A 56,878-nucleotide genomic window follows, 5' to 3' on the forward strand; every position below is an offset into this window, starting at 1 on the left:
GCCACCGCGTCAGTATCGGCCACCTCGACCGCCATCACATCAGAGTCCATGTGCCACTCCTTGATTCGGAGTTACACCGTTGTTCTTACAGTCCCGTTCGGTGTGGGGCCTGGTTGCAGCGGCTCCTTGAAGTTTCCTACTTTGATTGATAATCTGCTCTGGTGAGCGATGAGCTGGAGCATCGGATCGGGGAAGGTCCCGCGACGCGGGTCAGTCTTTCGCTGCCGGAAGGCACCGCCGAAGCTATCCGTCGCCGGGTGGGTAAGCGCGAGTTCTCGTCCTTTATCACCTCCGCGGTCGAGCGCGAGCTTCGCGGAATGCTGCTTGACGAGTACATCGCCGATCATGAGCGGCGTAACGGGCCGTTGCCCGAAGCGGAACGTCGACGTGCGCGGGATGTGTTCGATCAGGCTCTCGGTGAGTCAGATCAGTGGCACACGGCAAGCTGAGCAAGCCCGGGCGTCGTACCCCGATGGCGGGGCATGCCGGGACACTGGTTCTGGACTGTGACGGATTGTCCCGACTTATCGACGACTCGGTGTCGGTTGTCGCGATCGTCGCCGAAGCGCGCTCCCGCGGGATGGAGGTCGTGATCAGCGCGCTCACGATCATCGAAGCGACTCATCGCAAGACGGACAAGGCTCGACTCGCCTGGTTGCTTTCCGCGCTGCGCATCGAGCAGGTCGATGAGATATCCGCCAAGGCGGCGTCGGCACTGTTGGTAGACGCAGGATTGCACGGCCACAAATATGCGATCGACACCGTTGTCGCGGAAATGGCTCTACGCCAGCACATCCCAGTGTTGATGCTCACCAGCGACCTCGACGACATGCGCAAGCTGTGTGGCGAAGCTGTGCGTTTGATTTCGACGTAGAGCGATGATCAGCACCTGAGTGAATTCGATGTGGGGCAATACATGTGCGTCGACGCCGGTCGAGGAGATGGCGCCCGACGACCGGGCCCGCATGCTGCGCGAGGCGCCTGCGAAGGTGGCCAAGAAGGTGCTCGCCGGGCTGAGCCCGCGCGAACGGCGGATGACCGCCGCGCTGCTCGGCTACCCCGAGGGTTCGGCGGGGCAGTACATGACGCCCGAGGTGATCGCGCTGCCGCGCAACCTCACCGTCGAGCAGGCGCTGACCATGGTGCGGGCCAAGGGCGCCACCGCCGAAACCGTGTACACACTGCCCGATCAGGTGCTGGGTTTGGACAGTGGTCTGGTGTCGGGTGCGACCGGGGGTGGGGTGCTGGGGGTCGGCGGTGCCGTGGTGTCGGGCGGTAGTTGCGGCGAGGTGTCGGGTGGAAGTGGTGCCGCGTTGTCTGGTGCGGGCGTTGTTGAGATGACTGGCGGGGTGGGGACGAGGGGCGGTGCGTTGTTTGTGGTGGGGCGGTAGGTTTCGAAGGCTAGGAATCCGCTGGTTATTAAGGTGAGGGCGGCGAGGGTGCCGAGTAGTGGGCGGGCGAATCTTCGGATGAGGGATCTCGGTGGGCGATGGTTTGATGTCATAGCTGTCCCCCCTGTGTGAAGCTGTTGTTGGCCAGATCGGGGGGTTGGTGGCGGTTGTTACGACCGGGATTCGTTGGGCGGACTGGGGGGCGGGCGAGGCTCTAGGCTGGGGTGGTGATCGATGAGAGATTTGCTGAAATTGCCGGTGTTGCAACGGGTAACGGGTACTCGCATGCGGTGACTACGTCGGGGCGGCTGGCGTTTGTGTCGGGGCAGGTTGCGATGGATGTCGAGGGGAACGTGGTGGGGGTGAACGATCTTGCCGCGCAGACTCGGCAGGCGATGAGCAATCTGGGGAAGGTGCTTCAGGCGTTGGGGAGTGACTGGGCGGGGGTTGTGAAGTTCACGTGGTTTGTGACCGATGTCAGTGACTTGCAGGTGCTTCGGGATGCGCGGGACGAGTTTCTTCGGCCTGCATTGGGGGATCGGCCGAATCCGGCTAGTTCGTTGGTTCAGGTTGCGGGGTTGTTCCGTCCTGAGTATCTGGTTGAAGTCGAAGCGGTTGTCGCGCTTTAGGTTTCGGTGGGAGGTTCGCACTCGTTCTGTGGATCCGCACCGGTTCTAGTAGCTCATGAAGAGTGCGGATCTGTGGAGCGGGTGCGGATGTCAAGGAGGGGTGCAGGTTCGGGGTGGTGTTGTCCGGGGTTCGACGGTTTCCTGGCGAGTGCGGCCGTCTCGGGGTTTGCACTGGATTAGCGTGGTGGCGTCGTGTGCCGTACCCGGCTGACCTCCGTAGTCGGTCACGCGACCTCTCGTTCCAGCCGGGTCACTTGGCTGTGGTCCGGTTCAAAGATCTTGAAAAGAATGACGGGAGTCCAATGGTGGGCGTCTCGGCGCGTATTGCCACAATAGGACTACCGTCAGCGGCCATCAGTAACCATTTGACTCCCGTCAACGAGCTCGGCAACCATTTGACTCCCGTCAATGGAGTCAGCAACCGTCCCTGGACCGGCGGCCAGAGGTCCGGCTCGGAGGCCTTCAAAGCGATCTTGAAATGTTGGCGTGAGAGAAATGGTGCGTGTTGCCACCGTTTCTCTCACGCCGATGGCAGGCGGCAACCATTTCTCGCACGCCGATGGGATGTGTTGTGGGGCGTGCGATTTGCGGGAATGGTGGATTGGCGGGATGATCATGGGGACGGTGGGTGGCTCGCGTCGATGGGGAATCACGTTTTGCGGCACGGTGCGGTGCGCTTCGCGGCTCGCGCGCGAAAAGGGCAGGTTGTCCAGGGGTTACCTCAGTGGATGAGGGGGCAATCTCGGTGGCCGGCAAGGAGATTCCGGTGAGTGGGGTAAGTGCGGCGGGATGAGTGGGAAACTCCGCAGCGGGCTCGAGTAGAGCCCTACTGTCCCGCGCCATGAGGATCTCAATTGTTTCGTTGCTCGCCGCCGCATTGGCGACCTTCGCATTGACGGCGACAACCGCACCACCCATGGCATCGGCGCAACCGGATGTGCAGGCCGAAAGCGCCGTTGCGGCGGCAGGAAAGATCGATTTGCAAGGCGCGGTGAATGCTCGTGATATCGGCGGATATCGGACTTATGACGGCGCGAAGGTGAAGTCGGGCAAAGCTATTAGAGCCGACTCGCTGGAAAAGCTGACCGCGGCCGATCTGCAGAAGCTGGCGGGGCTGAATGTGAAGACCGTCGTCGATCTGCGCACGCAAGCCGAAATTCAGTTCGCTGGGCCGGACAAGCTACCGCAGGGCGCGCAGCTGGTGGCCAGGCCGATCGACGACACCGGCCTGTTCCAGAAGCTGCTTCAGGTGATCCAGTTGCGCGACCCGGTGAAGCAGGAGGAGATGCTCGGCAACGGTAAGGCCGAGGAGATCATGAAGGGGGTGTACACCAGCTTCCTGACCCCCGCCTCGCGCGCCGCGTTCGGGCAGACGGTGAAGGATCTGGCCAACACCGACAAGGCCACGCTGTACCACTGCACCGCGGGCAAGGACCGCACCGGCTTCCTGACCTACGTGGTGTTGCGGGCGATCGGTGTGCCGGAAGCCACCGCGAAGCAGGACTATCTGCTGTCGAACCAGTACCGTGCCGCGGCCGACGCCGCGTTGCGCCAGCAGGTCAAACAGGCTGGCCTGATGCAGAATCCGGATCTGCTCATCCCGCTGCAAGAGGTCCGCAACCAGTACCTGGACACGGCCGTGGCGAAGCTGGAACAGGACTACGGCAGCTTCGGCAAGTTCCTGACCCAGGGCCTCGGCCTCGATGCCGGAACCATCCTGAAGCTGCGCAAGAACCTGGTCAGCTAGTCGAGGAAAGTCGTTGGGGCTCATCCACCGAAAGTGGATGGGCCCCAACAGCATTAGGACTGCTTTTTGGCGCGCAACGCGGCGGACAGTTGCGTCGGCATCGGTTCGTGCCGGGTGTAGGAGCGGGTGAAGTCGCCGGTGCCGTGCGAGAGCGAACGCAGATCGATGGCGTAGCGACTGAGTTCGAGTTCCGGTACCTCGGCGTGGATTCGGGTCCGGCCCGTGCCGTGCGGCTCGGTGCCGAGGACGCGACCACGGCGACTGGAAAGGTCGCTCAACGTCGGGCCGACATAATCGTCGGACACCAGCACCCAAACCTCGGCAAGCGGTTCCAGCAGTGCGATACCCGCGGCGTTGGCGGCCTCACGCAACGCGAGCGCACCGGCCGTCTGGAATGCCGCATCGGAGGAGTCCACCGAATGCGCCTTCCCGTCGAACAGCGTGACCCGCACGTCGACCAGCGGATTACCGGTGGCCACACCGCGCAACGCCTGCGCGCGCACCCCTTTCTCCACCGACGGAATGAATTGGCGCGGAACGACTCCGCCAACCACCTTGTCCACGAACTCGATGCCAGACCCGCCGGGCAGCGGCTCGACTTCGATCTCACAGACGGCGTACTGGCCGTGCCCACCGGACTGCTTGACGTGCCTGCCGCGCCCATTCGCCTTGCCCGCGAACGTTTCCCGCAGCGCGACCTCGTGCTCGATCACGTCGACCTGCACGCCGAATCGGGTGCGCAATCGCTCCAACGCGACATCGCGATGCGCCTCGCCGAGGCACCACAGCACCAATTGCCTGGTGTGACTGTTGTGTTCGAGCCGCACCGCGGGATCCTCGGCCGCCAACCTGGCCAGGCTTTGCGAGAGCTTGTCCTCGTCGGCCTTGCTGTGCGCGGTGATCGCGATGGGCAGCAAGGGATCCGGCATCTGCCACGGTTCGATCAGCAGCGGCGCGCCGGTGCCGGACAGGGTGTCGCCGGTTTCCGCGCGACTGAGTTTGGTCACGTAGGCGATATCGCCCGCGATGGCCTGGCCGAGCGGGCGCTGGCCCTTGCCGAACGGCGTGGACACCGCGCCGACCCGTTCGTCCACGTCGTGGCTTTCGTGACCGCGATCCTCCTGGCCGTGTCCGCACACGTGCACGGTGTCGTCGGCGCGCAGCGTGCCGGAGAACACGCGCACCAGCGACACCCGGCCGACGTAGGGATCCGACGCGGTGCGGATCACCTCGGCCGCGAGCTCACCGTTCGGATCGCAGGTGAGTGGATGCGCCGCAGCGCCATTGGAGGCGCGCACGGCGGACACGACATGCTCCGACGGGGTGGGGAAGCCGCCGCTGATCAGGTCGAGCAGTTCGACCGTGCCGAGCCCCTGTTTGGCGCCTTCCGGCGCGGGCGCACCGAACAGGACCGGGTGGAAACTGCCGCGGGCGACCGCACGCTCGAGATCGGCGACCAGGGTGGCTAGCTCGATCTCCTCGCCCTCGAGGTAGCGCTCCATCAGCGTCTCGTCTTCGCTTTCGGCGATGATGCCCTCGATCAGCCGGTTGCGTGCCTCCTCCAGCATCGACTGCTGCTCGGGCGACGGCGCGCCTGCCACACATTCGCCGGTCGAATAGTCGACCACACAGTTCGGCAGCAGCTCGATCAACCCGGTGACCGGACGATGGCCGTCCGGGTTCTTCGGCCCGTACACCGGAAGATGCAGCGGCAGAATGTTTTCCGAGGATCCACCGCCGAGCACCGCACGACAGGTCTCGGTCATCTCGTCGTAGTCGGCGCGTGCGGTGTCGAGATGGGTGATCACGATCGCCCTCGGCATCCCGACCGCGGCACACTCCTCCCACAGCGCGCGGGTCGCTCCGCTCACCCCTTCGGAACCTTCGGCCGCCGAGATGACGAACAGCGCCGCATCCGCCGCGCGCAAGCCTGCCCGCAATTCACCGACGAAATCTGCGTATCCGGGGGTGTCGAGCAGGTTGATCTTCAACCCGTCCCAGGCCAGCGGCACCACCGACAACTGCACCGATCGGTGCTGGCGATGCTCGATTTCGTCGTAATCCGACAGTGAGGTCCCGTCCTCGACCCGCCCCGCCCGGTTCACCGTCCCCGTGGTCAGTGCCATCGCCTCGACCAGCGTTGTTTTCCCTGACCCACTGTGCCCGACCAGCACCACATTTCGAATCTGATCCGGCCTCTCGGCCGCGACTACTCTGCCGTTGCCCCCAGCAGCTCCACTCTTGTCCACTGTGCGTCTCGCTTCCTCGCGCCCCGTCACCTGCGGTACTTCGAGCTTCCCACCGGCGGTAGCCGCGCGTCCACGGATCGGGAGATCCGGTGTGTGCGGACCGCACAGTCCGTGCCGCCCGATAACCCCTTGCCGCGGCTCCTGCCGCCTGCACAAGATGGCCCGATGCTGGTATCAGACGGCGTTGTCGCGCTGCGCCCGATCACGGTGGCCGACGCCGAGGCACATCTGGCGGGCGAGGACGACGAACTGGTTCGCTGGTTGAACGGTGGGCGCAGCACGCTGGAGACGGTGGTGCGGCATTTCGACCGCTGTGTGCAGCGATGGCAAAACAATGGCGCGAGTAGAACATTCGCGGTGGTCGAGGTCGCGGACGGAGCATTGGTCGGCACCGTGGACGTGCACACCAGGCAGTCGTATCTCGCACCGGGACAGGCGAATCTGGCCTACGGAATCTATCCGGACCGGCGCAGACGCGGCTATGCGACGCGCGCGGTCGAGCTCGCGTGCCGATACCTCGCGGAATCGGGTCTGGCGGAGGCGGCGCTGATCCGGGTGGATCCGGAAAACCGCCCGTCCGCGGCGGTCGCGGTGCGCGCCGGGTTCGTTTTCAGTCACCCCGGCGCGGACGACGAGGGACCGGTCGACTGCTACGTGCGCACCGTGCGGACTTGACCAGCGGGTGCCGTCGGGGTGAGAGTGCGCGGATGGTTGTCACCCGACGTGTCCCGCGCGACGCTGCGCAAGGTCACACTCCGCCTGGTGCCGTTCCTCGGGCTGCTGTACTTCGTCAACTATCTGGACCGGGTCAACATCGGGTTCGCCGGGCCGAGCGGGATGAAGGCCGATCTCGGGCTCACCGAGACGGCGTTCGGGCTGGCGTCGGGGATCTTCTTCATCGGCTATCTGCTGCTCGAGGTGCCGAGCAATCTGGCGTTGCACCGGTTCGGGGCACGCCGGTGGATCGCCAGGATCCTGGCGAGCTGGGGTCTGGTCGCGACGGCGATGGCGTTCGTGCCCAACGAAACCGTGCTCTACATCCTGCGATTCGCGCTCGGGGTGGCGGAGGCCGGGTTCTTTCCCGGCATCCTGCTCTATCTCACCTACTGGTTTCCGCAGTCGCAGCGGGCGAGGATCGTCGCGCTGTTCATGGTCGCTATTCCGGTGTCCACCGCGCTCGGTTCGACCGTGTCGAGCCTGATCATCCAGTACGGCCACGGGGTTTTCGGGCTCAGCGGCTGGCGGTTCATGTTCCTCGTCGAGGGGCTGCCCGCGTTGCTGCTCGCGGTGGTGACCTGGTTCTTCCTCACCGACAGTCCCGCGCAGGCGAAATGGTTGACGCGTGACGAAAAGCAATGGCTCAGTGGTGAACTCGCGGCGGAGCAGGCCGAAGTGGAGAAGGCCGGGCACTGGACGCTGCGCAAGGCGCTCACCGATGCCCGGATACTCGGCCTCGCCCTCGTCTACGGCGGCATCGTGTACGGGCTGTACGCGTTGGGATTCTTCCTGCCGACGATCATCAACGGATTCCAAGAGCAGTACGGCACGCACTATTCGGTGGTGCAGCGCGGCCTGATCAACGCGGTGCCCTACGTGATCGGCGCCGTGGTGATGGTGTGGTGGAGCAGGCACGGCGACCGCACCGGCGAAAGAGCCTGGCACGTCGCGCTTCCCGCGCTCGTCGGCGGGCTCGCCATTCCGGTGGCGCTCTACCTCGGCAATCCGTTCGCCGCCATGGTCGCGGTAACCGTCTGCGCCGTAGGCGTTCTCGCTGCCCTACCCACCTTCTGGGCGCTGCCGAGTGCCTTCCTCTCTGGCGCCGCCGCAGCGGGCGGCATCGCCTTGATCAACTCCATCGGCAACATCAGCGGGTTCGCCGCCCCCTACATCACCGGCGGCCTCAAGGACTGGACCGGCACGCAACGCGCAGGTCTCTGGGTCGTCGGCGCCTGCATGGTCGCCGCCGCCCTCGGCGTGCTTGCCCTCTGGAAACGCACCCGACCCCAGCCCTAGCGGCCGAACAGGATTCGGTCGACTCATCGAGACACGGGGCAGATCACCGGGTTTCGGCGCGACCTACCCGAGTGCGAGCGAGGCCGCGGATTCGTTTGGTGCGGCCGTATTCGGCGAGGAGGGTGAGGGCGTTGCGGTCATTCGCGCAGCCGGCGAGCTTACGTTGGAGCCAATCGGAGGATTCGGTGATCGCGTCAGGGGACCACGGCCGGTCCAGCATGACGGCTCGGAAGCAGGCCCATTCGTGCAGGCGGCGAACCAGGAACGGGTGGTCGGTCGTTGCCTGCTCGATGGATTCGGCCCACCGGTCGTAGGCGGGGGTGAGGTAGAGGTCGGTGGCCCGTCGGTCGACGTGACGGACTACGGCGGCCTCGGCCATCAGCGTGTCCGGATCGGTGAGAATCCTGATGACAACGTCGATTTCGTCGATATCGGCGACCTGTGCCAATTCCTCGAGGTAGGCGGCAAACCGTAGGTGGTCGCTCGGCTCGTCGTCGCTGAAGTCACCAGGATCCACTCGCCGATGCTACGGGTCAGGCGGAGACGATGCCGCCGTAGGAGCCGAAGGCGCGGCCCTTGGAGGTGCAGTTGAAGCTGCCGTGGAAGCCGATTTCGCATTTGGCGCCCGCGTATTCGACGTACGGACCCCACTGGCCCTGACCGGTCTTGACCGAGTCGAGGCTCGGGTTGCCGCCGGGGAGGGTGTACGGGGTGCCGGGGTCGAACGTGGGATGTGCGGGCAGCCAAGGCTGGTCGATGACCATCTCGCTGGCGAACAACGTGAACGGTGCGTTGCTGTACTGGATGCGCATGGGATAGGCGAAGTCGCAGCCGGTGGTGCCGTCCCCGAAGATGGCGCAGTTGAAGCTGCCCACGCTGAAGTACACGGTGCCCGGATCCGCCTGTGCGGTGGCGGTGAACACGATCGGCGCCGCCGCGGCCGCGGCGGCAACCGCGGCGACTTTGCGCATGGTGCGTTTCATACGGAACTCCTCGGTGACTCGATAAACGGAATCAGGACCCGACAGGTTTGTCGGGTTTACCGAGGTATTCGTTTCGAACGGAAGTGTGGATACCCCACGTACCGCGAATTCGATCAACCACACCGTCCTGCCCGCAATTGTGCGTTCGCATATTCACCGAATATGCGAACGCGGTGCCGGATCAGACGCAGGCAGGCGAGGTTTCGCCGAGCGGGATGATGCTTTCGCACACCCAGCCGGTCTCGAGCCGCCACGCGTTGCCTTGGGCGACGAACGGGACGACTATCGGGCGTTTGGCGCCTGCCGAGGCCGAGATCGAGGTGGCGAGCAGGCTGTTGCCGTTGAACTCGGTGACCTTGTCGACCTGGATGGTCATCGGGTACGGCGCGAAGGCCGTTGCCAGCTTGGTCAACAGTTCGGGATCCTTGTCCTCGCCCGCGACGCGCAGGGTTTTCCCTGCGGCAGGGATGTTCGGGTCGAAGGTCTGTGCCAGTTGTGCGGTCAGGTCGGCCGAGGTAGGCAGCGGCGGAGGCGTCGTCGGTTCCGGCTCGGCGCCGGGCAGCGAGTCGGGGTAGAGCTGGTGCACGATCGCGCCCCAGATCGACGACGCGGAAACCTGAAGCAGCGTGGGCGGCACCGTGTACTGGTTGACGACCACCGCGACACTGACGCGACGCTCCGGGAGATACGCGACGTGGGTGGAGTAGCCGAGCACGCCGCCGGTATGACCGAGCCATGGACCGAAACGCTGCAAGCCGAGCGCGTACTCGACCGTGCCTTCGGTGAATTGCTGTCTGGCCTGGCTGGTTTCGGGCTTCAGCAGGTCGCCGCGGGCAAGCTTGGGCGCGTAGGCCGCCAGTTCGTTGACGGTCGACACCATCGAACCCGCGGCGCCGAAGAGGGCAGGGGAGTTGCGCGCGGTGACGTCGGTGGCGGTCTCGTCGAAGTAGGAGTAGCCGCGGCTGGCCGGGCTCGGCATGGTGACATCGGCCGGGTAGGACGTCTCGTGCAGGCCGTGCGCCTCAGCGATGCCGTCGAGGACCTCGTGGATCGGCTTGCCAGTCACCTTCTCCAAAACCAGGCCGAGCAGGAAGTATTCGGAGTTGGAGTATTCGGTCTTGATGTGCGGTGGTTGTGCCTTGTCCGGGTTGGTGGTCAGCAGCCGCAGCCTAGCGCCGTCCTGCCATTCGCCGGCTTCCTTCGACAGGAGCTGAGCCGTGTAGTCGGGGTCGCCGCCGAGATCCCAGACTCCGCCGCGCATGCCGAGCAGGTCGCGCAGCGTGATGGTCTGCCCGTTCGGGATGCCGGGGACGTACTTTTCCAGCGGATCGTCGAGCGAGAGTTTGCGCTCGTCGGCAGCCATGAGCACGGCGGTCGCCGTGAAAGTCTTGGTGACACTGCCGATCCGGACGTGATCGGTGACCTGCATCGGCCGCCCGGACGCGAGATCGGCGACGCCGTAAGCCTTGACGAGCGTGCCGTGCTCGGGGTCGTGGATCGCGACAAGCGCACCGGGGATCAGTCCTGCGTCCATCTGCTTGCGGACGGTCTCGTCGAGTCTGCTCGCCACCTCCGCCGCAAACGCGGGCCCGCTCTCCACCTCCCAGCATCCGACGAGCATGGTGGCGAGCGCCGCCACGGTCAGGCCGAGGGCATACCGCGCAAGTCTGTTCCTACCGAACATTTTTCGATCCCCCCACGCTCTGAACCAGGTACACGAGTACTACTCCGATCCCACGCGACCGTCATCGCGCCGCAGGGGCGGCACCTCACGCATGAACAGGTCACACGTGAATAGGTCCTCGCACGTCCAGCGAAACACTCAGCGCACGTACGAGGTCCAGGTATATGAAGTTGTTAGCTCAGTTGCCGAAGCGCGAGCCCGGCAGATCAGCCGCAGGCGGGTGAGGTTTTGCCTGCGGCGGTCAGGTTCCGGCAGACCCAGTAGGTGGTGAGTACCCAGGCATTGTTCCGCGCGGCGAAGGGAACGATGAGTGGGCGCTTGCCGCCGTCATAGGCCATTGTCGACGTGGCGGCCAGCGCCTCGCCGTCGAATTCGGTCACCTTGTCGACCTGGATCGTCGACGGGTGCTCGGCCCAGACCGATGCCAGGCGAGTCAGTAGTTCGGGGTCTTTGGCTTCGCCCATGCTCCGCAGGGGCTTCTGGTCCGCGGGGATGTTCGGGTCGAGGGTTCGAGCCAGCTGTGCGGTCAGATCTGCCGGGGTGGGCACGGGCGGGGGAGGCGTCGTCGGCTTGGGCCCGTTGCCAGAGAACGACTCCGGATAGAGTTGCCGCACGATCGCGCTCCAGATCGAGGACGCGGACAGCGGCATCAGGCCGGCTGGAAATGTGTTCTGGTTGACCGCCACCGCGACGCTGATCCTGCGGTCGGGGAGATAGGCGACATGCGTGGTGTAGCCGGGCACGCTCCCCGTGTGGCCGAGCCAGGGACCGAAGCGTTGCAAACCGAGGGCGTACTCGAGGTGTTCACCCGCGGCGGTGCCCTCGGTGAATTGCTGTCTGGCCTGGTTGGTTTCGGGCTTCAGCAGATCACCGCCGGCAAGCAGGGGTGCGTAGGCGGCGAGGTCGTCGATGGTCGAGACCATCGAGCCCGCGGCACCGAAGACGGCGGGGATGTTGCGCGCGGTGACGTCGGTCGCGGTCGTGTCGAAATAGCTGTAGCCGCGGCTCGCCGGCGTCGGCACGGTGGCGTCGGTGGGGTACCTCGTCTCGCGCAGTCCATGCGCCGTTGCGACAGCGTCGAGAACCTCGTGTATCGGCTTTCCGGTTACCTTCTCCAGTACGAGTCCGAGCAGGAAGTACTCGGAGTTCGAGTACGCGGTGTTGGTGCGTGGCGGCCTTGCCTTTTCGGGGTGGGTGGTGAGCAGGGCCACTCGACCGCCGTCGGGCCAGTCGCCCGGCTCCTTCGACACGAGCTGGGCCGAGTAGCCGGGATCCTCACCGAGATCCCAGACTCCGCCGCGCATGCCGAGCAGGTCGCGCAGCGCGATGGTCTGCCCGTTCGGGATGCCGGGGACGTACTTCTCCAGCGGATCGTCGAGCGAGAGTTTGCCTTCGTCGGCGGCCATCAGCACGGCGGTCGCCGTGAAAGTCTTGGTGACACTGGCGATTCGAACATGATCGCCGATCTCCATCGGACGTCCGGAGCCGAGATCGGCGACACCGTAGGCCTTTGTATACACACCGCGATCCGGATCGCGCACTGCGACAAGGGCTCCGGGGATCAGGCCCGCGTCCATCTGCTTGCGGACGATCTCGTCGAGCGTGTTCGTCACCTCCGCCGGAAGGAATATGGCGGCACAGCTGGCATTTGGCCCGCATTCGCGGGGTGATTCGCAGCCGACCAGCACGGTGGCGACCACTGCCACGGCAAACATCCCGGCGGTTCCGCGGACGAGCCGAGTGAAGGCATTGCGACTGAGCATGTTTCGTTCCCCCCAATGAAACTGCGTATCTGCACCTCAGTGTATCGGTCGGGCTACCCGCGCATTCACCGACGAACGATGGTCGACGTCAGGCGCAGGCCGACGAGGCTCGAGTTCGAGCAGACGATGAGCACCCGCCGCTTCTGGTGTCGCAGAAACAAAATCAGGCCCAGCACCTCATAGCCAAAGGTGCCGGGCCTGACCCGGTTCATGCGTACAGCGGTGTCAGCTGCCGAAGCGCGCGAGCACGGCGGACGCCTCCTGCGAGGCAGTGCCTTCCTGTGCGAGATGCGCCATGGTGGCCGGGATTTCGCGGCCATGATGGGCCATCGCCTGCGCGTAGAGCCTTCCCGCGCGGTACGACGAGCGGACCAGCGGCCCGGCCATCACACCTGCGAAACCGATCTGCTCGGCCATCTTCGAGTGCTCGACGAACTCCTCGGGCTTCACCCAGCGGTCGACCGGGTGGTGGCGCGGCGAGGGGCGCAGGTACTGGGTGATGGTGAGGATGTCGCAGCCCGCCTCGTGCAGGTCGCGCATGGCCTGGGTGACCTCTTCTGGGGTCTCGCCCATGCCGAGGATCAGGTTCGACTTGGTGACCAGGCCTGCCTCGCGGGCAGCGGTGAGCACCGAAAGCGAACGCTCGTAGCGGAAGGCGGGACGGATGCGCTTGAAGATGCGCGGCACCGTTTCCAGGTTGTGCGCCAGCACCTCCGGGCGCGAGGAGAACACCTCGGCCAGCTGGTCCGGCTCGGCGTTGAAGTCAGGGATCAGCAGTTCGACACCGGTGTTGGGGTTCAAAGCCTTGATGGCGCGCACGGTTTCGGCGTACAGCCAGGCGCCGCCGTCGTCCAGGTCGTCGCGGGCGACGCCGGTGATCGTCGAGTAGCGCAGGCCCATCGCCTGCACGCTCTCGGCGACCCTGCGCGGCTCGTCCCGGTCGAGTGCGGCGGGTTTGCCGGTGTCGATCTGGCAGAAGTCGCAGCGGCGGGTGCACTGCTCGCCGCCGATCAGGAAGGTGGCCTCGCGGTCTTCCCAGCATTCGAAGATGTTGGGACAGCCCGCCTCCTCGCACACCGTGTGCAAGCCCTCGCGTTTGACGAGCCCTTTGAGCTCGGTGTACTCCGGGCCCATCTTGGCCTTGGTACGAATCCACTGAGGCTTGCGCTCGATCGGGGTCTCCGCGTTGCGCGCCTCGATGCGTAGCAGTTTGCGTCCTGCCGGTGCTTGAGCTGAGGTCACTTGATCGACACTACGCCTTCATGATCTAGCGGTTGCGGCCCGTCCTGCCGGTGTGACATGCGCGATAGCCGCGGCCGGTCAATCGCCCTGCGTCGACGCCGAAGGCAGCCGCACATCGTGGTCGGTCACCGGGAGTTCACCGTTCAACGCCCTGGTGATCGCGTCGGCAACGAGGGGCTTCACCTCGGCGACCGTGACCTCGCGGCCGAGCTCGCGCGTCAGCGTGGTGACGCCCGCGTCGCGGATGCCGCACGGGATGATCGCCTGGAAGCCGTCCATCGCCGAGTTGCAGTTGAGCGAAATGCCGTGCAGGGCAACGCCGCGCTGGACCCGCACGCCGATGGCGGCGATCTTGCGCTCGGCGAAGACCTCGGTCGCGGCCAGCCAGACGCCGGAGCGACCCTCGATCCGGCCACAGGTCAGGCCGAGGTCGGTGCAGACGGTGATGAGCGCTTCCTCGAGGCGGCGCACATAGTGGACGACGTCCACCGGCTCGGCCAGGCGCACGATCGGGTAGCCGACGAGCTGCCCAGGTCCGTGCCAGGTGATCTTGCCGCCGCGGTCCACCTCCACCACCGGGCTGCCATCGATCGGGAGATCCTCGGCCTCGGTGCGCCGGCCCGCGGTGTAGATCGGGGGGTGTTCCAGCAGCAGCAGGTGATCGGATCCGTTACCTTCGGCCCGCTCCGTGGCGATGGTTCGCTGCAGCTCCCAGGCGCGGTGGTAATCGATGAGTCCGAGATCCTCGACCACGATCGGGGTCGTATCGAATCGGGCGGACCAAGTGGTGCGCGTGTCGTTCACGTTCTCGACGGTACGCCGGACCGGTTGGGCTATTCCAGGAGCCTGGTGTGGGGAGTGCCACATGTTAGCCAGGTTTGGGCGGCGGGTAGCCCGGCTGAAGTGATCCGCTAGCGCGGTTCGAAGGGAAGCGTCAGCTGCATGAGGGTCAGGTCCATCCAGCGACCGAACTTGTGGCCGACCTCAGGGAGCACACCGACCGTGCGGAAGCCGAAACGCTCGTGCAACTGGATCGAACCGGTGTTGCCCGATTCGATGCCCGCGACGATCGCATGCACCTCGGCGGCGCGAGCCCGATCGATGAGTTCGGTGAGCAGCGCGCTGGCGATGCCGCGGCGGTGGAACCGCTCGTCGACGTAGACCGAATTCTCCACGGTGAAGCGGTAACCCGCCTTCGGCCGCCACGGGCCGTAGCTCGCGTACCCGGCGACGACACCGTCGACCTCGGCGACCACGATCGGCAGCCCTGCGGCGGTGCGGTTCTCGAACCAGGCGAGCCGCTCGTCGAGCCCGACCTGCTCCAGATCCCAAATCGCGGTCGAGGTGGCGATATTCGCGTTGTGGATGGTGAGGATCACGGGCAGGTCGTCGCGGTGCGCGTTCCTGATGAGGGTGGCGGGGCGGGTGTCGAGCTTGTCGGTCATCGTTCGTCTCCGGGTCGTCCCACCGTCGCGGCCAGCGCGGCGCCGATGGTGGGGTGCTGGAACTCGTAGCCTGCCTCTTCGAGGGCCGTCGGTATTGCCCTCGGCCCGTGCAGGATTGCCTCGTCCGCGACCTCGCCGAGCAGTGCCCGCAGTGCGAAGGCGGGAACCACCAGCGGGGTCGGGCGGTGCAGCGACCGGCCGAGTGCACGACTGAACTCGGCATTGGTCACGGGAGCCGGGCCGACCACATTGATCGGGCCGGTGAGCTTGTCGTTGCCGAGGGTGAACACGATCGCGCCGATCTCATCGGCGAGCGAAATCCACGGCGTGTACTGGCGGCCGTTGCCGAGGCGACCGCCGAGGCCGAGCGAGTACAGCGGCTGCAGCGTGTTGAGCATGCCGCCGCGGCGGGACAACACGATGGCACTGCGCAGCAGCACCGTGCGCACGCCTGCGTCGGCGGCGGGACGACTGGCCGCCTCCCAGTCGCGGCACAGCGTCGCGAGGAAACCCGCACCGGCGGGCGAGGTTTCGTCGACCACCCGGTCGCCGGTGCCGCCGCCGTAGATGTGCACGCCGCTGGCATTCAGCAGCGTCGGCACATCCGCGGCGGCGACGGCGCTCGCCAGCACGTCGGTCGGGGTGATCCGGCTGTCGCGTAACTCCTGCTTGAAGCTGCCGTTCCAGCGCCGCCGCCCGATGGTGGCGCCGCACAGGTTGACCACCGCGTCGGCACCGCGCAGCGCCCGCTTGTCCAGATCGGCACGGACCGGATCCCAGGTGTACTCGTCCGGGCCCGCCGCCCGCCTGCGTACCAGGCGGGCGACTTCGTGCCCGTCGCGGCGCAGTGCCGCGACGAGCGCCGTCCCGATCAATCCGGACGAGCCTGCGATCACGACCTTCATGCGCGCCAGGTCATTACAGGCCGAGGTCCGCCTCGAACGCCGCTTCCTCGAGCCGGTGCCGGATGGTGGTCAGGAAGCGACCAGCGTCGGCGCCGTCGATGAGGCGGTGGTCGTAGGTGAGCGGCAGGTAGCACATCGAGCGAACGCCGATGGACTCGTTGCCCGTCTCGTCCTTGACCACCACGGGGCGCTTGACGATCGCGCCGGTGCCGAGCATGGCCGCCTGCGGCGGAACCAGGATCGGGGTGTCGAACAGCGCGCCCTGGCTGCCGATGTTGGTGATGGTGAAGGTGCCACCGGACAGCTCGTCGGGCTTGAGACCGCCGTTGCGCGCGCGATTGGCGATGTCGGCGATGGCGCGCGCCAGGCCGGCCAGCGACAGGTCGCTCGCGTTGTGGATGATCGGGGACAGCAGGCCCTGCTCGGTGTCCACCGCGATGCCGAGGTGCACCGCCGCGTGGTAGGTGACCTCCTTGGTGGTGTCGTCGTAGGAGGCGTTGATGTTCGGGTGCACGCCGAGCGCCTCGACGACGGCCTTGGCGAAGAACGGCAGGAACGTCAGGTTGACGCCCTCGCGCTCCTTGTAGGCCGCCTTGGCCTGGCTGCGCAGCGCCGCGATCTTGGTGACGTCGGCCTCGTGCACCTGGGTCAGCTGTGCGGTGGTGCGCAGCGATTCCAGGGTCTTGGTCGCGGTGATCTGGCGGATGCGGTTCGCCTTCTGCACGGTGCCGCGCAGGTGTGCAAGCTGCGGGGTGGCGGCCGCCCGGGCGGCGGGCGCCTTGGCCGCGGGAGCGGCCGGTGCAGCGGCGGCCGGGGCAGGCGCCTTCTTGGCTTCCGCGGCGGCGAGCACGTCCTGCTTGCGGATGCGTCCGCCGACACCGGAACCGGTGAGCGCGGACAGATCGACGCCGTTCTCGTCGGCCAGCTTGCGCACCAGCGGGGTGACGTACGGGGTCGCGCCGTTGCCGGAGGTGTCCGGCTCGGTGGCGGTGGCGGCGGGTGCCTTGGCCGGTGCCGGGGCAGGCGCGGGAGCCGGGGCAGGAGCCTTCGGAGCCGGTGCGGCGGCCGCAGGCTTGGGGGCGGGTGCAGGTTCGGGCTTCGGCGCAGGCGCGGGGGCGGGGGCCGGTGCCTTGGGCGCCGGTGCGGCGGCCGCGGGGGAACCGCTGCCGATCACGCCGAGCTGTCCACCCACAGCGACGACATCGTCTTCCTGCGCGGTGATCTCCAGCAGGGTGCCTGCCACCGGCGACGGGATTTCGGTGTCGACCTTGTCGGTGGAGACCTCGAGCAGCGGCTCGTCGACGGCGACGTCGTCACCGACGGCCTTGAGCCAGCGGGTCACGGTGCCCTCGGTGACCGACTCGCCGAGCTCGGGCATCTTCACCGGTGTGCCTTCACCCGACGACGCGGGCGCGGCTGCGGCGGCGGGCGCCGGTGCAGGGGCTGCTTCCTGGACGGGTTCCGGCTCTGCGGCGGGAGCTTCCTCGGCGGGTGCTTCCTGCGCGGGCGCGGCGGCTGCGGGGGCGGGAGCCGAGTTCGAGGCGGGCGCCTCACCGGCATCACCGATCACGCCGAGCTCGCCACCGACCTCGACCACATCATCTTCTTGGGCGACGATTTTCGACAGCACACCCGCCACGGGGGACGGGATTTCGGTGTCGACCTTGTCGGTGGAGACCTCGAGCAGCGGCTCGTCGACCTCGACCGTGTCTCCTTCCTGCTTCAGCCACCGGGTGACCGTTCCCTCGGTGACGCTCTCACCAAGAGCTGGCATCTGGACGGAGAAGGCCATGTCCTCTGACTCCTCTGACTGCTCGACGGGGTTCTACAACAGTTGATCTCTCGGCGGACCCGCGTCGCGGTTGCGGCGTAGGTCCCGAAGCCACCGATCATTGTGCGTGGCACCAGAGATCTTGTGGTTCTTGTACCGCGAACCATCCTTGCACTTGGCCGTCCGGCGTGTAGCACAGGGCAGCGAACTCCCTGGAGCTGGCAAGATGGGAGGACCGGCGTGTGGGACGCTCCGGTGTGGGAAAGGAGGTGCGCGTCGTTGGGTTTGCTGGATCGTTTCCGAAGCGGCGCGACCCGGGGTGCTAGCGCGATACGCACGGGTTCTGGAGATGGCGGCGATGCCCGCTATCTCGCCGAGTGGGTGCGCAGCCATGTGGGCGTCGAAGGCTATATCGAGCCGAAAACTACTGTGACAGATGTCACTGTCGTGTTGATCGCCGCCGACGGTGAATGGACGAGACGGATCGTCGGCGAGCGCGGAGCGCAGCGGCTTGCCAAGGATTTGCGGATCCCGGTCTACGACGTCGGTCGGACCGGATATCCACAACGGATGCGCGATTACGACGCACGTAAACGGATCGAGCGCCAGCGGGCGTTCGAGGAAGATTTACGCGAGCTTTAGATTTCGGATGTGCCGCCTCGGGTGGGAAGCCGAGGCGGCACATCGGCATTCACTCCGCGGCGATGTCCTCGATGACAGCGATGAGGGTGCGCACCGGGACACCGGTGCCGCCCTTGCCGATGTAACCGAACGGGCCGCCGGTGTTGTACGCCGGACCCGCGACGTCGAGATGGGCCCACTGCACGCCCTCCGGGACGAACTCCTTCAGGAACAGCCCGGCCGAGAGCATGCCACCCCAGCGGTGCGGTGCGACGTTGGCCAGATCGGCGATCTTCGAGTTGATGTCCGCGCGCAACTCGGCGGGCAGCGGCATCGCCCAGCCGTTCTCGCCGACCTCGCGGGAGATCGCGGCGACCCGGTCGCGGAACTCGTCGGTGCCCATCACGCCAGGGGTGCGGGTGCCGAGCGCCACCATCTGGGCGCCGGTCAGAGTCGCCACGTCGATGAGGTAGTCGGGCTCGTCCTCGCTGGCCCGCACGATCGCGTCAGCCAGGATCAGCCTGCCCTCGGCGTCGGTGTTGATCACCTCGACGGTGATGCCGCCGTACTGGGTGAGCACGTCACCGGGGCGCTGCGCGGTGGCCGACGGCATGTTCTCCGCCATCGGCACGGTCGCGGTCACGGTGACCGGCAGGCCGAGCCGCGCGGCGAGCAGCGTGGTCGCGACGACCGCCGCGGCGCCCGCCATGTCCGAGGTCATGTTCTCCATGTTCTGCGCGGGCTTGATGGAGATGCCGCCGGTGTCGAAGGTGATGCCCTTGCCGACCAGCGCGACCTTCTTCGGCCCGCCCGCGTAGGTGATCCGGACCAGCCGCGGCTGCCGCGACGAACCCTTGCCGACGCCGAGCACGCCGCCGTAACCGCCTGCCTCCAATGCATGTTCGTCGAGCACCTCGACCTGCAGTCCGGCCGCCTCCGCCAACTGCTGTGCGCGGGCGGCGAATTCGGCGGGGTAGAGGTGGCTCGGCGGGGTGTTGACGAAATCCCGTGCGGTGGCGACGGCTTCGGCGGTCAGCTGCGCCTTGGTCAGCGCCTCGTCGCCGAAATCGGGCTCGGGGACCAGGAATTCGACCCTGGCCACGGGGCGCTCGTCCGGCTTCGGCGCGGACTTGTCCGACTTGAACGGGGTGAACGTGTAGGCGCCGAGGTAGAAGCCCTCCGCGGCCGGGCCGAGGTCGAGGCCGGACAACGTGGTCACCACCAGTTCGGTGCCCGACAGCGTGCGGGCCGCCACGCCCGCGGAACGGCGGATCTGCTCGGCGTCGATCTTCTCGGCCGCGCCGAGGCCGACCGCGAGCACACTCGTCACGCCCGCGAGCCCGGCCGGAGCAGGCACCCTGGTCAACTCCTCGGCCTTGCCCTTCGCGCCGACCGCGCCGAGCTGATCGAGCAGTTCGGCACGGACCTCGGCAGTGAGCACATCCCCGAACAGGTCCTCGGGCACGATGGCGGGGCCGTTCTCGGAAGAGGTCAACCCGAGGACGAGCACGTCGGTGTCCGCGCTGATGGTCTGGGTGCGGGCGAGTTCCGGTCCTAATGGGCGATCTGCAACAGCGGTCATTGGCTCAGGCTACTGGGCAGTCTGATCGAGATGCCGTCGAGGAGCAGCGCGAGCCCGTCGTCGAGGATTCGGTCCAAGTCCAGGTCGGGGCCGGGCGGGCCGTCGGAGAACAGCCGGTGCAGCACGGGGCGGATGGTCGGGTCGAGCAGCTCGGGGAGTTCGTCGGGTAGCTCTGTCGGCTCGATGGTGTGTAGCCGTTCGGCGCGTTCCGAACTCGTCAGCAGCGCGAGGCCCTGCACCAGGCCGGAGAACGACAGGTAGATCGCGAGCATCGCCTCGCGGTTCATACCGCGGTGGTCGAGCGCGGCGAAGGACCGTTCGAGGATGTCCAAGAGCGCGGGACCCAGCGGCGGACGAGTGCGCGCGAGGATCGGCAGCATCCACGGGTGGCGTTGGTACAGCTGCCATTCCTCGTGCGCCTCGTAGCTGAGCCTGGCTCGCCAGTCGGTGAGGTCCGCTGTGGGCGGGCGGATTTCGGCGAGTACGAGCTCGGCCATGCCTGCCAGCAGCGCCTCGCGGTCGGGGAAGTGGCGGTACAGGCCCGCGGTTGCCGCGCCGAGTTCGCTGGCGATGCGGCGCATGGACAGGCCGTCGATGCCGTCGCGATCGGCCAGGACGACGGCGGCCCGCAAGATGCCGACCGTGGTCAGCCGGGTCGGGCGGGCGGTGCGTGGTCGCGCGGCCACCGCGTCGCGGCGGGCTCGGTAGGCGCGGGCCTGGCAGGCGCGCGAGCAATAGCGGCGTTTGCGGCCGCGTGCCGGTTGCGCGAGGGCGGCGGCGCAGATTTCGCAGGCCATGCGGCCTCCATTTCGACACACGAACAGCTGTGACGAAATGCTAGCAACACCGCACTGAGCTGCCTACCTTGGCGAGAGCACACAGTGTTCACGAGTGAAAGGGACAGGCGATGGAGATCACGGTTCGGCAGGCGATGACGCAGGATCGGGACGCGGTCATCGAGGCGTTCGGCATCGCCAGCCCCGACGAGGCGGTCACGGCCTGGGTGCTGGAGGGATATCCGTTCGAACAGTTCAGCGGGGACTATGTGCCGACCCTCATCGACCGGGCGCTGCGCGACGACGAGATCTGGCTCGCGGGTACCGAGTCGGAGATCTGGGCGGTGTCGATCTGGCAGCACGTGGAGTCGGTGGCGCGGTTCGAGCATGAGGCCGTCGAGGCGCGTGCGGTTGCCGCAGGCTCGCCGGATGTGCGTCCGCTGCAGCGGGTCTCGGTGGTGACCGACCTGCTGGCGCGCTCGCATCCGCGCGAGTTCCCGCACCGGTACCTGCAGGTCATCGTCACGGTGCCGGAGCACCGCGGCAAGGGTGCAGGCGGCGCGATCCTCGCCGATCGCACGAAAGCGGCCTCCTCGGCGGGAGTGCCCGCCTACCTCGAAGCAAGCACCGAACGTTCCGCACGCCTCTACACCCGAATGGGTTTCGCGCACACCGGCACCCTGCACGAGTTGCCGGAGGGCGGACCGACCCTGCGCCCCATGTGGTTCCGCGGCTGATGCTGTCCCGAGTGGGAACTGGTGGCGGCGTTCGTCGAGGCCTCCGCCACCAGTTCCCACTCGATCGTGAAACGGTGAGTCGGCGGGGCTCGACGGGCGGGCGGCGTGGGAGTGGTCCCATGATTTGCGAGCGGCGGATAAGCTTCGCCGGGTGACCGACTCGAACCTGCTGCAAGGCCCAATTCACGGTGTACACGTCGAGCTGGGGGCGACTTTCGCTCCGTTCGGCGGATGGGAAATGCCCGTCTCCTATGCGGGGACGGTGGCCGAACATCAGTCGGTCCGCACCACCGTCGGACTCTTCGACGTGAGCCACCTCGGCAAGGCGACGGTGCGTGGTGCGGGCGCGGCGGAATTCGTGAACTCCGCGCTCACCAACGACCTCGGGCGGATCCGGCCGGGCAAGGCGCAGTACACGCTGTGCTGCGCGCCCGACGGTGGCGTGATCGACGACCTCATCGCCTACTACGTGAGCGACGACGAGATCTTCCTGGTGCCCAACGCCGCGAACACCGCGGCCGTGGTCGCCGAGCTGCAGAAGGTGGCGCCCGAAGGCATCACGGTGACCGACGAGCACCGGGAGTACGGCGTGTTCGCGGTGCAGGGACCGCGCTCGACCGAGGTGCTCGCCGCGCTCGGCCTGCCCACCGAGATGGAGTACATGGCCTACGCCGACGCCGAATGGGACGGGCGGCCGGTGCGCGTCTGTCGCACCGGCTACACCGGCGAGCACGGCTACGAACTGCTGCCGCGCTGGGCCGACGCCGAGGCGCTGTTCCGCGCGCTCGTCGCTCAGGTGCAGGCCGCCGACGGCCAAGCCGCAGGCCTCGGCGCCCGCGACACCCTGCGCACCGAAATGGGATACCCGCTGCACGGCCACGAGCTGTCGCTGGAGATCTCCCCGGTGCAGGCGCGCACCGGCTGGGCGGTCGGCTGGAAGAAGGCGGCGTTCTGGGGCAAGGAGGCGCTCGAGCAGGAGAAGGCGGCTGGCCCGCGCCGCACCCTGCTCGGCCTGGAAGCCCTCGACCGCGGCGTGCTGCGTCCGGGCCAGACCGTCCTGCACGACGGTGCCCCGGTCGGCGAAACCACCTCGGGCACTTTCTCGCCCACCCTCAAGATCGGCATCGCCCTCGCCCTCCTCGACACCGAAGCGGGCCTCGAGCCTGGCACCGAGGTCGAGGTCGACGTGCGCGGACGTCGCCTCCGCTGCAAGGTGATCCGCCCACCATTCGTCGAAACCAACACCAAGTAGTCACCGACCGGTGCGCGTCCCAAGGTGCGCGCACCGGTATCGGCTGTGTTCCACGGTGATCTGCCCGGTCGTCGTCGAGGCCGCCGCCAAGTAGCCACTCGAACTGGTGCGTGCCGCTACCGCCCGCGTTCCACGGTCGCTTTGGGGCCGATTCGTAGTAGTTGCTCGAGCGGTGCGTGTGCCGCGGGTGCACCGCCTGTGGGGGGATCACCACGCGGCGATCCACCCACATTCGGCGACGACCCGGCGGGCGGCGGAAGGCATGTGGTGCGCCGAGGGTCCGGCGGAAGCGACTCAGGATGACCCGCGCGGACGTGGCGACTGGCCGCTGTTGCCGGTGCAGGGTGTGGTTAGTGCCCGGGCTGTTGGTTCGAGATGTTCCGGGGCCGGACATATCGGGCGCCGGCCTTTCGTAATCCATGACGGCATGGCGCGGGACCCCGGGCGGGCGTCGGCGTTTCGCTCCTCGGCGTGTCGCAGGGTGTTCGTGGGGAGAGTGCGCAGGATGCGAACCGGGCGGTGTGGTTTCCTGCGGTGATTTAGTGCCCAGAGTGCAATCTGGTGCGCGAGTGGCGGTGCTGGCGTGAACTTTTGCGGTGAGGTGGGCAATCGGGCGCAAACCATGAAACCGGCCCGGATAGGATCACCTGCATGACCGTTGCTGCACAGTTTGCCCGTGTCCCGCATCCCGCGCCCGCCCCGGCGCAGCGGCGACAAGAGGTACTGGCGGCGCCCGGCTTCGGGCGGTTCTTCACCGACCACATGGTGTCGATCGACTACGCCGACGGCGAATGGTCCAACGCGCGCGTCGAGCCCTACGGCCCGCTCGCGCTCGACCCCGCGACGATGGTCTTCCACTACGGCCAAGCCATCTTCGAAGGACTGAAGGCGTACCGGCAGAGCGACGGCAGCATCTCCTGCTTCCGCATCGACGCGAACGCCGCCCGGTTCGCCAGGTCGGCCAAGCGGATGGCGATGGCCGAACTGCCGGAAGAACTGTTCATCGAATCCGTGCGTCAGCTCCTCGACGTCGACCGCGACTGGGTGCCCGCGGCAGGCGGCGAAGACTCGCTGTACCTGCGTCCCTTCATGTTCGCCACCGAGGCGGGCCTCGGCGTGAAGCCCGCGTCCGGCTACAAGTACCTGCTGATGGCTTCCCCAGCGGGCGCCTACTTCCCGCGCGGCGTGAAGCCGGTGCGGGTGTGGCTGTCGACCGATTACGTGCGTGCCGCTCCCGGCGGCACCGGCGAGGCCAAGGTCGCAGGCAACTACGCCGCCTCACTGCTCGCGCAGGCGGAGGCCAGCGAAAAGGGCTGCGACCAGGTGGTCTGGCTGGATGCGTGCGAGCGCCGCTACGTCGAGGAGATGGGCACCAACAACCTGTTCTTCGTCTTCGGCTCCGGCTCCGAGGCACGGCTGGTCACCCCGGAACTGTCCGGTGCCCTGCTGCCCGGCATCACCCGCGACTCGCTGCTCACCCTCGCCGCCGACTCCGGTTTCCCGGTCGAAGAGCGCAAGGTTTCGGTCGAGGAATGGCGCAAGGGTGCCGAATCCGGCGAAATCACCGAGGTTTTCGGGTGCGGCACCGCCGCGGTGATCACCCCCGTCGGCTGGGTCCGCACGGGCGAGGGTGAATTCACCATCGGCGGCGGCGAGCCAGGCGAGGTCACCATGGCGCTGCGCGACACCCTCACCGGTATTCAGCGCGGCACCTTCGCCGACATCCACGGGTGGATGCGCGGCATGTAGTTCGACGAGTGACACACCGGTGGCGGTCGTTTCGACCGCCACCGTCGCTCAGCTCGGCATGAACATGTGCCATTGCTCGAGGGTTTGGGGACGCAGCACGTAGTTCTTGTCCCGGACAGTCGAGAGCGGGGCGTGCGGTTCGTCCGAATACCAGTGGCCGGGGTAGACGACTGGATCACCGGGCAAACCCGCCAAATAGCGCAGGCTGCGGAACATTTCGTCGGAATCGCCGCCGGGAAAGTCGGTGCGGCCGCAGCCGTCGACGAACAGGGTGTCGCCCGCGATGAGCCGATCATCGAACAGGAAACACTGACTGCCCGGCGTGTGGCCCGGTGTGTGCAGCAGTTCGATATCGAAGGCGCCGACACTGACCTTGTCGCCGTGCTGATGGCCGGTGAGTTCGCTCTCGGCGATGCCGGTGACATTGGCCACCCAGGACAGCTCCTGCGCGTTGACATGCACTGGGACGCTTGTCTTTTCGAGCATCTCACGCACGCCGCCCAGCGTGAACCCGAGCATCGTGCCACCCACGTGGTCCGGGTGGTGATGGGTGGCGAGTACCCCGGTCAGCCGCAGCCCGTCGCCCTCGGCGATATCGACCAGATCGCTCGCCGCGTACGCCGGGTCGACGACCACGCATTCACCGGTGTCCCGATCGCCGATCAGGTACGCGAAATTGCGCATCTGCGTCGCAATCGGATCGCCGACGGCGTAGTCCCGCCCCGACAGCAGCTGGCGAAAATACAGGCGCTCAGAAGACATACCGCACACCTTATTGCCCGACCCAGACGCCGTGCGCGCCGCCGCAGCAATTCCTCCCATCAGTCCCACCCGCACCCCTTGGACGATCGCGGGCCGGGACACAGATTGGACCGATGATCAGTGGGAACTGGTGGCGGCATCCCAAGCGAGAGACCACCGCCATCAGTTCCCACTCGGCGATTCGCCCCGGGAGTGGGCGTCCAATTCTGGACGGGTGGGTGTCGCGAGTGGGACATGGTGGTGACTGAGTCCGGTGTCAGAAGGAGAGGGACAGGGTGGCCGCGGTGAGGGCGACGGAGAGCTCGATGGTTGCGCCGAGGGTGTCGCCGGTGAGGCCGTCGAAGCGGCGACGGCAGTGGTGGGCGAGGAGGGTGGAGACGGCGAGGGCCAGGAGGACGGCGGCGGGGCCGAGCCAGCGGTGGTCCGGAGTGGCGAAGACGGCGGCAGCGAGGACGAGGACCGACCATGCCGCGGCGGTGACAGTGGGTTGAGTGTCTGCGACGAGTGCGCCGAAGCTGGTGTCCGGGGCGGCGGCGATTCCCTTGCGACAAGCCAGCACCACTGCGACGCGGCCGACCATGACCGCAAGGCCGACGGCGAACCATTGCGCTGACTCGGCCAGCGCGGCAAACGAAAACGCTTGGACGCCTACGGCGAACACGATGGCGGCGACGCCGAACGGCCCGGCGCCACCACTTTTCATGATCTGCCGTGCTCGCTCCGGCGGACCGTAGCTGCCGAGACCGTCCATCGTGTCGGCGAGCCCGTCAAGATGCATGCCCCGAGTGATCAACGCCAACGCCCCGACCACAAGTATCGCTGCGAGCTCCGAACTCGCCCCAACCCACACCAACACCCACAGCAACCCGGCCGCTCCCACCCCGAGCAGCCCACCCACCAACGGCGCCACCGTGATTGCCGTCCCCGCCACCCCCCGATCCACCCGCTCCGGCCCCCGCACCGGCAAAACCGTCAGCCACGACACCGCCAACCGCACCCCATTCATCGCCGCGCGCCCAGTGCTGCCGCGTGCCGGTCACCGCGTTCCGGTTCCCGCTCGGCCGTGTTCCGGTTGGTGCGTTCGGGTTCGTGCTCAGCTGTGTTCCGGTTGGTGCGTTTGGGTTCGTGCCCGGCTGTGTTCCGGTTGGTGCGTTTGGGTTCGTGCTCGGCTGTGTTCCGGTTGGTGCGTTTGGGTTCGTGCTCGGCTGTGTTCCGGTTGGTGCGTTCGGGTTCGTGCCCGGCTGTGTTCCGGTTGGTGCGTTCGGGTTCCCGGCTGGCCGCGACTCGATCGGCACGCTCCGGTTTATGCACCAGCGGCGTGGTCGGTCGGGGGGACCGGTTGGTCATTTCCGGAGATCCAGTGGGGGAGTTTCGGATTCGGTCGCGAGCTCGGCCGTGCTGACGCCTGCCTCGGCGAAGGTGGACATGTCGGCGAGGGTGGCGACGGCAGCACGGAGGATGGGCAGGGCGGTCAGCGCGCCGGATCCTTCGCCGAGGCGCATGCCGAGATCGATGACTGGGTCGAGGCGCAGGCGTTGCAACGCCAGGTTGTGGGCGGGCTCGGTGGAGCGGTGGCCGGCGAGCCACCACGCGGAGGCGCCGGGAGCGAGATCTTCCGCGACCAAAGCGGCGGCGGTGACGACGACTCCGTCGAGGATGACCGGGGTGCGGCGGGCGGCCGCCTGCGCGAGGAACGCGGCCATGGCGGCGAAGTCGGCGCCCGCGGCGACCCGCAACAGCTCGACCGGGTCCTTGACGACTGGGCGGGCGCGGCGCATGGCGTCGCGGATCGCGGCGACCTTGCGCGCCCAGCCCGCATCGTCGACGCCGGTGCCGCGGCCAACGGCGACAACAGGTTCGGTGTCGGTGAGGGTCGCGATGAGTGTCGTGGCGGGGGTGGTGTTGCCGATGCCCATGTCGCCCGCGACCAGCAGGTCGGCGCCCGCATCGATCTCTTCGTCGGCGATCGCCTTGCCCGCAGCGAACGCGGCCTGCACCTCGTCGGCGGTGAGCGCGTCCTCGCGGTCGATGGACCCGCTGGAGCGACGCACCTTGTGCTTGGCGACCACCGGATCGGTGTCGGCGTCGACGGAAATGTCGGCGACCCGCACCGTGGCGCCTGCGACGGCAGCGAGGGCGTTCACGGCGGCGCCACCGCCGAGGAAGTTCGCGACCATCTGCGCGGTCACTTCGCTCGGGTACGCCGAAACCCCATGCCGCGCAACGCCGTGGTCTCCGGCGAACACCACAACCCTGGCCCGCTCGAACTGCTTGGGCGGGCACGCGCCCTGACAGGCCGCCACCCAGTTCCCGAGTTCCTCGAGCCGTCCGAGTGCCCCACCGGGTTTCGTCAGCTGCGCCTGGCGCGCCTCGGCGGCCGCCCGGACTGCCGCGTCAGGAGCGTCAACCACCCCGAATTCGTGCGTCACTGTCCACCCTTCCCATCCGGAGCGGCACACCACCACCGCCTCACCGCCCAATCTTGCCCGCCCCACCCACCCCCGCGCACACCACCCGCCCCCACCCCGACAACCCGCGCGTTTCCCGCTCCCCGAACAACTATCAGCCCGCCCGACCCCGCACTCCCACGAGCCGCCCCAACCGCCACACACCAAGCCCCAGCGCCCGCGCCATTCGCGAAACTGCAGCCGCACCCGCCGGTCGCAATCCGCCGCGCGCCGTACGGTCGCGCCGAATCCGCGGGGCGGTGTGTGGTCGTGCCGAGTCCGCTGCGCGCCGGGCAGTCGCGCCGACTCGGCCGCTGCCGCGGCTGAGCTGGCTCGCGCCGCGCGCGCGGCTGCTTCGACTCCGTCACCGGCACGAGCGAACTGGCTCGCGCGACCTCGTCGCGCCTCGCCCTGGCGACGAGTGGTACATGGTGGAGGGGTCTTCTCGGTGTTTGCCGCAGCCATGTGCCACTCGTGGTCTGCGCCGCTGTGGCTTCTTCGGCCGCGCGCGAAGGAGTTTCGCGCGTGCCGCGTGCCGCGCACTCGTGGGGTTGTCTCGACTCGGCTGCCGCCGCGAGTGGCTTGGCTCGTGGGGTCGCTTCGACTCGGCCGCCGCTGCGGGTGAGCTGGCTCGTGCCGCGCGTGTGCGGCTGCTCCGACTCAGCCACCGGCGCGAGTGGACTGGCTGGCGTGGTCTCTTCGGGCCTCGGCGTGGCGACGAGTGGTACATGGTGGAGAGGTCTTCTCGCACTTTGCCGCAGCCATGTGCCACTCGTGGTCTGCGCGGATTGGGTGCGCGCCCCGCAAGGGCTATTTGAGGGGGAGGGGGAGGCCGGCTACTACGAGGACGGCGTGGTCGCAGGCTTGGGCTAGGCGTTGGTTGAGGGTGCCGATTTCGTCGCGGAAGAGGCGGCCGGAGCGGGTGGCGGGGATGATGCCCATGCCGACTTCGGGGGTGACGATGATCAGGCGGTTGGGGTAGGCGGCGACTGCGGTGACGAGGGCGTCGGCGGCGGGGGTGACGGTGCCGCGAGGGGAATCCCAGGCGTCGAGTGCGTCGATGCGGGCGGTGAGCCAGGTGCCGATGTCGTCGATGAGAGTAGTGCCGTCGGATGGCGCAGTGCTGAGTATTGCTGCCGGATCGGCGCTTTCGATCACGTCCCAGTCGGGGGGCCTGCGATCGCGGTGTTTAGCGATGCGTTCGGCGAAGTCGTGATCCGCAGGGTCGGGGATCGAGGTTGCAAGGTAGCGCACCGGACCGGCCGCCGCCGCCAACTCTTCGGCGTAAGCCGACTTGCCCGATCGCGCCCCGCCGAGGACGAGGATCCGGCGCGGTTCGGAGGACGGAACACTGTGCGGCACGTCAGCACGCTATCAACCGCCAACACCTGCCCACGCCAGGCGAACCCCGAGTCGGTCCAGTTCGCAGCTCCCTGATTCAGCTGGACAGAGCCACCACACCCATGAGTTGTCCGTGTACGAGAAGTTGGCCGCGCTTGGGGAGTTGGCCGTGCCCTTGGAGTGGCCTGTGCCCGAGGAGCTGGCCGCGCTTGCGGAGCCAGGCGCGCCAGGGGGCCAGCCGCTCCCGGTGAACCCGGGGTCGGTGCATCGCAGCTCCCTGATTCAGCTGGACAGAGCCACCACACTCCAATGAGTTGTCCGTATTCGAGGAGTCGGCCGCCGCGCCGGGGGAGTTGACCGCGCCCAGGGGAGTCGCCTGTGCCCAAGAATCAACCGTGCCAGGGGAGTTGGCTGCTCCAGGGGAGTCGGCCGTGCTTGGGAAGTCGCCTGGGTCTGGGAAGTTGGCCGTGGCAGGGGAGCTAGCCGCGCCGGGCAACTCAACCAGGAGAGTGCTTGGGGTTGGGGTGGGAGGTGACTTGATTCGGTTGCGCGAGAATGGGATTCAGGCGGAGGTTTCTACGGGTTCGCAGGGGCCGAAGCGGCGGCGGTATTCGGTGGGGGCGATGCCGACGAGGCGTTGGAAGTGGTGGCGGAGGAGGGCGCCGGAGCCGAAACCTGCTCGGGTGGCGATTTGTTCGAGGCCGAGGTCGGTTTCTTCGAGCAGTTGTTTGGTGAGCAGGACCCGCTGGTTGGTCAGCCACTTCACCGGGGTTGTCCCGGTTTCGGCGGCGAAACGGCGGGCGAAGGTGCGGGTGGACATGGTGGAGCGGGCGGCGAGTTCCTCGATGGTGTGCGGGAGGTCGAGGTTGTCGTTCATCCACTCGAGTGTCGAGACGAGGCTGTCGGAGGTGCAGGTGGCGACGGGGCGTTCGATGAATTGCCGTTGGCCGCCGTCACGTTGGGGCGGCACGACCATGCGGCGGGCGATCGCGTTGGCGACGGCGCTGCCGAGTTCGCGGCGGACCAGGTGCAGGCACGCGTCGATGCCTGCTGCGGTGCCTGCGCTGGTGATCAGGTTGCCTTCGTCGACGAACAGCACGTCGGGGTCGACGGTCGCATTGGGGTACAACGCAGCGAGCTCGTCCACGTGGCCCCAGTGCGTGGTGCATTTGCGCCCGTCGAGCAGTCCGGCCGCGCCGGCCATGAACGCACCCGAGCACACCGTGAGGACGATGGCGCCTGCCGCTGCGGCGTCCCGGATGGCGTCGACGACGCGCGGGTCGAATCCGTGCTTCGCGTTGGCGGCGGGAATGGCGATCAGGTCGGCCTTCACCAGCTCTTCGAGGCCGTAGTCGGGGGTGACGGAGACACCGGGGGCGGTGGACCGCAACGGCTTTCCTGGTTCGGCCCCGCAGACCTTGAAGTCGAAGGCTGGCAGGCCGTCGGCGGTTCGGTCCATGCCGAACACCTCGCAGATGACCCCGAATTCGAACATCGCCATGCGATCGGACAGCACCACCGCAACCTTGGACAGCATGCAACCAGTGTACTGGCCGAATCTTTACGAAGGGTGGCAGTACCGCCACTTTCGGCGGGAACTCATTGGGCGCAAAATTACTGCCATGATTACTTTTGCACTCACCCTGGCAGTCATCGTCGGCTTTGCGATCCTCGTGCAGAGCTTCTCCAGCGCAGCATCGACCCCGTCCATCACCGACCGCGACGCCGAGCGCATGCAGGCCGAGCTGACGGCGATGGTCGCCCGCGGCGCTCACCACTAATCCCTCATGTGTCCGCCTACAGAAGCGGCCCGGCTCGGATCCCGAGCCGGGCCGCACTCGTGTACGGGGCTAGACGGCAGTGCCAGGCCCGATACGCGGCTTCGGCGCCCGCATCTTGCGGATCTGCGAAGCGCGCACGAACGCATACCAGCCGATCTTGTAGCCGGTGTCGATGCTGTCCGGGAAGCGCTCCCTGACCCGGTTGTTCACGATCCGCCCGAGCACGAAACCCTCGATGATCATGAAGGCCATCATCACCAGCATCGCCAGCGTGACGATCGTCTGCAGCGCAGGCGCGACGAACATCGACAAGATCAGCACCAGCGCCATCGGCATGAACAGGCCGACCAGGTTGCGCCGGGCATCGACGATGTCGCGGACGAACGCGCGCACCGGTCCCTGATCGCGCGGCAGCAGGTACTTGTCTTCACCGGCGAGCATGCGGGTCCGGCGATCGGCGGCCGCGGCCTTGCGCTCCGCGGAGGCCGCTTTACGGTCCTCCTTGCTGCCGCGGGCGGCCCTGCGCCGAGCGCGGGCCTCCTTCGGGGTCATCGGCGCAGGCGCGACCGGGCCACGGCGCTTGCCTTGTGCGTCACGACGTTTCGGAGTGGGACGGCCCTTGCCCGCGGTGGCGGAAACCGCCGTGCGAGTGGAGCCCGCGGCCGAGCTGTCGTCCACGACCGCCGTCTGATCGGCGGCCGCGTCGGTGGTGCTGGACTCGCCGCGACGGAACAATTTCACACCGACCAGGCTATTCGATGACATACGCGGCAGGAAATGCGGTCCGATTCGCGCAGGTGTGACAGGTCACGCCGGGGACGGCGGCCGCTGGGGTTGCTGAACACGTGGGCGTGTGTTGCTCAGGACCCGGTGGTGGCAAGATGGGGAATAGCAGCCCGCCGAGTGGTGTTGACCGACACGACCCGTGCGCTGTTCACGGGTCGACGACAGGTTCCTCGAGGAGAGTTCATGACTGTGCAGAACGAGACCGCCACCGAAACTCACGGTGCCGTGCTGACCGATGCTGCCGCCAGCAAGGCGAAGGCGCTGCTGGACCAGGAGGGTCGCGACGACCTGGCGCTGCGCATCGCGGTGCAGCCCGGCGGATGTGCCGGCCTGCGATACCAGCTCTTCTTCGACGACCGCTCGCTCGACGGCGACATCGTTGTCGAATTCAGCGGCGTCAAGCTGGCTGTCGATCGGATGAGCGCCCCGTACATCCAGGGTGCCTCCATCGACTTCGTCGACACCATCGAGAAGCAGGGCTTCACGATCGACAACCCGAACGCCACCGGCTCCTGCGCCTGCGGCGATTCGTTCAACTGAAACTGGCCCGAACCGGGCGAACCGCGTAAACAGCCCGCCCCGCGTGATCGTCGATCACGCGGGGTTGCGCGTTTTTCGGCCACGCGGCCAAGTCGATTGGCACACACCGGACTGCGTAGTTCTCGGAGAGACGACCCAAGATTGGTACGGTGATGCGGGGACTTGGTTTCCCGGTTCTTCACCCGCCTGTCTCCTACCGTTGAAGGGCTCAGCCTCGTGTCCATCGCCGTTTCCGCGTCCATTGCCACCGATCACCTCATGCGTTTTCCTGGACGGTTCGCCGACGCACTGCTGGCCGATCAACTCGACCACGTGTCGCTGAGCTTCCTCGTCGACGATTTGCAGATCCGTCGCGGCGGTGTCGCGGGCAACATCGTTTATGCCATGGGGCTTTTGAACCGCACGCCCTTGCTCGTCGGTGCGGTCGGCGCCGACTTCGCCGAGTACCGCCAGTGGCTGGAATCGCACGGTGTCGACTGCTCCGGCGTGCTGATCTCCGAGCGGGCGCACACCGCCCGTTTCGTCTGCACCACCGACGACGACATGGCGCAGATCGCCTCGTTCTACCCGGGTGCGATGAGCGAGGCCCGCGACATCTCCATTGCCGAACTCGCGCAAGCGCATTCGCTGGACCTCGTGCTGGTCGGCGCCAACGACCCAGACGCGATGCTGCGGCACACCGCGCAGTGCCGCGAGCTCGGCATCCCGTTCGCCGCCGATCCGTCCCAACAGCTGGCCCGGCTCGACGGTGAGCAGGCGATCCAGCTGATCGACGGCGCCGCTTACCTTTTCACCAACAAGTACGAGTGGGCGTTGCTGCTGCAGAAGACCGGCCTCAGCGAGGACGAGATCGCGCAGCGAGTCGGCATTCGAGTGACCACGCTCAGCGAGCACGGCGTGCACATCGTCGACAAGGACGGCACCGAGATCACCGTCGGCGTGGTCCCGGAGACCGTGAAGGTGGAGCCGACCGGTGTCGGCGACGCGTTCCGCGCGGGCTTCCTCACCGGCCACACCGCCGGCCTCAGCCTGGAGCGTTCCGCGCAACTCGGTTCCCTCATCGCCGTGCTGGTGCTGGAGACGATGGGCACCCAGGAGTGGACGCTCAACAAGGAAGCCGCGCTCGAGCGGCTGGCAGGTGCGTACGGCGCCGAGGCGGCGGCGGAGATCAAGCCGCTGCTCTGAGGTCAGTACCCGAGCTCGTTCCGGCGAGCCGGTCTTGGACATAGAGTGCTCCTCGGCTTCCGGCGAGGGCCGGTCGTGAACACTGGGTGCTCCTTGACCTCCGCCGAGCGCCGGCCTCGAACGCAGAGTTCCCTCGACTTTCGGTGGGGGCGGTCTCGAACGCGGGGTGCCCTCGACTTCCGGTGGGGCCGGTCTCGAACACAGAGCCCGACGTCCGCCGGTCTCGAACACACAGTGCCCCTCGACCTTTCGGTCGAGGGGCACTCGTTTGTCTCTGCCGGGCCGGTCGCGGGCAAGCATCAAGATCATGGGGTACTGGTGTAGGCATCGCCCGAGAGCGCACCTGCACCAGTACCCCTTGATCTTGAACGCAGAGTGGCCATCGGCTTCCGGCGAGGGCTGGGCACGAGCACGGAGTGGCCTCGGCTTGTGACGAGGGCTGGGCTTGAACGCAGAGTGGCCATCGGCTTCCGGCGAGCGGCGGTCCCGAACATAGAGTGCCCTCGACTTCCCGCGAGAGCCGGTCTTGAACAAAGAGTGCCCCTCGACCTTTCGGCCGAGGGGCACCCTTTCGTCTCAGCCACGCCGGTCACGGGCGGGCATCAAGATCAGGAGGCACTGGTGGCGGCATCGCGCGAGAGCGCTCCGCCACCAGTGCCTCCTGATCTTGAAAGGCTTACAGCGAGACCGGGTAGACCGGCTCCTGGATCTCCGGCTTGATCCGGTCCTCGACGAAAATACCGTGCCAGACCATGAACACCAGCAGGGTCCACAGCCGACGGCTGTGATCGGAGGCGCCTGCGCGATGGGCGACGAGCATGTCGCTGATCGCCTTCTTGTTCAGCAGGTGATCGGTCTGCGATTCGGTGATCTGCTGCTGGGCCCAGTCGTAGAGTTCGGTGCCGCGCAGCCAATGCCGCAGCGGAACCGGGAAACCGAGCTTGGCGCGGTGCAGCACGTGCGGCGGCACGATGCCCTCGAGCGCCTGGCGCAGTGCGTATTTCGTGGTTTCCTTGGTGATCTTCTGCTCGAACGGCAGCCCCTCGGCCACCTTCAGCACCTCGGAATCCAGGAACGGCACCCGCAATTCGAGCGAGTTCGCCATGGTCATCTTGTCGGCCTTGACCAGGATGTCGCCGCGCAACCAGGTGAAGAGGTCCAGATGCTGCATGCGTGCCACCGGGTCCCAGCCGCGCGACTGCGCGTAGATCGGCGCGGTGACGTCCTGATGGGTCCATTCGGGCCGGAATTCGCGCAGCACGGACCGCAATTGGGCGTCGCTGAAGCTGCGCGCGTTGCCGTAGTAGCGCTGCTCCAGGCTCAACGAGCCACGGTGCAGCAGGCTCTTGCCGCGTGTGCCGTCCGGGATCCGCTCGGACAGCTTGCCCGCGAGCCGCCGCAGCCCGCCGGGCAGGTATTCGAACGGCTTGAGCGACAACGGCTCCCGGTAGATCGTGTACCCGCCGAACAGCTCGTCGGCGCCCTCACCGGACAGCACGACCTTCACGTGCTTGCGCGCTTCCTTGGCCACGAAGTACAGCGGCACCAGCGCCGGGTCGGCGACCGGATCGTCGAGGTACCAAACGATTTCGGGAATCGCGTTGGCGAACTCGGCGGGGGAGACGGTCTTGATGACGTGCTTGGCGCCGATCGCCGCCGCGGTCTCGGCGGCGACGTCGGCCTCCGAATAACCTTCGCGTTCGAAGCAGCTGGTGAAGGTGATCAGCTTCGGGTTGTGCCGCATGGCAAGTGCCGCCACCGCGGTGGAGTCGATGCCGCCGGACAGGAACGAGCCGACGGTGACGTCGGCGCGCATGTGCTTGGCGACCGAATCTTCCATCGCCTCGGCGATCTCGCGGTAGCGCGCGGCCGCCGAACCCGGCGCGAACGGACGAACCTTGAACTGCGGCTGGAAGTACCGGGTGGTCTTCGGCGCTTCGCCGGGCCGCACCGTCGCGTAGTTGCCGGATTCCAACCGCCGGATGTCCTTGTGCAGCGTCTCCGCCTCCGGCACGTACTGCAGCACCGTGTAGTGCTCCAGCGCTCGCGGATCCAGCGCGTCGCTCAGGCCGAGCGCGGGCAGCAGTTCCAGCAGGCTCTTCTTCTCGCTGCCGAACGCGGTCCCGCCGGGCCCGGTGGCCAGGAACAACGGCTTGATGCCGAACGGGTCGCGGGCCAGGAACAGCTCGTTGGTCTCGGTGTCCCAGATCGCGAACGCGAACATGCCGCGCAGCTTGCGCACCGCCTCGGGACCCCAGTAGTGGAACGACGCGACCACCGCCTCGCCGTCACCCTCGGTCAGGAACATCGAGCCGTCGGCGAACTCGGCGCCGTGTGCCGCGGCCAGTTCCTCGCGCAGCTCCAGGTAGTTGTAGATCTCGCCGTTGAAGGTCAGCGCATAGCGCTCCCGGTTCTCCGGCGGGCCCCAGCGCAGCGGCTGGTGGGAATGCTCGATGTCGATGATCGACAGGCGGTTGAAGCCGAAGATCATGTGATCGTCGTGCCAGGTGCCGCGCTCGTCGGGGCCGCGGTGCCGGACGCAGTGCAGCGCGTCGTACACCCGCTCCACCACGTCGGGTGCTGCTTCGTCAGATGTCAGAAACCCGAGCAGTCCACACACGGCGTCGGCAACCTCGTTTCTCCGGTCGGGGCGCCACCGAACCGTGGCGTCCACATGTCTTGCGGGGGCGGCGGGCGGTGTCTGTCGCGAGCGGTCGTTCCGGGACGTGCCGGAGCCTGCCCTCGCGGAGAACACAGCGGCCGAAATGTTGTGTCCGAGTATGCCGCACACGCCCGGTTCGCGCCTCGCGCGCACCCTGTCCAGGGCTTTTGACCGGAGCTGTCGGAGCGGACGCGCCGGTGACCCTGCTCGGCGCGCGATCGGCGGAGTGTCGAATCCGACCCGACGACGAACAGGGCGCTCGTTTGGTCTACGCTGCGTAGTACTCAGGCCATTCTCAGGCGGCGCATGCGCACCGGAGACCGGCCTGACATGTGCTTAGAACGTATCGCCGGGCGGTCGCAGCCCAGGCGGTGCAAATGTCGGAATGTGTGGCGACCAGGAAGGCGTGAGCGTGGCGCACAAGGCGAGCGAAGTGATCGGGGCACGACCCTCGGGTCGAGGCCGTATCCTTCGGCGGGCCGGGCTGGCGGTGTCCCTCGGGATCACCGCGGTGCTCGTCTCGGGCTGCTCCATCGACAATGTTTGGCTGCGGTTCGGCTGGCCTTCGGGCATCACGCCGCAGGCCACCAAGATGCGCGAGCTCTGGACCTGGTCGGTCATCGCCGCACTGCTGATGGGCGTGCTGGTGTGGGGCCTGACCTTCTGGACCGTCGCCTTCCACCGCAAGAAGGCCGACTCCCCGGAGTTCCCGCGGCAGACCGGCTACAACGTGCCGCTCGAGCTGACCTACACGGCGGTGCCGTTCGTCATCATCGCGGTGCTGTTCTACTTCACCGTCGTCGTGCAGAACTACGTGCACGAGAAGATCCCCAACCCTGATGTCACCGTCGACGTGACCGCCTTCCAGTGGAACTGGAAGTTCGGTTACCGCAACGTCGATTTCAAGGACGGCGTCAAGTACACCTTCAACGGCATCGACACCACTCGTGAGGCGTCGAACCAGGAGCAGTTGGAGGAGTACAAGGAGCGGACCAAGGACGGTCACCCGCAGCCGGGACCGGTGCACGGCAAGCCGGAGAACGACATCCTGTCCTACCTGCACTACGACACGGTCGAGACCTACGGCTCCAGCAGCGAGGTGCCGGTCCTGGTGTTGCCGACCAACAAGGTGATCGAGTTCCAGCTCGCCGCCGCCGACGTGGTGCACGCCTTCTGGGTGCCGGAGTTCCTGTTCAAGCGCGACGTGATGCCGAACCCGAAGGAAAACCACTCGGACAACATCTTCCAGATCACCAAGATCGAAAAGGAAGGCGCGTTCGTCGGCCGCTGCGCCGAAATGTGCGGCACCTTCCACTCGATGATGAACTTCGAGGTCCGCGCGGTCTCGCCGGAGAAGTTCACCAAGTACCTGGACGCGCGCAAGGCGGGCAAGACCAACGCCGAAGCGCTGGAGTCCATCGGGGAGTCGCCGGTCGCCACATCGACTCGGCCGTTCAACACCGAGCGCACGACCAAGACCGCGGCCGAGGCAAAGTAAGGGACTGATCTGATATGAAGATCGAAGCGCGGATTTTCGAACTGCTGACGTTGTTCTTCGTGATCACCGCGGTGATCTACGGATACTTCACCGGCGTGTCCCGTACCGGCGTGGAATGGGCAGGCACCACAGCGATCGTGCTGACTGCGGGCCTGTCGCTGATCATCGGCACTTACTTCCGCTTCGTCGCGCGTCGCCTCGACCTGCGTCCCGAGGACTACGAAGACGCCGAAATCGTTGACGGCGCAGGTGATCTCGGGTTCTTCTCGCCCGGCAGCTTCTGGCCCATCACGCTGGCCGCGGCCGGCGCCATCACCGCCACCGGCTTCGCGTTCTTCCAGTTCTGGTTGATCGGGCTCGGCGTGATCTGCATCCTGATCGCCGCCGCCGGGTTGGTCTTCGAGTACTACGTGGGACCCGAAAAGCACTGAGCTAGCTGACAAGAGCCCCTTCCGCCGATGCGGGAGGGGCTCTTGCCGTTTCGGGGTGCCGATCCTCGCCACGCGGTATCCGCCGCCGTGGGGCACTCGCCAAACAATTGGGATGCGTGGCGAGCCCGGTTTCGGCAGCATGGGCGGCATGGGGTGGAGCTTCACCGAAGATGTCGAGCAGTTTCTCGGGGCGGCCGGCGGGTTTCTGCGGTCCCGGCCTGCTGAACACAACGTTGCGTTGACCGTGAGTGCGACTGTTGCCGCAGGCAATGTGCCGGGGCATCCGAACCCGCCGCTGTTCGGCTGCTTGTCGCGCGGCGGGCAGGTCGGCGGTGCGATCGTCCATACCCGGCCATACCCGTTGGGTCTGTTCGGGCTGGCCGCTGCCGACGCGGCCGAGCTGGTCGCGGCACTGAACAACGCCGGTCGCGACGTCGACTACGTCGTCGGCCCGGTCGGTGCGGTGCATGCGTTTGCCGAGGCAACGCAGCGCGGATCCGAAATCGTTGACCACCAACTTCTCTACCGATTGGGTGAGCTGGTTGCGCCGCGCCCGACGGCCGGGCGGGCCCGGCGTGCGCAGCCGTCCGACCGGGGAGTGCTGGAGGATTTCACCAAAGTGTTCGAGGAGGAAGACACCTCGGCGTCGTTCGATGTGGTCGGAGAGCGGCTGTCCTACAACGGTATTTGGTTGTGGGAGGTCGATGGACAGCCGGTGTCGGTCGCGTCGCTGTCACGTAGCGTTGCCGGGATCGTGCGGGTCGGTCTGGTGGCCACCCCGCCGGAACATCGCGGACACGGCTACGCGGCAGCGGTGACGCACCACGTGTCGCGAGTGGCGCTGGACACCGGACATCGCGAGGTGCTGCTGTTCACCGATAAATCGAATCCCACGAGCAACGGCATCTATCAGCGGTTGGGCTACGAGATTGTCGAGGAGCAGGTCGAAATGCGGCTCGGCGCAACCTATTAGGGAGTTCGGTCGACGTCGTCGCGGCAGGGGAAGAGCTGGACTGTCAGCGCGGCCGACGCTCGAAACTCGGGATGCGGAAGGTAAAGGCCGCCGAGGCCTTCAAGCGGCGACTAGCGGCGCCACGGTGCTGACCGCATGGGTCGGCGGGTGCTGGACTGTCGACGCGGCTGCACCCGAAATTCGGGATGGCGCATCGGTGTTTCGTGCGCTCGCGAAACACGTTGTGCTGGTGGCATATGCGGGCCGCGGCGCACAGTGAGGACGCACCTCTGCCACGAAATTGGCTGTGTCTCAATGCCTCATGATGCTGAGGTACCGCGACAGAGCGCCGCCGCCAGCATCGCGATTCAGCGCGGAAATCCTCGACGAGGAGCGTGGCGTGCTGCGGTCCTGCAGAGCGTCAGTTGCTGAGGGCGTGCATTAGGGGGTCGTGCGGTCTGCCGCGCGTTGGTTGCCGAGCGCGTGCATCTGGCGGGGCTGTGTGGTTTTGCCGCGCGTTAGTTGCCGAGGGCGTGCATCAGTGGGCGGGCGCGCGTTGGTTGTCGAGGGCATGCGTTACGCGGGGCTGTGTGGTTTGGCGCGTGTTGGTTGCTGAGGGCGTGCATTGGGCGGGGTCGTGCGGTCTGCCGCGCGTTGGTTGCCGAGCGCGTGCATCTGGCGGGCTGTGTGGTTTTGCCGCGCGTTGGTTGCTGGCGGCGTGCATCAGTGGGCGGGCGCGCTGGTTGTCGAGGGCGTGCATCTGGCGGGGCTGTGCGGTCTGCCGCGCGTTAGTTGCCGAAGGCGTGCATCAGGCGGGCGGTCGAGCGGGGGGCGACGGCGGCGAGGGCGTAGAGGGTGCGGCTGAAGCGAGGATCGGCGCGGGGGCAGCGGCTGAGGACGGCGGCTTCGACTCGGTGGGCGGCCTGATCGGCCGCTGGGACATGCGGTTCGTCCTGGGGTGCCTCGGGGTCGATATCGGCCTGGAAGGCCGGGTAGTGGACGCTGGAGACCTGAATACCGTGCGGTGCGAGCTCGGCGTCGGCGCACTGGCCGAAGGTGATCCAGGCGGCCTGTGCGCTCGCGTAGGACGCGAAATTCGGTGCGGCGCTGATGTTCGCGCTCCACGGGCCGACGTTGACGACGTGGCCCGCGCTGGCGCGCAGCATGGCGGGGAGCAGGCCGAGAGTGAGACGCAGCGGGCCGAAGTAGTTGGCGGCCATCATGGTTTGGTAGTCGCGGAAGCGATGCAGTGTCTGCGTGACCGACCGCTGCAGCGGGCGACCCGCGTTGTTGATCAGCACATCGACCGCGCCGTATTCGCTGAGTACCCACGTGACCAGCTGGTCGACATCGCCGAGCGCGGCGACATCGCAACGGCACCAGTGTGCTTCACCGCCATCCGCGCGGATCGTCGCGCACGCCTCGATGAGCTGGTCGCTGCGCCGCGCGACCAACAGCACCTGAGCGCCGCGTCCGGCTAGTAGTCCAGCGGTGGTGCGCCCGATTTCCGAGCAGGCGTCGGTGATGAGAATCCGCTTACCGGTGAGAGATTCCTCGGTAGAGCGGGGGCGCTTCGCGAACAGGGCAGGGGCAGGGCGAAATTCAAGCATCGGCACAGCAACCTTCACATGCGAATGAGCTGGACGAACGCACGGCACCCGCCCGACAGTGCCGAATCGCCTGTATCGCTAACGATCAGCGACCGGGTGCGACGCGTGACAGTCTAAGGGCCGTCCCGCCTTCCGCACCGCGGTTTCGCCGACTCCGGTCGTCAGCGTGACTGTTGCTCTGCGATGACTGCCTGGCCGACGGCGTCACTCTAGGACCGGATCACAAGGGCGATCAGGTCGTTCCCGAGAATGCTCACCGTTGCGGATTGCTCCGGCAGTTCGCCGAAACGCCAAGTCCGCGGGCCGATCATGTCGAAGAGCGGCTGCACCCGATCGATCGGCTCGCCCACAAGGCTCGCGAGCGCTCCGGCTTCGGCGACCGGGCAGCCGATATCTTTGCCGTCCAGAGAGATACGGCGAGCGTGAGAGTTTCCTCCTGGGGCTAGCACCATGGTCTCGTCGAGCACGGTGTGCAGATCATCGGACGCGGCCGAAGACCGGCGCCGCGATGTAGCCGACGCCATGCTCGGCGTGTGCTGCGCAGGCACAACGGGCAAGCCGGTGCTCTCCGTTGCGAGGACAACGTCCACCATCCCGTCCGGGGTTTGCGCGAGGTGCCGGAGCCGAGGAACGTCTCGGCAACTCGCGCAGGCGCGCTGGCCCGACCAGTGCTCACCGTTGCGAGGTTGACGTGCGCCGTCCCGTCCGAGGTCTGCCCGAGCCGAGGAAAGTCTCGGCAACCGCCCGATCGCCGGACCGGATCGAGAAGACCACCGCCGCGCGCATGGCCTAGACGACCGAGGAACCGCGACGGGCACCCGCCGCAGCGAGCTCAGCCCTCAAACGCAGACAACCGCACACCTTCTGAGACCTGCACGCGTGTTGACGCGGCAAGTCGCTACGCGCGAGATCAGAAAATGTGCGGTTGGTGGTTGTGCGTGGTCTTACTCCTCGGATTCGTAGCGCAGGGCGTTCTCCGAGCGGCAGATCTCGTCGATCCCGGAAACGATGTCGCGCAACTGTTCCGAAGGCAGCGCCGCGGGACGCAGGCGCGAGGTGAACGTGATCAGCCCGTGGTCCTCGGGGGACAGGCCGCGCGCGGCGGATTCCGTGCGCAGGTAGCGCGAGCGCACACCGTAGGTCATCGCCGAGATGACGGTGAAGCAACCGGTGCGCTCGCGGTGTCCCGCGAACAGATCGTGGAGGCGGTAGAACACCGACGTATAGCTCGACAGCGGCGCGAAAACACCCACCCGGTAGGCGGGTCCACGCTCGGACGAACTGAGCGCCGTATCGGCCAAATACTCGGCATCGCGCAGGGTCTGCACCTTCGGCGCGAACAACACCGCGCCCGCCGCCGCATTACGCAACGGCATGCCCGCGGGCCCGGCCGCCGCGGAAGCGATGACACCGAGCGACTTTCGTGCGCGCGACCCGACCTCACGCCGCGCGCGCAGTCCACGGGTCGGCTCGGTCGGGTACAGGCTCGACCACTGGCCGAACCGCACCGTGCCCAACTGCACATGCCCGGTGCCACCCGGCCGCGCGACCTTCAGCGGCGCGGTGTCCACCCAGCGGCCGACCTGCAACGCCGCATTACCCGGCCGGGTGATCTCCGCGTACGCGTGCTCGACGAACGAGTCGAAATCGAGGAACCGGTCCGCGTTGGTGTTGAGCCAGGTGCGGTCCTTGTCGATGTCGATCACGTCGAGGGTGAGCGCGGTGATGATGCCTGCACGCCCGCCCGCGCCGAGGATGCGGTGGAACCGCTCGGTGTGATGGGTGCGCCCACAGGTGCCGATGCGGCCGTCGGTGTCGACGTACTCCAGATCGACAACCTGGTCGATGAACATGCCGTACTTGTGCGACGCCGCACTCACTCCGCCGACGGAGGCGAAACCGCCGGCAGTGATGTCGCGATGGTCGCCGACGATCGGCAGGCCGAGCCCGTGCGCGCCGAGCCGCCGATCGATATCGGACAGCTTGGCGCCCGCCTGCACCCGCACCGTCCGCCGCCCGAGGTTGATGTCGAGCACCTGATTCATCCGTCGCAGCGACACCACGGTCGGCTGGGCGGGCAGCGTGAGTCCATCGTCGAGTTGCTCGCCGCCACGCACCGTAAGGCGTTCCGTGCGGCCTCGTGAATCCCGAACCGTGCGAACGACATCCGCTGTATCGCGGGGTAGATATTCCTCAGCGGAGACAAACTGCGGCGTGCTCATGGCACGCAAGCTAACCACAGCACGGCCCGCGGCGCTCACCCGATCTCGAGAGCGAGTGAACCACCGACAGAGCGCGCCTCAGCGGACGCCGCCGCCGGACGTCCGCGAGGCGCAGGTAGGCGCTATCCGGCCGCGGGCGCCAGCCGCTTACTGAACAGCACAGATCCGGCCGCGTCACACAAACTGACCGTCAGCTCCCTTGACTTGCCGTCGATCAGCACCTCGCCGAAATGCTGGAACGCGTCCAGCGGCGAACTGTTCTGCACCGGCGGGGCGTGCACGAACATCGCTTCGGGGCCGAACGTCGCGTCGAGCTCGTTCGGGCCGAACGCGCCCGCGTTGAGCGGTCCGGAGACGAACTCCCAGAACTCGTCGAAGTCGGTGAATGCCGCGCGCTCCGGCGCATAGTGGTGCGCAGCCGTGTAGTGCACGTCGGCGGTCAGCCACACCACGTTCGCGACCTTGTTCGCCTTGATCGCCGACAACACCTGGGCGACCTCGGTTTCCCGCCCCGACGGTGCGCCAGGATCGTTGTTGGCCGGTCCTTCGAACGCGGTCGTGTTCGGCTGCTCGCCGTCCTTGACCACCAGGCCGAGCGGTAGATCGTTGGCGACGATCTTCCAGGTCGCCTTGGAGTCACGCAGCCCCTCGATCAGCCACTTCGTTTGTGCCGCACCGAAAATGCGGCCATCGGGGCCGTTGTTGGCGTTGTTGGTGTCCTTGTAGGTCCGCATGTCGAGCACGAAGACGTCGAGCAGCGGACCGTAGGAGATCTTGCGGTAGAGGCGGCCGTCCACCGCCTCCTTCGGCTCCACCGGCATCCACTCGTGGAAGGCCTGCCAGGCGCGCGTCGCCAGGGTGTCCATGCTGCGCTCGGTGTACTTCTTGGACTCGGCGACCTGGCCGCCCGGATACCAGTTGTTGACCGTCTCGTGGTCGTCCCACTGCACCACCTGCGCGACCGAGGTGTTGAAACGGAGGTAGTTCTGGTCGGTCAGGTTGTAGGCGTAGTTGCCGCGGAACTGCTGAAGTGTCTGTGCCGGAGCGCTTTTGGCCTCCGAGACGATGTTGCGCCAGATTCGCCCGTCCGGCAGCGTCACCGATTCCTTGACCGGGTTGTCCGCGTAGATGCTGTCGCCCGAGTGCAGGAACAGGTGCGGGTCGCGGGCGGCCATGGTCGAGAAGATCTTCATGCCGCCCAGGTCCGGGTTGATTCCGTAACCTTGACCGACAACATCGCCGGACCACTGCAGTTTGATGTCCGAGGCGCTGGTCGGCACCGTGCGGAACACACCGGTGATCGGTTCGGAGGTGGCGCCGTTCTCGCCCTCCAAGGTCACCCGGTAATGCACTTGCTGGCCAGCAGGCAACCCGTTGACCCGCACCCGCCCTGTCCCGTCGCTTTCCGGAGTGAGCAACGGCCCAGTGAATCGCTTGACGTCGGTGAACGATTCGCTCGACGACGTCTCGACGATGAGCTTCGACGGACCATCCGCCCGCGCCCAGATCAACGCACCGTCGCTGCGCGGATCACCCACCGCCACACCGTGCGTCAGCGCGGGCCGCTGCCGAACCAGCCCCGGCCCGTCATTGGACGAACACGCCGCCAACGCGGGCGCGGCCACCAGGCCGAGCGCCGAGGTGCGCAACAGGTTGCGCCGGGAAAAGTTCGAACCACTCATGCGCTCACCCTGACCCAGCTATCCCAACGCAAAGTGAACGGCCCAGGTCCGGCTAGCTAACGCCCCTTCCCCCACATGGTGTCCTCCCTCTCACCCAACCCACCCCCTGATCGCGCCGCAACCCACCCACCTCATCGGCCTGCGAGCGTGGCCGGTATCGGGTGGTCGGCCCCGCCGCCAGGCGGGTTTCGCCTGGGGGGCAACCTCGGCGGCCGAATGCGTGTGGGCGGAATCGGTGTCGGCGCCGCTGTCCAGGCGATTCGCCCCGGAGACCACCTCGACGGCTGAACGTGTGGTCGGCTCCGCTGCCTGTGCGGTTTCGCCGGGTGGTCACCTTGGCAAGCTGAATGCGTGTGGCCGGTTTCGGGCGGTCGCGTCGTTGCTCCAGTGATCCCACCTGGAGGTCACCTCGACCGCCGAATGTCGCGCGATCGGTGTCGGGTGGTCGGCGCCGCCGCCCAGGCGGTTTCGCCTGGGCGGGTGGCTCGAACGGCTTCCCACGGCCGTCGAGCCTGTTTCCCCCCTTGTGGTCAGCGGAGAGTGAATGTCGCACGGCCCGACAGGTGTTCCAGTTCCTTGGCCTGCGGATAGTGCTCGGAGTACGTTACGAGCCACGCCTCCACCTTGCCTGGACCAGGCGCCGTGCCGAAGCCGGTGATCACGCCGTCCGGCGCCTGCTGGAGGACGCCGTTCGCGTCGACAGGATGCACTTGCCCGTTGGTCGCTCCGGAGTCGAGGTTCTTCCAGCTCACCCCGACGAAGTATGGCGAGCAGTTCTGCCCGGACTGAGTGATCTTCACCCGAACACCGAACGTGCCGGACTGCGGTTGCGGCACGGTCTCTGCGTTGATGATCGCGGCGCAGTTGCCGGGGACGCGGGTCAAGGTCGGGGTGAACTGGACGACCGGGTCGCTGGGGACAGCGCCAGCGGATCCGGCGAACCCAACCACCGCGGCAGCGATCGTCGTGACGATAACCCCGGTGCGAACCGAGAACTGTTGTAGCGGACTATTTTTCAGACTCATGCCTATTAATTCGGTACACACCCGAGCGCCGTTATCGGCACGGTTGCCCCGAATATCTTGGTCTGGCCGCCCTCCGCACTCCGCTGTACACGCTGCGCGCCAACACATTCCGCTCGCGTGCGAAGACCCAACCAGCACACCCGCAGCTGCCTATATCGCCAGCTGGCACGGACATGTCCCGCTCGCCCACGCACAGCGCCACGAGTGGTACATGGTGGAGGCGACACGCCGTAAACGCCTCCGTCATGTACCACTCGTGCGGACTTGTCCCACCGAGTGGGACAGCGGAAGGTGTTGCGCCACCCCGAGGGGTGTGGTGGCGCTTCGGGTGGGGTTGTGCCCGTGCCCATCGGTGCGAGCGCGTGCTCAGTACGTCAACTGCGCAAGGGTGGAGCGGAAATTGGTGGCAGGCGCAAACATTCGACGCAGCCGACCTCAACCCCCCGCAGCCGCGCACTTTCTGTCTTCCCGCACACGATTTTGCTAGCAAAATCGTGTGCGGGAAGACAGAAAGTGCGCGGGACAGAGTCTTTGATCTTGAATCTCTGTCTTTGATCTTGAAAGTTCTCGAGACGGGAGCACAGCCAAGTGACCCGGCCGGGACAAGAGAACCCCGTGAGCGACTGCGGAGGTCAGCCGGGTACGGCAGGCGACGCAACCACGCCAATCCGGTGCACACACCGAGATGCCGTACTCACAGGAGACCGTGGAGTCGGGGAAATCTTTGCCTTCGCCGAGCCCAAAGCGGCACGGTCTCAGACCAACCCAGCCCGGACGGACGCGGCTTTGGGCCAGTGCAGCTTTCGTAGGGCGGGTTGCGTTTGGGGTGGTGGTTTATCCGCTGGTTCGACGGTTTCCTGACGAGCGGGACAGTTTCGGGGTTTGCACTGGATAGCGTGGTGGCGTCGGGTGCCGTACCCGGCTGACCTCCGCAGTCGCTCACGCGTTCGCTCGTCCCAGCCGGGTTGCTTGGCTGTGGTCCGGTTCAAAGATCTTTTCGGGGAAGTGATCTTGGGGATGTTGAGCGGAGAGAAATGGTGCGTGTCGCGCGGGTGTGTTGCAACCATAAGACTCCGGTCAACGGTGGTGAGCAACCATTTCTCTCCGCTCGATGGGTCAACAACGATTTCTCTCCGATCAACTGGGCCGCGCCGAGGTGGCGGCCGAACTCGGTGCGCTGGCGCGAGTGGCTGCCTTCGTGGGAGATCGCGCAGAGCCATCCAGAGGCAGCGGCGGCTACTCCGGCCGCGCGCACCCGGCGTCGGTTAGGTCAGCCCGACCTGCACCGCCACACCGTCACGAGTTCTCGGCCCGGCCATCTGGCCGCGGTCACGTCCAAGGATCTTGGGACGTTGGCGTGAGAGTAATGGTGCGTGTCGCGACCTTGTCGCAACCGCTTCTCTCACGCCAATGACGGTCGGCAACCAGTTCTCTCACGCCAAGTTTGGGTCAGCAACCATTTGACTACCGCTCAACGAGGCTCGGCAACCGATCGACTAGCGCCAACGAGGTTCAGCAGCCATTTCTCGCCCGCCGATCCAGGCTCTGCTGTCGTGTGGAGCTCGGGCCCAGAGTTGGTCCGACCATGCCCTATTCGCCGAGAGCAGCCGCTGCACCGTCCGGAACCTGGTCCGGTTCAAAGACCTTGAAGCATTGACGGGAGTCCAATGGTGGGCGTCTCGACGCGTATTGCCACCATATGACTACCGTCAACGGCCAGGTGCAACCATTCGACTACCGTCGACCAGGCTCAGCAACCACTTCTCGCCCGCCGATCCAGCCAGGAGTTGCTCCACCCCTGCCACTTTGGCGGCCTAGGTGAGGAGTTGCTCTGTCCCCGCCGCTTGGCCTAGGCCTGGAGTTGCTCTGCCCCCCGCCGATTTGGCCTAGGCGAGGAGTTGCCTCTGCCCCTGCCGCTTTGGCTAGGCCTGGAGTTGCTCTGCCCCCGCCGCTTGGCCTAGGCCTGGAGTTGCTCTGCCCCCCGCCGCTTTGGCCTAGGCGAGGAGTTGCCTCTGCCCCTGCCGCTTTGGCTAGGCCTGGAGTTGCTCTGCCCCCGCCACTTTGCCTAAGCCTGGAGCTGCTCTACCCCTACTACTTTGCCTAAGCCAGGAGCTGCATTACCCCCTACCACTTTGCCCAAGCCAGCAGCTGCACTACCCCACGCTCTCCCGGACTGAAACCTGCCCGCCCCGAACCCTCCCGGAAACCCCGCCCAGCCGGACCTCAACTAGCCGCAGTATGCGGAATCCGCGCCGCCTCACGCGGCCCACTCGGCACGCCCTTCTTCAAGCTCGCCGCGTACACGTCCACGTACTCCTGCCCACCGAGCTGCATGAGCTCGTACATGACCTCGTCGGTCACCGCACGCTCGACGAACCGGTTCCCACCCATCCCGTCGTACCGCGAGAAGTCGATCGGAGTCCCGAACTTGACCGTCACCTTGCGCCGCCGCCAGCGGAACGGTCCGGGCGGGCTCACGTCGTCGGTGCCGATAACCGCGACCGGGATAACCGGGACACCGGTTTCCAGTGCGAGCCGGGCGAGACCGGTCTTGCCCTTGTACAGGCGGCCGTCGGGGGAGCGGGTGCCTTCGGGGTACAGCCCGACGAGCCGACCTTGGTCGAGCAGCTTGCGGGCGGCGTTGAGCGCGTCTTCGGCGGCGTCGGCGCCGGTGCGGTCGATCGGGAACTGTCCGGAGGTGGTGAAGAACCACTTCTGGAACGCACCCTTGATGCCGGGGGTGTTGAAGTATTCGGCCTTGGCCAGATAGTTGATGCGCCGCGGGCTCAGCAGCGGCGCGAACAGCCAGTCCGCGAAGGACAGGTGGTTGCCCGCCATGATCGCAGGGCCGTCGGCCGGGATGTTCTCCACACCTTCGACCGTCGGCCGGTTGTAGAGATGCATGAACGGTCCGAGCAGCACATACTTCAGCAGCCAGTAGAACATGACGTCCTTCCCCCGGACCGGGATAGAGGCGGGCACCTGCGTCAGTTGCCGACTTTACCGCTGGTGCGAGATCACATCCAACCACAGCGGCAAATCTCACCACACTCTGCCATGTGTGCACCCGCCCGCCGTAATCGGTGGCCGGCCGCAGAGTCCTCGGCGGCCGGAAATCGGGGGGTCATCGGCGACCGAAGCAAGCGTTCTTATCTGTCGAGTACCACCGATGCCGGCGATGAAACGTCAACCGCCCGCAGCACGCTCACGCTTGATGATCAGCGGCTGCGGGCTACTCGGGAAGATTTGCGTTCGCTCTCGATCAGGGCCGCGCGGGCCAGGTCGGCGGCGCCGATCATGCCTGCCGCCTCGCCGAGTTGGGTGGTGCGGATGCGGGCGAGCGGACGATGCCCCGCACCGGTGACGGCCCTGGCGTACTCCTCGCGTGCCTCGTCGAGGTACAGCGGCGCGGAGCTGCTGACTCCGCCCGCGATGACGACGAGGTCGGGATCGAAGATGTCGCTGACGAACGCGAGCCCGAGCCCGAGCCAGCGCGCGAAATCGGCCATGACGAGCTGGGCGAGCGGATCGCCGTCCTGCGCGGCGTTGGCGACTCTGCGTCCGGTCAGCGAGCCGGGATCGCGGTAGACGTCGCGCGCGAGCACCGAGCGCACCGGGTCGGTGGCCAGCATTTCGATCGCGGTGTCGGCGAGTGCCGTTCCGCTGCAATACCTTTCCCAGCAGCCGCGCTTGCCGCACGGGCAGGCCCGACCGTCGGGGACGACCTGCAGATGCCCGAGTTCCGGTGCGACACCGTGGGTTCCGCGATAGAGCCGGCCATCGATGAGCAGCGCGGCGCCGATGCCGGTGCCGATCGCGACGAGCACCACGTTGTGTCCGCCCGCGGCGGCGCCGAACCGGTATTCGGCCCAGAGCGCGGCGTTCGCGTCGTGCTCCAGGGTGACCGGTAACTCGAGCCGTTCGGTGAGCCGTTGTGCGACAGGCGTGTCCTGCCATGGCAAATGCGGGGCGAACCGAACGGTGGAGCGGTCGCCGTTGATGAACCCGGCGACGGCGAGACCCACCGCGCTGATCGGATGCCTGCGGCACAGTTCGCGCACCGACCGATCGAGCGCGTCCTCGAGCGCTTTCGCCGAATGCGGGGTCGGCGCCTGCACGGTGTCGAGTACCTCACCGCTGGTGTCGATCACCGATGCGCGAATGTTGGTGCCGCCGACGTCGATTCCGACGGTCAGCGGCCGCGCACCTGCCATCCGGTGCGTCATGCCTTGATCGTCACGGGGATGCTGACATAGCGGGATCGTGAGGTGCGCTGGCCGGCACCGGATTCCGACGTCGCCGTCATGGGATCGGAATCCTCCTGTCGCACACCGTGTTCGTGACTTTCTGGGTCGAAATCGGGCATGACCGGATCGACCGGCACCCCGGCCAGCGCCTCGCGCAGCACCGTGACGATCGCGGTGCCGTGATCGGCGACCGTCTGCAGTACTTCGTGGTGTTCGCCGCGTACCAGCGCGGCGGCGGCACACACGGGGCACCAACCGCAGCTTGCCCACTCGGTCTGGCCGTCGGCCGCACGCCGCAGCACCGGCTCCACCCGCTCCAGCATGGTTTCGGCGAGCAGCTTCAGCTCTGCCGCGAATTCGGCGACACCGTCCACTGGATCGGCGCCGTCCGACGGCGGCGTATCCCGTTCACTCATCGGCACCGCCTTCGGGCCAGACGTCCGGATCCGGCCGGAACCGCACCACGAGTTGACCACCGTCGAGTTCTGCGCCGTCGACCGTGCACCGCCGCAACACCGGCGCCAGACGGACGCGCCGCCGAACCCCGTCCGCTCCCACGATCAAATCGTCCTCCACTCGGCCAAGTCGCAGCGTTGCCGCATCGACAACGGGCAGGTGCATCCGCAGTGTGTATATCGCGCGCAGACCGGTGCCCGATTCATATCGAACCACCGGTTCGCCGGAACTCGCGTCAACCTCCGCCGGACTGTCGCTCAGCATAAAGGCTGGATCGTTGCTGTTCCTGCCCGAGTCCACCGCGTACGACAGGGTCGTGAGCGAGTTCAGCCCGATCGGCTCCGGCCCGGTGTGCTCCGCGATCAGCACCGGGATACCCGGCATCGAGTGTTCTAACTCGGCAATCGCGGCCAGCTGTTCGGCCCGCCGGTTCAGATACCAATGCACCGCGGGGTGGTCGGATTCCGCCGGGGCGGTCGGCGGCAACACCTTGTTGACGACCACCGCGTCCAGGCGCAGCCCGAGCAGCGCGGCGGCGGATCGGACGCGCTCCGATTCGGCGAGCGTCACTCGCTCGGCGACGGTGATCAGCCTGGCGCCGGTGCGCCGATGGTCGGCGAGCAGATCGCGAACCTCGGTGACCGCCTTGACGATTCGTTCGACCGTCACGGCGAGCACCGCGCGGCGCAGATCGGTGCCGACGGTGCTCATCGCCCTGGCGTGCGGCGGCCAGATCCGCTCGAGGTAGCCGAGCAGGGTGTCGGGCGCGGTGATGATGCGGAGCATGTCGGCCGAGGGCGGGCAGTCGACGATCACCACATCCCAGTCGTTCTCGTTCGCGAACCCGGTGATCTCGACGAGCATGAGCAGTTCCTGCACGCCGGGCAGGCCGGTCAGCTCGGCGGGATCGAGCGCGGACAGGTCGACGCCGTGGTCGTGGCCCGCCGCCGAGGACAGCATCCGGACCACGTCGCGGAACCGATCCTCCAGCAGCGCAAGGGAATCCACCTCGATCACGTCGAGGCCGGGTTGTACGCGCACGATGCCGGTGACCGTGCCGGGGTCGCGCGGGAAGCGGAAGCCGAGCGCGTCGCCGAGCGAATGTGCTTGATCCAGCGAGGCCACGAGCACCCGGTGCCCCGACCTGGCATAGGCCACGGCGGTGGCACACGCCAGCGTCGTCTTGCCTACCCCACCCTTGCCGATGAACAGCTCGAGCCGTGTTCGCTCGGCGGCTGCTCCGGCCCCTGGCCTCTGCGTCGTCAGCCTTCGACCCGTTTCTTCAGTTCTTTCAGCGCGGTATCGGTGATCACCTTCTCGGCCTTGCGCTTGAACATGCCGATCATGGGGATGTTCAGGTCGACGGTCAGCGTGTAGACGACCTCGGTGCCGCCGTTGGGCTGATCGATGAGTTCGTATGTGCCGTTCTGCGCCTTCTGCAGCTCACCGCTGACCAGCGTCCAGCTGACCGCCTTGTTGTCCGGGCGCCAGTCGTAGGCGAGCACATAGCTGTCCTTGACCACGCCCGCGTCCAGCACGAACCGCGCGGTGCGCGCCCGCCCGTCCGGGCCCTTCTCCTGTACTTCGACCGATTTCGCCGCCGAGACCCACTCCGGGTAGGACTCCAGGTCGGCGATGACGGACATCACCTGCTGCGACGGGGCCTCGATGATGATCGACCTCTGGGTCCTGTCGGCCATGGCGGACAGCGGTTCCTTTCAGCGTCGGTCCTGGGGATGGCAGCCGGCGGAGCCGGCGGGATGGGGGAGCGTCAAGAGGCGTTGGCAGGGGCGACGCCGGCCGGGCGGCCCGCCTCCAGCCGCGACTTCAGTTCGAACGACATGTTCTTGCCCGCGACCCGGCGCGCGCGATTCGCGGCGGCGATCCGGTTCGGCGGCAGCGCGGGATGCGGTTCGGCGTGCAGGAAGTAATGCAGGATCACTCCGTCCAGCGACGGCTGCAGCCAGACCTCCATGGTCCCGACCAGCGCGCCCTTCGTGATCCAGCGAATTCCCTTGTCGCCGCGGTCTTCCCGGACCTCGAGGATGAGGTCGGGCCACCAGCGCAGCCAATTGTTCGGCGCCGACAGCACATCGGCGACTGCGGCCCCCGAGGCGGCGACGAAGGTTTGGTCGGCGACCGTGATGCTGGTCATGACCGAACCTCGCCGGAGGTCGCGGTGTCGGCGGCTCGCTCGGTTCGGTCAGTCACGGTGCTGAGCCTAACGGATGGGACCGCACGACGGCGCTTCGCTTCCATCGGCAAGCTCGGGTGCCGGATCGGGGCCGAACGTCTGGAGCTCGGCCCTGCGTCGATGTCCGATCCGGCGCACTTGTCCGGACTTCGACGCGGGGCCGATTGATGCGGAGCTCGGCCTTCCGTCGGCGTCCGGTCCGGCGCATCTGTCCGGACTTCGACGCGGGGCCGATCGACGTGGAGCGCGGCCTTCCGTCGATATCCGATCTCGCGTATCCGTCCGGACTACGGCACAGGGCCGAGGCCTCTCGGTACGAACGGCTAACGCAAGAGTTGGCGGAGGCGAGCGCCGTGGGTGTCCCAGCGCCACCGGTCCTCGACGAATTCCCGGCCCGCGGCGCCCATACGTTGCGCGGCTGCCGGGTCGGAGAGGATGTCGACCAGGGCGTCGGTGATCTGCTCGACCGAGCGGCCATCCACCACGCGGCCGGTTTCGCCCTCGATGACCGTTTCCGGGGCACCGCCCGAGCGGCCCGCCACGACCGGTACGCCGGAGGCCGAGGCCTCCAGATAGACGATGCCGAGTCCTTCGACATCCAGACCCGCGCCTCGGGTGCGGCACGGCATGGCGAAGACGTCGGCGAGGGTGTGGTGGGCAGCCAGCTCACCGGAGGGCACCCGGCCGATGAACATGACATCGTCGGCGACACCGACGGCGATCGCCAGCTCGCGCAGCTTCTCCTCGTAGGGCCCGCCGCCCGCGATGACCAGGGTCGCGCCGGGCACCCGATTGCGGATTTCGAGCATCGCGACAATCAGTGCGTCCTGGCCCTTTCGGGGAACCAGCCTGGACAGGCAGAGAATGGTCGGCCGGTCGTCGAGGCCGTAGCGCGCACGCAATTCCGCGCGGGCGGCCGGATCCGGGCGAAAGGTGTCGGTATCGACGCCGGGAGGCAGATATTCCAGCGACGCATTTCGGCCGAATGCCGACGCGAAACGGCGACGCGTGTATTTGCTGACATAAGTGACCACGTCGGTGTGCTCGCCGATCTGGCGCAGCGCCTGCCTGGCGGCGGGCAGCATCGACCAGCCGACCTCGTGCCCGTGCGTGCTGGCCAGAATGCGCTCGGCGCCCGCGCGCCGCAGCACCGGCGCCATCAGGGCGAGCGGCGCGGCGGCGCCGAACCACACCGTGTCGCACTGTTCGCTGCGCAGCAGGCGGGCGGCCCGGCGCATGACGAGCGGGGTGGGCAGCATCAGCGTGGTGGGGTGGCGGACCACCTGAAACTTTTGTTTGGCATCGAATTTCAGATGACTGTCGCCGCGCCAGCGTGGGGCGTAGACGACGAGATCATCCGGCGGCAGTTGTCCGGCCAGCGCGTGCAGATAGGACTGAATACCACCCGGCCGCGGCGGGAAATCATTGGTCACCAGCAAAGTTCGGGCCATGCTGACAACCTACTGTGTGCGCTTGGCCGACATTGCGGCGCTGCGTATTCGCGACGCTCTTTCGTGTCGGCGCCGCTCGGTCCTGAGTCCGGGCACACCCGGGCTGCGGGCGTGGACAGTGCGCTGCGGTGTCGATGCTCGGCACACGGACCCAAGCGTGACCATCACCCTCGACCTGGCGGAGCGAGGTCAGTCGGCCGCGCGACCGTGATCATGCAGCCGCGGATCGCAGCTCAGACCGCTTGTGCCGATAGCCAATTGCGCCAGTCGGCGATGAAATCGGCACGGCCGGCGCCGAGCACGTCCTGCAGGATCTGGTTCTCGCTGACCGGGCTCTGCTTGGCCGCGGCGATCCGGCGATAGAGCTCGACCAGACGGGATCGGTCGTACTTCTCGGCGACGAACGCGCACACCGACCACGCCTGTTCATACGTGGCCGCGGCGGCAGGACCGGTGAACGCGGCGTCCGGCGGGAGGTCTCGAGGCAGCTCACGCTGCCGGATCTGCGCGGCGAGCGTGGGTGCGACCTGGGTGAAGCGATGGCCGAGGTGGGCGGTGTAATCGGCGAAACCCTCGAGCATCCACAGCGGTGCGCCGTCCCGGGTTTCGGCGCGGGTGGCGATGTGGGTGAGTTCGTGCCGCAGCAGGGTACGCATGCCCGTGTCGTCGAGACGCCGTCCGGCATCAGCGCTGAAGACGATCCGCTGACCGGTCGGCGAGCTGCCCGCCACGAACGGGTCGGCCACGGACGCGGCAGCCACCTCGGCGGATATGGTCGAGCCCGCGTGCACGAGACCGGCGAATTCGGAGGGGGAGGAGGCGACGACGACCAGCGCCGACTGCGCCCAGTCGGGGCCCCACACCTCGGTGACCGCAGTCGTGGCGGCGGCGAGTTCTTGTTGCAGGAGGCCGATTTCGGTGTGCTGCTCAGGGTGACCCACGACGAGAGATTGCTGTCCGTTTCCGGTCGCCACCTCTTCGGCAATGATCGGGCCGAACGGTTCGATGCTGCGGCGCACGTCGGCGAGCCTCGGATCGGCCGCGGCGGCCTGACCGATGGCGTCGGCCGTGACGGCGCGCGGCGTTTCCGCGTGTGTCCCTTCGGCGTTCGGCAGCATGATCAGCGCACCGCAGAATCCGGTCAGCGCGACCACCATCGCGACGGTGAGACAGAACTCGAATCTCCGTCGTGCCAACCACCACGCGCGGACCCGCCGCATTCTCATAGCTTGTCAGTATCGCCGAGCGGAGTGATACGGCGTGGTGGAGATGGGTGCCACCGCGACCGGCACACCAAAGGTGGAGGCGTGCACCATGAGCCCATTGCCTGCATAGATGCCGACGTGGGAGATGTCGGAGTAGAAGAACACGACATCACCGGGCTGCAGATCTTTTTGCGCGACGGGCGTGCCGTAGGACGCCTGCGCCGAACTGGTCCTCGGTACGTTCTTGCCGACTTGTTTGAACGCCCACTGGACGAGCCCCGAGCAGTCGAACTGGTGCGGTCCGGTCGCGCCCCACACGTAGGGGTCGCCGATTCGGGTGAGCCCGGCGGCCAGCGCGCTCGTTCCGCTGCCAGGCACCAACCCTTGCAACAGGGTGTCGCGGTCGAAGCCGGGCGGGAACGGTGAACCGGCGAGCGCCGACTTGTCCTTCGCGGACAACGAACTCCACGCCCCGACCACCTGGGCGATGGCGCCGCCGAGATCACTGCGTTTGCGTTCGAGGTCGGCACGCACCGCCTCGGCTTTGTCTGCGGCCGAACGGGCTTCGTCGGCGGCGCGGCGCGCGAGATGCTCTGCGGCGTCGGCGGCGTCGGTCGCCTTCTTGTACAGATCGAGCTGCGCGGAGGTCTGCGCGGTCAGCACGTCCAGCGTGGACATCTGGTCGAGCAGCTGCTGCGGGGAATCGCTGACCAGCACGGCGAACAGCCGGTTGGTGCGGGCGCCCTGATAGGCGGCGATCGCGGTCCGATCGATGATCGGCTGGTACTTGCGTACTTCGTCGCGGGCCTGGTTCACCAGGGTGGTGGCGTCGGCCAGCTTGGCGTCGGCGTCGTGTTGCAGCCCGAGCTTGGCATCGAGGTCTTCCTGGACACCGAGAGCCTGCTGATTGAGCTGGTCGGACTGCCGGGAGAGGTCGATCATCCGCTGCACGGCCTCCGTGGCCGTGGTCGGTAGCGCTACCGGATCGGCGACCGCCGGGCTGCCGCCACACAGGACGGTGGTGGCCAGAACTCCGGCCGCCAGTGCCCCTCCCACCAGACGGGTCGAGCGGTGTCGTCTCCGGTGTGCTGCCACAGCCTGCCGTGCCTCGTTCCTTGGTGAAGCGATCTCTCGTGAACTGACGCTTGTGAACCGACCCAGCACCTTCGAGATGCGCGAGGTTTGCCGATGGCGTGCCCCGGGTAATCCGAGAAGGTCTCGATTAGGTTACGGAACGGCCTAGGTCTGTGTCCAGTAGAGAACGAAACGATCACATCCGTGATCCGGAGGTCGGGCCGCAAAATACGGCCCGAACAGCGGTTTCTCAGAAGCGACGGGCTCCGGCGAACGGCATCGAGGAGATCGGCGCCACCCGCACGGGCGTGCCGGAGGTGGACGCGTGCACGACGTTGCCGTCGCCGGCGTACAGGCCGGAGTGGCCGCCGCCGTAGAACGACACCAGGTCGCCGGGCTGCAGGTCGTCCATCGAGACCGGCGTGCCCGCGCCGAGCTGGGCGCCGCTGGTGCGCGGCAGCTCGAGGCCTGCCTGGCGGTAGGACCACTGGACCAGGCCGGAGCAGTCGAAGGCGTTCGGGCCGGCCGCGCCGTACACGTACGGGGCGCCCAGCTTGCTCATGGCGGCGTCGAGGGCCTCTTCGCCGATGGTCTTCTTGGGTGCGACGAACAGCTGCGGCTGTGCGGGCAGCTCGATGCCGGGGATCCCCTGCGGGATCTGGATCTCGTTCGGCACCTCGAAGGTGCCGATGCCGGGGATGGTCACCGGCTGCGCCGATGCGGGGGCGGCCGGAAGCAGGAATGCGCCGATGGTGGCAGCGCCGACGGCCCCGGCGGCGACGGCACGT

At 67.1% G+C, this 56,878-nt stretch carries 53 protein-coding genes (1 of these 53 cut by a window edge); 17 read left to right on the top strand and 36 right to left on the bottom strand.

The window, feature by feature from the left end; translation table 11 throughout:
* The first annotated feature begins 161 nt into the window (after positions 1-161).
* The 5 genes from ACGFNJ_RS40700 (at position 162) to ACGFNJ_RS40720 (ending at position 3,767) form a co-directional block, all read left to right on the top strand.
* Entirely contained in the window at positions 162-449 is a 288-nt protein-coding gene (locus tag ACGFNJ_RS40700; RefSeq protein WP_393461389.1) for a hypothetical protein, read from the top strand.
* Positions 450-589: 140 nt separating this feature from the next.
* On the top strand, positions 590-874 hold the full coding sequence (locus tag ACGFNJ_RS40705) for a DNA-binding protein (RefSeq protein WP_393461391.1): 285 nt from the start codon (positions 590-592) through the stop codon (positions 872-874).
* Between the two features lie 28 nt (positions 875-902).
* Positions 903-1,391 carry a magnesium transporter MgtE N-terminal domain-containing protein gene (locus ACGFNJ_RS40710; RefSeq protein WP_393461393.1) on the top strand — a complete coding sequence of 163 codons (489 nt, stop codon included), beginning with the start codon at positions 903-905 and terminating at the stop codon, positions 1,389-1,391.
* Between the two features lie 227 nt (positions 1,392-1,618).
* The gene (locus ACGFNJ_RS40715; RefSeq protein ID WP_393461395.1) at positions 1,619-2,020 is read left to right on the top strand and encodes a RidA family protein; all 402 of its coding nucleotides are present in this window, start codon (positions 1,619-1,621) and stop codon (positions 2,018-2,020) included.
* A gap of 841 nt (positions 2,021-2,861) precedes the next feature.
* A complete protein-coding gene (locus ACGFNJ_RS40720; protein ID WP_393461397.1) occupies positions 2,862-3,767 on the top strand; it encodes a tyrosine-protein phosphatase in 906 nt (301 codons plus the stop codon).
* Positions 3,768-3,820: 53 nt separating this feature from the next.
* Here ACGFNJ_RS40720 and ACGFNJ_RS40725 read toward each other — a convergent pair whose 3' ends face one another.
* Positions 3,821-6,016 (bottom strand): elongation factor G-like protein EF-G2, encoded by a 2,196-nt coding sequence (locus tag ACGFNJ_RS40725; RefSeq protein ID WP_393461399.1) that lies wholly within the window; start codon positions 6,014-6,016, stop codon positions 3,821-3,823.
* Positions 6,017-6,181: 165 nt separating this feature from the next.
* Between ACGFNJ_RS40725 and ACGFNJ_RS40730 the strand changes: the two genes are divergently transcribed.
* Together ACGFNJ_RS40730 and ACGFNJ_RS40735 are read left to right on the top strand one after the other, a co-directional pair.
* Entirely contained in the window at positions 6,182-6,691 is a 510-nt protein-coding gene (locus tag ACGFNJ_RS40730; protein WP_393461401.1) for a GNAT family N-acetyltransferase, read from the top strand.
* Positions 6,692-6,739: 48 nt separating this feature from the next.
* Complete coding sequence (locus ACGFNJ_RS40735; RefSeq protein WP_393461403.1) at positions 6,740-8,029, top strand: MFS transporter; 1,290 nt, start codon at positions 6,740-6,742, stop codon at positions 8,027-8,029.
* A gap of 43 nt (positions 8,030-8,072) precedes the next feature.
* On the opposite strand, the gene ACGFNJ_RS40740 is transcribed toward ACGFNJ_RS40735, so the two are convergent.
* The 10 genes from ACGFNJ_RS40740 to sucB form a co-directional block, all read right to left on the bottom strand.
* A complete protein-coding gene (locus ACGFNJ_RS40740; RefSeq protein ID WP_393461405.1) occupies positions 8,073-8,546 on the bottom strand; it encodes a hypothetical protein in 474 nt (157 codons plus the stop codon).
* Between the two features lie 16 nt (positions 8,547-8,562).
* Complete coding sequence (locus tag ACGFNJ_RS40745; RefSeq protein WP_393461407.1) at positions 8,563-9,012, bottom strand: hypothetical protein; 450 nt, start codon at positions 9,010-9,012, stop codon at positions 8,563-8,565.
* 181 nt (positions 9,013-9,193) lie between these two features.
* Entirely contained in the window at positions 9,194-10,696 is a 1,503-nt protein-coding gene (locus tag ACGFNJ_RS40750) for a serine hydrolase domain-containing protein (RefSeq protein WP_393461409.1), read from the bottom strand.
* A gap of 206 nt (positions 10,697-10,902) precedes the next feature.
* Positions 10,903-12,459 carry a serine hydrolase domain-containing protein gene (locus tag ACGFNJ_RS40755; protein WP_393461411.1) on the bottom strand — a complete coding sequence of 519 codons (1,557 nt, stop codon included), beginning with the start codon at positions 12,457-12,459 and terminating at the stop codon, positions 10,903-10,905.
* A 65-nt stretch (positions 12,460-12,524) separates the two neighbouring features.
* Positions 12,525-12,671 (bottom strand): hypothetical protein, encoded by a 147-nt coding sequence (locus ACGFNJ_RS40760; protein WP_393461413.1) that lies wholly within the window; start codon positions 12,669-12,671, stop codon positions 12,525-12,527.
* A gap of 13 nt (positions 12,672-12,684) precedes the next feature.
* Positions 12,685-13,701, bottom strand: coding sequence for a lipoyl synthase (lipA, locus tag ACGFNJ_RS40765; RefSeq protein ID WP_393461415.1), 1,017 nt, complete (start codon positions 13,699-13,701; stop codon positions 12,685-12,687).
* Between the two features lie 78 nt (positions 13,702-13,779).
* The gene (lipB, locus tag ACGFNJ_RS40770) at positions 13,780-14,505 is read right to left on the bottom strand and encodes a lipoyl(octanoyl) transferase LipB (protein ID WP_393461417.1); all 726 of its coding nucleotides are present in this window, start codon (positions 14,503-14,505) and stop codon (positions 13,780-13,782) included.
* A gap of 107 nt (positions 14,506-14,612) precedes the next feature.
* The gene (locus ACGFNJ_RS40775) at positions 14,613-15,146 is read right to left on the bottom strand and encodes a GNAT family N-acetyltransferase (RefSeq protein WP_393461419.1); all 534 of its coding nucleotides are present in this window, start codon (positions 15,144-15,146) and stop codon (positions 14,613-14,615) included.
* Positions 15,143-16,051 carry a TIGR01777 family oxidoreductase gene (locus ACGFNJ_RS40780; protein WP_393461421.1) on the bottom strand — a complete coding sequence of 303 codons (909 nt, stop codon included), beginning with the start codon at positions 16,049-16,051 and terminating at the stop codon, positions 15,143-15,145. The genes ACGFNJ_RS40775 and ACGFNJ_RS40780 overlap by 4 nt, the downstream gene beginning before the upstream one ends.
* A gap of 13 nt (positions 16,052-16,064) precedes the next feature.
* Positions 16,065-17,843, bottom strand: coding sequence for a 2-oxoglutarate dehydrogenase, E2 component, dihydrolipoamide succinyltransferase (gene sucB / locus ACGFNJ_RS40785; RefSeq protein WP_393461423.1), 1,779 nt, complete (start codon positions 17,841-17,843; stop codon positions 16,065-16,067).
* Between the two features lie 258 nt (positions 17,844-18,101).
* Between sucB and ACGFNJ_RS40790 the strand changes: the two genes are divergently transcribed.
* Positions 18,102-18,464, top strand: a complete 363-nt coding sequence (locus tag ACGFNJ_RS40790) for an oxidoreductase (protein WP_393461425.1) — start codon at positions 18,102-18,104, stop codon at positions 18,462-18,464.
* A 49-nt stretch (positions 18,465-18,513) separates the two neighbouring features.
* Here ACGFNJ_RS40790 and ACGFNJ_RS40795 read toward each other — a convergent pair whose 3' ends face one another.
* Both ACGFNJ_RS40795 and ACGFNJ_RS40800 read right to left on the bottom strand, forming a co-directional pair.
* Positions 18,514-20,025, bottom strand: coding sequence for a leucyl aminopeptidase (locus ACGFNJ_RS40795; RefSeq protein WP_393461427.1), 1,512 nt, complete (start codon positions 20,023-20,025; stop codon positions 18,514-18,516).
* Positions 20,022-20,822 carry a TetR/AcrR family transcriptional regulator gene (locus ACGFNJ_RS40800; protein ID WP_393461429.1) on the bottom strand — a complete coding sequence of 267 codons (801 nt, stop codon included), beginning with the start codon at positions 20,820-20,822 and terminating at the stop codon, positions 20,022-20,024. The genes ACGFNJ_RS40795 and ACGFNJ_RS40800 overlap by 4 nt, the downstream gene beginning before the upstream one ends.
* A gap of 110 nt (positions 20,823-20,932) precedes the next feature.
* On the opposite strand from ACGFNJ_RS40800, the gene ACGFNJ_RS40805 reads away from it, so the two are divergent.
* The 3 genes from ACGFNJ_RS40805 to ACGFNJ_RS40815 all read left to right on the top strand — a co-directional run bounded on the left by ACGFNJ_RS40805 (position 20,933) and on the right by ACGFNJ_RS40815 (position 24,539).
* The gene (locus ACGFNJ_RS40805) at positions 20,933-21,538 is read left to right on the top strand and encodes a GNAT family N-acetyltransferase (RefSeq protein WP_393461431.1); all 606 of its coding nucleotides are present in this window, start codon (positions 20,933-20,935) and stop codon (positions 21,536-21,538) included.
* Positions 21,539-21,689: 151 nt separating this feature from the next.
* Positions 21,690-22,790, top strand: a complete 1,101-nt coding sequence (gene gcvT / locus ACGFNJ_RS40810; RefSeq protein WP_393461433.1) for a glycine cleavage system aminomethyltransferase GcvT — start codon at positions 21,690-21,692, stop codon at positions 22,788-22,790.
* Positions 22,791-23,441: 651 nt separating this feature from the next.
* Entirely contained in the window at positions 23,442-24,539 is a 1,098-nt protein-coding gene (locus ACGFNJ_RS40815) for a branched-chain amino acid aminotransferase (protein WP_393461435.1), read from the top strand.
* Between the two features lie 48 nt (positions 24,540-24,587).
* Here the strand turns inward: ACGFNJ_RS40815 and ACGFNJ_RS40820 are convergent, their stop codons facing one another.
* The 6 genes from ACGFNJ_RS40820 to ACGFNJ_RS40845 form a co-directional block, all read right to left on the bottom strand.
* Positions 24,588-25,301 (bottom strand): MBL fold metallo-hydrolase, encoded by a 714-nt coding sequence (locus ACGFNJ_RS40820; protein WP_069167863.1) that lies wholly within the window; start codon positions 25,299-25,301, stop codon positions 24,588-24,590.
* A 256-nt stretch (positions 25,302-25,557) separates the two neighbouring features.
* Positions 25,558-26,307, bottom strand: coding sequence for an adenosylcobinamide-GDP ribazoletransferase (locus ACGFNJ_RS40825; RefSeq protein ID WP_393461437.1), 750 nt, complete (start codon positions 26,305-26,307; stop codon positions 25,558-25,560).
* Positions 26,304-26,648: a hypothetical protein gene (locus tag ACGFNJ_RS40830; protein WP_393461439.1), complete on the bottom strand. Its 345-nt coding sequence runs from the start codon at positions 26,646-26,648 to the stop codon at positions 26,304-26,306. The genes ACGFNJ_RS40825 and ACGFNJ_RS40830 overlap by 4 nt, the downstream gene beginning before the upstream one ends.
* The gene (gene cobT / locus ACGFNJ_RS40835) at positions 26,645-27,730 is read right to left on the bottom strand and encodes a nicotinate-nucleotide--dimethylbenzimidazole phosphoribosyltransferase (RefSeq protein ID WP_393461441.1); all 1,086 of its coding nucleotides are present in this window, start codon (positions 27,728-27,730) and stop codon (positions 26,645-26,647) included. Before cobT ends, ACGFNJ_RS40830 begins: the two co-directional genes overlap by 4 nt.
* Before the next feature lie 828 nt (positions 27,731-28,558).
* Positions 28,559-29,110, bottom strand: a complete 552-nt coding sequence (gene cobU, locus ACGFNJ_RS40840; protein WP_393461443.1) for a bifunctional adenosylcobinamide kinase/adenosylcobinamide-phosphate guanylyltransferase — start codon at positions 29,108-29,110, stop codon at positions 28,559-28,561.
* A gap of 541 nt (positions 29,111-29,651) precedes the next feature.
* On the bottom strand, positions 29,652-30,626 hold the full coding sequence (locus tag ACGFNJ_RS40845) for a helix-turn-helix domain-containing protein (RefSeq protein ID WP_393461445.1): 975 nt from the start codon (positions 30,624-30,626) through the stop codon (positions 29,652-29,654).
* Positions 30,627-30,711: 85 nt separating this feature from the next.
* On the opposite strand from ACGFNJ_RS40845, the gene ACGFNJ_RS40850 reads away from it, so the two are divergent.
* Positions 30,712-30,870, top strand: coding sequence for a hypothetical protein (locus tag ACGFNJ_RS40850; protein WP_393461447.1), 159 nt, complete (start codon positions 30,712-30,714; stop codon positions 30,868-30,870).
* A 69-nt stretch (positions 30,871-30,939) separates the two neighbouring features.
* Here ACGFNJ_RS40850 and ACGFNJ_RS40855 read toward each other — a convergent pair whose 3' ends face one another.
* Complete coding sequence (locus ACGFNJ_RS40855) at positions 30,940-31,611, bottom strand: DUF3043 domain-containing protein (RefSeq protein ID WP_393461449.1); 672 nt, start codon at positions 31,609-31,611, stop codon at positions 30,940-30,942.
* Between the two features lie 228 nt (positions 31,612-31,839).
* On the opposite strand from ACGFNJ_RS40855, the gene ACGFNJ_RS40860 reads away from it, so the two are divergent.
* Together ACGFNJ_RS40860 and ACGFNJ_RS40865 are read left to right on the top strand one after the other, a co-directional pair.
* Entirely contained in the window at positions 31,840-32,196 is a 357-nt protein-coding gene (locus tag ACGFNJ_RS40860; RefSeq protein ID WP_069165132.1) for an iron-sulfur cluster assembly accessory protein, read from the top strand.
* Between the two features lie 216 nt (positions 32,197-32,412).
* Positions 32,413-33,381 carry a carbohydrate kinase family protein gene (locus tag ACGFNJ_RS40865; RefSeq protein ID WP_393461451.1) on the top strand — a complete coding sequence of 323 codons (969 nt, stop codon included), beginning with the start codon at positions 32,413-32,415 and terminating at the stop codon, positions 33,379-33,381.
* Between the two features lie 676 nt (positions 33,382-34,057).
* Here the strand turns inward: ACGFNJ_RS40865 and asnB are convergent.
* Positions 34,058-36,001: an asparagine synthase (glutamine-hydrolyzing) gene (asnB, locus tag ACGFNJ_RS40870; RefSeq protein WP_393461453.1), complete on the bottom strand. Its 1,944-nt coding sequence runs from the start codon at positions 35,999-36,001 to the stop codon at positions 34,058-34,060.
* Between the two features lie 454 nt (positions 36,002-36,455).
* On the opposite strand from asnB, the gene ACGFNJ_RS40875 reads away from it, so the two are divergent.
* The 3 genes from ACGFNJ_RS40875 to ACGFNJ_RS40885 all read left to right on the top strand — a co-directional run bounded on the left by ACGFNJ_RS40875 (position 36,456) and on the right by ACGFNJ_RS40885 (position 38,945).
* The gene (locus tag ACGFNJ_RS40875; protein WP_393461455.1) at positions 36,456-37,541 is read left to right on the top strand and encodes a cytochrome c oxidase subunit II; all 1,086 of its coding nucleotides are present in this window, start codon (positions 36,456-36,458) and stop codon (positions 37,539-37,541) included.
* A gap of 14 nt (positions 37,542-37,555) precedes the next feature.
* Positions 37,556-37,972: a cytochrome c oxidase subunit 4 gene (locus ACGFNJ_RS40880; protein ID WP_069165130.1), complete on the top strand. Its 417-nt coding sequence runs from the start codon at positions 37,556-37,558 to the stop codon at positions 37,970-37,972.
* A gap of 112 nt (positions 37,973-38,084) precedes the next feature.
* Positions 38,085-38,945 (top strand): GNAT family N-acetyltransferase, encoded by an 861-nt coding sequence (locus tag ACGFNJ_RS40885; protein ID WP_393461457.1) that lies wholly within the window; start codon positions 38,085-38,087, stop codon positions 38,943-38,945.
* A 767-nt stretch (positions 38,946-39,712) separates the two neighbouring features.
* On the opposite strand, the gene ACGFNJ_RS40890 is transcribed toward ACGFNJ_RS40885, so the two are convergent.
* The 15 genes from ACGFNJ_RS40890 to ACGFNJ_RS40960 all read right to left on the bottom strand — a co-directional run.
* On the bottom strand, positions 39,713-40,534 hold the full coding sequence (locus ACGFNJ_RS40890) for an SDR family NAD(P)-dependent oxidoreductase (protein ID WP_393461459.1): 822 nt from the start codon (positions 40,532-40,534) through the stop codon (positions 39,713-39,715).
* A 209-nt stretch (positions 40,535-40,743) separates the two neighbouring features.
* Positions 40,744-41,001, bottom strand: coding sequence for a hypothetical protein (locus ACGFNJ_RS40895; protein WP_393461461.1), 258 nt, complete (start codon positions 40,999-41,001; stop codon positions 40,744-40,746).
* 477 nt (positions 41,002-41,478) lie between these two features.
* Positions 41,479-42,756, bottom strand: coding sequence for an FAD-binding oxidoreductase (locus ACGFNJ_RS40900; protein ID WP_069165127.1), 1,278 nt, complete (start codon positions 42,754-42,756; stop codon positions 41,479-41,481).
* A gap of 122 nt (positions 42,757-42,878) precedes the next feature.
* Positions 42,879-44,438, bottom strand: a complete 1,560-nt coding sequence (locus tag ACGFNJ_RS40905) for an alkaline phosphatase D family protein (RefSeq protein WP_393461463.1) — start codon at positions 44,436-44,438, stop codon at positions 42,879-42,881.
* Between the two features lie 530 nt (positions 44,439-44,968).
* Positions 44,969-45,463, bottom strand: coding sequence for a hypothetical protein (locus ACGFNJ_RS40910; RefSeq protein ID WP_393461465.1), 495 nt, complete (start codon positions 45,461-45,463; stop codon positions 44,969-44,971).
* 2,223 nt (positions 45,464-47,686) lie between these two features.
* Positions 47,687-48,409, bottom strand: a complete 723-nt coding sequence (locus tag ACGFNJ_RS40915) for a lysophospholipid acyltransferase family protein (protein WP_393461663.1) — start codon at positions 48,407-48,409, stop codon at positions 47,687-47,689.
* A gap of 272 nt (positions 48,410-48,681) precedes the next feature.
* Positions 48,682-49,689: an ROK family protein gene (locus tag ACGFNJ_RS40920; RefSeq protein ID WP_393461467.1), complete on the bottom strand. Its 1,008-nt coding sequence runs from the start codon at positions 49,687-49,689 to the stop codon at positions 48,682-48,684.
* Positions 49,686-50,126, bottom strand: coding sequence for a hypothetical protein (locus ACGFNJ_RS40925; RefSeq protein ID WP_393461469.1), 441 nt, complete (start codon positions 50,124-50,126; stop codon positions 49,686-49,688). The genes ACGFNJ_RS40920 and ACGFNJ_RS40925 overlap by 4 nt, the downstream gene beginning before the upstream one ends.
* The gene (locus ACGFNJ_RS40930; RefSeq protein WP_393461665.1) at positions 50,119-51,432 is read right to left on the bottom strand and encodes an ArsA family ATPase; all 1,314 of its coding nucleotides are present in this window, start codon (positions 51,430-51,432) and stop codon (positions 50,119-50,121) included. Before ACGFNJ_RS40930 ends, ACGFNJ_RS40925 begins: the two co-directional genes overlap by 8 nt.
* Positions 51,429-51,866 carry an SRPBCC family protein gene (locus ACGFNJ_RS40935; protein ID WP_069165110.1) on the bottom strand — a complete coding sequence of 146 codons (438 nt, stop codon included), beginning with the start codon at positions 51,864-51,866 and terminating at the stop codon, positions 51,429-51,431. Before ACGFNJ_RS40935 ends, ACGFNJ_RS40930 begins: the two co-directional genes overlap by 4 nt.
* A 71-nt stretch (positions 51,867-51,937) precedes the next feature.
* Positions 51,938-52,321, bottom strand: a complete 384-nt coding sequence (locus tag ACGFNJ_RS40940) for a polyketide cyclase / dehydrase and lipid transport (RefSeq protein ID WP_393461471.1) — start codon at positions 52,319-52,321, stop codon at positions 51,938-51,940.
* A gap of 362 nt (positions 52,322-52,683) precedes the next feature.
* Positions 52,684-53,811 (bottom strand): glycosyltransferase family 4 protein, encoded by a 1,128-nt coding sequence (locus tag ACGFNJ_RS40945; protein WP_393461473.1) that lies wholly within the window; start codon positions 53,809-53,811, stop codon positions 52,684-52,686.
* Between the two features lie 233 nt (positions 53,812-54,044).
* Positions 54,045-55,037, bottom strand: coding sequence for a hypothetical protein (locus ACGFNJ_RS40950; RefSeq protein ID WP_393461475.1), 993 nt, complete (start codon positions 55,035-55,037; stop codon positions 54,045-54,047).
* A 6-nt stretch (positions 55,038-55,043) separates the two neighbouring features.
* On the bottom strand, positions 55,044-56,072 hold the full coding sequence (locus tag ACGFNJ_RS40955; RefSeq protein ID WP_393461477.1) for an NlpC/P60 family protein: 1,029 nt from the start codon (positions 56,070-56,072) through the stop codon (positions 55,044-55,046).
* Between the two features lie 268 nt (positions 56,073-56,340).
* Positions 56,341-56,878, bottom strand: the 3' portion of a protein-coding gene (locus tag ACGFNJ_RS40960; protein WP_393461479.1) for a C40 family peptidase. The gene runs 23 nt beyond the window's last position; the window shows 538 of its 561 coding nt (coding positions 24-561); its start codon lies beyond the right edge, outside the window; the stop codon is at positions 56,341-56,343.

It is taken from the genome of Nocardia sp. NPDC049149 (genome assembly GCF_043197455.1).
Taxonomy (GTDB): Bacteria; Actinomycetota; Actinomycetes; order Mycobacteriales; family Mycobacteriaceae; genus Nocardia.

What these genes read in the sequence shown, in the direction of transcription:
- ACGFNJ_RS40710 (WP_393461393.1), top strand. Translation starts at nt 903, where the DNA reads ATGTGGGGCAATACATGTGCGTCGACGCCGGTCGAGGAGATGGCGCCC.
- ACGFNJ_RS40720 (WP_393461397.1), top strand. Translation starts at nt 2,862, where the DNA reads ATGAGGATCTCAATTGTTTCGTTGCTCGCCGCCGCATTGGCGACCTTC.
- ACGFNJ_RS40730 (WP_393461401.1), top strand. Translation starts at nt 6,182, where the DNA reads ATGCTGGTATCAGACGGCGTTGTCGCGCTGCGCCCGATCACGGTGGCC.
- ACGFNJ_RS40745 (WP_393461407.1), bottom strand. Translation starts at nt 9,012, where the DNA reads ATGAAACGCACCATGCGCAAAGTCGCCGCGGTTGCCGCCGCGGCCGCG.
- ACGFNJ_RS40750 (WP_393461409.1), bottom strand. Translation starts at nt 10,696, where the DNA reads ATGTTCGGTAGGAACAGACTTGCGCGGTATGCCCTCGGCCTGACCGTG.
- ACGFNJ_RS40755 (WP_393461411.1), bottom strand. Translation starts at nt 12,459, where the DNA reads ATGCTCAGTCGCAATGCCTTCACTCGGCTCGTCCGCGGAACCGCCGGG.
- ACGFNJ_RS40760 (WP_393461413.1), bottom strand. Translation starts at nt 12,671, where the DNA reads ATGAACCGGGTCAGGCCCGGCACCTTTGGCTATGAGGTGCTGGGCCTG.
- ACGFNJ_RS40775 (WP_393461419.1), bottom strand. Translation starts at nt 15,146, where the DNA reads ATGACCGACAAGCTCGACACCCGCCCCGCCACCCTCATCAGGAACGCG.
- ACGFNJ_RS40780 (WP_393461421.1), bottom strand. Translation starts at nt 16,051, where the DNA reads ATGAAGGTCGTGATCGCAGGCTCGTCCGGATTGATCGGGACGGCGCTC.
- sucB (WP_393461423.1), bottom strand. Translation starts at nt 17,843, where the DNA reads ATGGCCTTCTCCGTCCAGATGCCAGCTCTTGGTGAGAGCGTCACCGAG.
- ACGFNJ_RS40795 (WP_393461427.1), bottom strand. Translation starts at nt 20,025, where the DNA reads ATGACCGCTGTTGCAGATCGCCCATTAGGACCGGAACTCGCCCGCACC.
- ACGFNJ_RS40800 (WP_393461429.1), bottom strand. Translation starts at nt 20,822, where the DNA reads ATGGCCTGCGAAATCTGCGCCGCCGCCCTCGCGCAACCGGCACGCGGC.
- ACGFNJ_RS40805 (WP_393461431.1), top strand. Translation starts at nt 20,933, where the DNA reads ATGGAGATCACGGTTCGGCAGGCGATGACGCAGGATCGGGACGCGGTC.
- ACGFNJ_RS40815 (WP_393461435.1), top strand. Translation starts at nt 23,442, where the DNA reads ATGACCGTTGCTGCACAGTTTGCCCGTGTCCCGCATCCCGCGCCCGCC.
- ACGFNJ_RS40820 (WP_069167863.1), bottom strand. Translation starts at nt 25,301, where the DNA reads ATGTCTTCTGAGCGCCTGTATTTTCGCCAGCTGCTGTCGGGGCGGGAC.
- ACGFNJ_RS40825 (WP_393461437.1), bottom strand. Translation starts at nt 26,307, where the DNA reads ATGAATGGGGTGCGGTTGGCGGTGTCGTGGCTGACGGTTTTGCCGGTG.
- ACGFNJ_RS40830 (WP_393461439.1), bottom strand. Translation starts at nt 26,648, where the DNA reads ATGACCAACCGGTCCCCCCGACCGACCACGCCGCTGGTGCATAAACCG.
- ACGFNJ_RS40845 (WP_393461445.1), bottom strand. Translation starts at nt 30,626, where the DNA reads ATGCTGTCCAAGGTTGCGGTGGTGCTGTCCGATCGCATGGCGATGTTC.
- ACGFNJ_RS40850 (WP_393461447.1), top strand. Translation starts at nt 30,712, where the DNA reads ATGATTACTTTTGCACTCACCCTGGCAGTCATCGTCGGCTTTGCGATC.
- ACGFNJ_RS40860 (WP_069165132.1), top strand. Translation starts at nt 31,840, where the DNA reads ATGACTGTGCAGAACGAGACCGCCACCGAAACTCACGGTGCCGTGCTG.
- ACGFNJ_RS40880 (WP_069165130.1), top strand. Translation starts at nt 37,556, where the DNA reads ATGAAGATCGAAGCGCGGATTTTCGAACTGCTGACGTTGTTCTTCGTG.
- ACGFNJ_RS40885 (WP_393461457.1), top strand. Translation starts at nt 38,085, where the DNA reads ATGCGTGGCGAGCCCGGTTTCGGCAGCATGGGCGGCATGGGGTGGAGC.
- ACGFNJ_RS40890 (WP_393461459.1), bottom strand. Translation starts at nt 40,534, where the DNA reads ATGCTTGAATTTCGCCCTGCCCCTGCCCTGTTCGCGAAGCGCCCCCGC.
- ACGFNJ_RS40900 (WP_069165127.1), bottom strand. Translation starts at nt 42,756, where the DNA reads ATGAGCACGCCGCAGTTTGTCTCCGCTGAGGAATATCTACCCCGCGAT.
- ACGFNJ_RS40905 (WP_393461463.1), bottom strand. Translation starts at nt 44,438, where the DNA reads ATGAGTGGTTCGAACTTTTCCCGGCGCAACCTGTTGCGCACCTCGGCG.
- ACGFNJ_RS40910 (WP_393461465.1), bottom strand. Translation starts at nt 45,463, where the DNA reads ATGAGTCTGAAAAATAGTCCGCTACAACAGTTCTCGGTTCGCACCGGG.
- ACGFNJ_RS40915 (WP_393461663.1), bottom strand. Translation starts at nt 48,409, where the DNA reads ATGTTCTACTGGCTGCTGAAGTATGTGCTGCTCGGACCGTTCATGCAT.
- ACGFNJ_RS40920 (WP_393461467.1), bottom strand. Translation starts at nt 49,689, where the DNA reads ATGACGCACCGGATGGCAGGTGCGCGGCCGCTGACCGTCGGAATCGAC.
- ACGFNJ_RS40925 (WP_393461469.1), bottom strand. Translation starts at nt 50,126, where the DNA reads ATGAGTGAACGGGATACGCCGCCGTCGGACGGCGCCGATCCAGTGGAC.
- ACGFNJ_RS40935 (WP_069165110.1), bottom strand. Translation starts at nt 51,866, where the DNA reads ATGGCCGACAGGACCCAGAGGTCGATCATCATCGAGGCCCCGTCGCAG.
- ACGFNJ_RS40940 (WP_393461471.1), bottom strand. Translation starts at nt 52,321, where the DNA reads ATGACCAGCATCACGGTCGCCGACCAAACCTTCGTCGCCGCCTCGGGG.
- ACGFNJ_RS40945 (WP_393461473.1), bottom strand. Translation starts at nt 53,811, where the DNA reads ATGGCCCGAACTTTGCTGGTGACCAATGATTTCCCGCCGCGGCCGGGT.
- ACGFNJ_RS40950 (WP_393461475.1), bottom strand. Translation starts at nt 55,037, where the DNA reads ATGAGAATGCGGCGGGTCCGCGCGTGGTGGTTGGCACGACGGAGATTC.